This is a genomic window from Mycoplana sp. BE70 (genome assembly GCF_031455855.1).
In the GTDB taxonomy this organism is placed as follows: Bacteria; Pseudomonadota; Alphaproteobacteria; order Rhizobiales; family Rhizobiaceae; genus Mycoplana.
The window spans coordinates 111,535-167,262 of record NZ_JAVDTM010000004.1 but is presented as its reverse complement, the minus strand read 5'-3'; the positions used below and the strand labels follow the sequence as shown (position 1 = coordinate 167,262).

Genomic DNA, 55,728 nt, shown 5'->3' with positions numbered 1-55,728 from the left:
CGTAGTGCCGGGCGCGGGCGTTGCGGGTGCCGTGGTGCCCGTGGCCGGGGCGGAGCCCGACTGTTCGGTTGCCGGCGGCGCCGTGCTCGTGGCGGTCGTCGTGCGTCCGGTGAGCATTTTGTACCCGAAGAAGACAATCATCAGGACAATGATGAGGGCGAGGATTGTCCATATGTTGCGCGTCATGCCTGAACTCCTTTCCATCCCTGCGTGCAATTATCAACCATCACGATGTATTTTGCTATTTTAACAAGATAGCATCGTTCTGGCCGAACGGATCGGCTCTCTCCGCGGTCGCAACTTGCTATGGACAGGCGCGTGGAAATTTGCCCATAACGCCGTGACGAAATGCGGAGGGCGCAATGGCGCTGTCGGATATCAGGTCGGGTCTGCGCAACGAAGAAGCGATCTCGACCGCGGTCTCGGCGTTTCGGCAGGTCTTCGGTCTGCGCTTCCATACGGGCGAGGCCATCCGTGCGCAGCACGCCCACACGACCACCTACATTCCCGCACAGCTTCCCGACGGTGTGTTGTTCGCCGAGAGCGCCGATGATGTAAAGACAGCGGTGCGCCTGTGCGCCGAGCACAAGATGCCGATCATCCCCTTCGGCACAGGCTCCTCGCTCGAGGGGCAGGTCAACGCGCCAAATGGCGGTATTTCGATCGATTTCAGCAGGATGAATCGTGTCCTTGAAGTGAACGCCGAGGATCTCGATTGCACGGTTGAGCCGGGCATCACCCGCGAGGAACTGAACGCGCACCTGCGCGACACCGGCCTGTTCTTCCCGATCGATCCGGGGGCGAATGCCTCGATCGGCGGGATGGCCTCGACGCGGGCATCCGGGACCAACGCGGTGCGCTACGGCACGATGAAGGACAACGTCCTGGCGGTGACGGTGGTGACCGCCAGGGGCGAGGAAATCCGCACGGCGCGCCGGGCACGGAAGTCCTCGGCCGGCTACGACCTGACCCGGCTCTATGTCGGCTCGGAAGGCACGCTCGGCGTGCTCACCTCCGTCACCCTGCGGCTGCAGGGCATTCCGGACGTGATCGCCGGCGGCATCTGCGGCTTTCCGACACTGAAGGACGCCTGCAACGCCGTGATCATGACGATCCAGCTCGGCATCCCGGTGGCGCGGATCGAACTTGTCAATGCGCTGCAGATCAAGGCCAGCAACGCCTATTCCGGCCTGACGCTGCGCGAGCAGCCGACGTTATTCGTCGAATTCCACGGCACCGAAGAAAGCGTCGCCATGCAGTCGCGCCAGTTCGGCGAGGTCGCCTCCGAATGCGGCGGCGGCGACTTCCAGTGGACGTCGGATGCGGAGGAACGGGCACAGTTGTGGAAGGCACGCCATAACGTCTACTGGGCGGCCAAAGCGCTGCGGACCGGCGCGTCCGTACTGGCAACGGATGTCTGTGTACCGATCTCGCGCCTTGCCGACTGCGTGGCGGAGACCGAAGACGACATTGAGCAGCACGGATTGCTCGCGCCGATCGTCGGGCACGCGGGCGACGGCAATTTTCATGTCAGCGTGGTCTTCGACGACAAGGATCCGGCCGAAATCGATGGGGTCGAGGCCTTCGTGGCGCGGCTCAATGCGCGGGCACTTTCGATGGACGGCACGTGCACCGGCGAACACGGCATCGGTCAAGGCAAGCAGGCATTTTTGCCCAAGGAGCTAGGCGAGGCTGTCGACGTCATGCGGCAGGTCAAGCGGGCGCTCGATCCTGACAATATCTTCAATCCGGGAAAGATTTTTCCCTTGTCATGAGACAGATGGCGGTGATCCTGCGTATAGTCGGGCCGAAGATGTCCGCTGGGGGCGGCGCAAACGCACATGATGCGAGCGCAAGCCGGGTCTGGGCGATGCGTATGAATTGGGTGATCTCGGGATTGGCGGCGTGCTCTCGCGGGTAATGTTGGCGATAGGCGGACTGGTGGTGCTGGCGCTGTTTGCAGCCCTGCTGGCGCCGCTTTTCGTCGACTGGACCGGTTTCCGCCAGGAGTTCGAACGCGAGGCCAGCCGGATCGTCGGGCGGAAGGTCGTCGTTCACGGCAGCGTCGACGCCCGCCTCATTCCGTTTCCCTCCGTCACTCTGAACGACGTGCGCGTCGGCGAGGAGGACGGGACCGAACCGTCGGTCACCATCCGCCGCTTCTCGATGGATGCGGAACTGGCGCCGATCCTCAGCGGCGAGGCGCTGATCTTCGACATGCGCGTCGAGGAACCGAAGGTGCGGTTGAAGCTGCTTTCCGATGGCACGCTGGACTGGGCGCGCGGACGCAAGGCCGATATTCCGGCCAAAACCGTCGTTCTGGAAAATGTCGAGGTGACGGGCGGCGAGATCGAGTTTGTCGATGAACAGGCTGGCCGCACGCGCCGCTTCACCGGGCTGGACGCACGGCTGTCGGCGCGCTCGCTCGGTGGGCCCTGGCGCGTCGACGGTCGCGGCGCGGTCGACGGCACGACAGGCTCGTTCCAGATGTCGACCGGGCAACTGGACGACGGCGTGCTGAAGCTGAAGGCGCGGATTGTGCCAGACAGTTTCTCGTTTACCGCCGATCTCGACGGCGACCTGAAGGTCGTCGATTTCAGGCCCCAGTATAACGGCACGTTTGCGCTTGCCGAGAAGAAGAAACCGGACGGTCGTGATCCCGACAATTCGGTTCGCGTTTCAGGGGATTTCGAGCTTTCCAACGAACGCTTGCGAGTGCCGCAGTACCATCTCGAGGCGGGGGATCCCGCCGATCCCTACATCGTGACGGGCGAGGCGACGCTCGACACCGGCAAGGCGCCGGAGTTCCTCCTGATCGCCGACGGCCAGCAGATCGACGTCAACCGCATCGGCAACAACGGCGAGCGCGGCAAGACCGGTCGCAACCCGGAGGCGACCGCACGCCAGCGCCTGCAGGGACTGCTGGCGATCCTGGCCGATATCCCCGTGCCGCAGGTGCCCGGTCGGGCGAGCCTGAAGCTGCCGGCGATCGTGATCGGCGACACCACGGTCCGCGAGGTGCTGCTCGATGTCGAGCCTGACGGAGACGGCTGGATCGTCGCCCGCAGCACGGCACAGTTTCCCGGTCGCACGACCGTGGAGGCGAAAGGGCGTCTGACACTCAAAGGCAGCCGCCGTTTCACCGGTGACCTGCTCGTTGCCTCCAACCAGCCATCCGGCCTTGCCGCCTGGCTCGCAGGCTCCGTCGATCCCGAAATCCGCAAGCTGAAGAGTGCCGGCTTCGCCGCCAAGGTCGACCTGACCGCTGAACTGCAGCGATTCGAAAACCTTGAGCTCGCGGCCGGCGCTGCGACCCTCAAGGGCCGGATCGAGCGGCAGTCGCGCCCCGGAGAGGCGCCGGCCCTGTCGATCGAGCTTGGCGGCAACCGCGTGGAAATCGAAACGCTTCAGGCCCTTGCCGGTCTGGTGGCCGGCGACGCCTCGACCGCGGCGCTGCTGCACCATTCCATTGCGCTTGATCTGAAGGCGGAGCACTTCGCCGCATTCGGCGAGGAGGCACGCGACGTCAGGGCCGTGTTGTCGTTGCAGGGCGGCATGCTGAACGTCAGTCGCCTCGATGTGGGTTCGGTCGCTGGGGCGACCGTGTCGGTCAAGGGGCAGGTTGGCGGAACCGTTGCCTCGCCTTCCGCGGGGCTCGACCTGTCGCTGCGCGCCGGGCGAATGCAGCCGGTGATTGACCTGCTCGCGCGGCATCTGCCGCCCCATCCCGTGCTCACCCGCTTGGTCGGGGGCGCCGGCTACTATGACGACGCCGATCTGAAGATGACGCTGGCGCTGCCGGGCGACAAGGATGGTCCGGTGGGCATGCTCCTGGCGGGAAGCGTGAACGGAGGGCGTGTCGACGCACGGTTGTCTGCCCGGGACTTCAGCGAATTCCTTGCCGGAGGCAACATCGAGGCACAAGGGACTCTGGAAAACCCCAGCACCGTTGCGCTGGCCGGCCAGCTCGGGCTCGAACCGCTGCCGTTCGATGCGGAACCGAATGGTATTGCGGCGGTGAAGATCGTGCAGCCGTTGTCCGGTCCAGCCAACGTGACGTTCTCCTTCACCACAAGCGGCACATCCATCAGTGCGGATGGCAGCGTCGACCTGACAGCTTCCCATTTCCTCGACGGACAACTGGATATCACCGCCAGTTCCGGAGACATCGAGCCCTTTCTCGTGATGAACGGTGTCGTGCTGCCGCAGACCGGATCAGGACTGCCCGTCGCGCTGAGAGCGAAAGCCATAATCGACGCCACCTCGGTCCGGCTGGAGGATGTCGACGGCAAGATCGACCGAAACGGCCTGTCGGGAATGCTCGTTCTGGACCGCGCGGCGCCGACCCTCAAGGGCAGCGGAAGCCTGTCCTTTGATACAATCGATCTGGCCTGGCTGGCCGAAGGCGTATTGGGGCCGATCGAGGATCCCGGTGGCCAAGGGTTCAATCCCTCGGCGCTGGGCATTCCGACCCGTGACAACGCCGATCTCGATATTCGGCTCGCAGCGGAGCAGTTCTGGGCGGGACTTTACGAGCCGGTGGAACATTTCAACGCTACGCTGAACTGGACGGGCGGCGGCCTGAGCCTTGACGACCTGGCCGGAGACTGGCTTGGCGGTTCGCTGGCCGGCCGGTTGACGCTTGCCAATGCTGAGGGCAACGGATTGCTGGAAGCTCGCCTTAAGCTGAGCGGTGCCGATGTCTCACGGATCGTATGGGCGGGAGCCGACGGCCCGGTGGCGGCGGGGAGGGCTGACATGACCCTGGCCCTCGATGCCTCCGGCAAGAACGTTGCCTCGATGCTGGAGGCCACAAGCGGCTCGGGCGAAGTGCAAATCGGAGGATTGACGCTGGGCGGGATTACGAGCGACGCCTTCGGTGCGATCCTCGCCTCGGCCGACGCCATCGAGGGCGAAATCACCGAGACGAAGGTGGACGCGATTGCGGTCAATCAGGCCCTGCGCGGCGAAACACGCCTCGACGGCGTGACGATCCCCTTCACCATCGCTTCGGGAAAGCTTCGAGCCGAGACCGTCACGGGCGAGGATGGTGCGGCAGAATTCGCCGGCGGAGCGGAATTGGATCTGCCCGGCCGCATGCTGTCGGGCCAGATTGCCATGCGGCTGAAGGCGGGTGAGGAGGCGGTAACAGGCGGCGAGCCGGAAATCGTGCTCGCCTTCGATGGACCGATCGCCGCACCGACGATGCGCATCGATGCGCAGCCGCTCAGCAACTATCTGTCTCTGCGCAAGTTCGAGCGCGAGCGGCGCCGGGTCGAGATGCTGCAGGCTGCCGTGCTGGAGAAGCAGCGGCTTCGGCGCGAGGCGGCACTCTATCGCTCAAGGGCGCAGGAACGGGCGGCCCTCGCCGAGGCCATGCGCATCCAGGCGATCGAGGAGGAGCGCCGGCGCCAGGCGGCCAAGGAACAGGCCGAGCGCGAGCGTCAGGAACGCGAGGCGAGGATTGAGGCGGAGCGCCGGGCGGCGGAGCAGGCGCGACAGTCAGTCGAGCCTGGCACCGGCTTCAGGGTCAGCCCCAACGAAGGCGTGATCCGCGAGGATCTGCCCCCGATCGGCGGGCAGAACCTCAATTTTGATGCGCTGCCCGGCGTGAACTGATCAATTGCAGCAAGGCGGCAAGTGAAGCCCGCCGCTGCTTGGACGACTTCCATCTCCCGGGTTAGCCGACGCATTCATCGGCCGCGCCAGTTTCCGTGATCTGGGCCTTTATCGCTTCCAGCACGTAGACGCGCAGCGCCGAGGACAGATTGCTGTCGGCCGGACGCGAATCGTCGATCTCCGACAGGAGCACGGCAAGCGGGATCCTGCGCCTGGCAGCAATGGATTTGAGTTCCACCCAGAACGGCTCCTCCAGGGAGAAGCTGGTGCGGTGTCCGTGCAGTGTGGCGGAGTGCTTGCGGATCACCGCTGGGCTCACATTCCGATTCAACGTATTGGAGGATCGATTCAGGGGGCTATCGCAAAGTATTGAAAAGACGCGATTTTCGCGCGCCGCGCGCAAGGCGGGCCGTCAATCGGAGCGGCCTTCCGGCTTCTCGATCCGTCCCTGATCGAGCGTTTTCTCCGCCTTGTCGTTCAAAGCCCGCGTCAGGTTCTTTTCGGCTTTCGTACGGCCGAAGGAAATCCTGTTCTGCTCGGCCTGGCGCTCTTTTTCCGAGCGGGCCTTCTGTTTGCGGAACTGGCGGAGATTGACCACGTCGCTCATGCCGCCTCCAATCGATCAGTTCTTCTTGCGAAAGGAATCGAGCGAGACGACGGAGCCGCCCGGCTTCTTGCCGTCGTCGTCACCACCGGTTTTGGGGGGCTCGTCGACCGCGTCCTCGGCCTTCTCGGTCGGGTATGCCGTGATCTCGGCGGACTCGCTCTCTTCTTCCTCGCCTGCAGCGACGTCGAACTCGAGTTCGAAGCTGACGGAGGGATCATAGAAGCCGCGGATGGCGTTGAACGGGATCACCAGCTTCTCCGGCGTGTCGGAGAAGGAGAGGCCGATCTCGAACTGGCTCTCGGTCACCTTGAGTTCCCAGAACTGGTGCTGGACGACGATGGTCATCTGCTCGGGATACTTGGCCTTCAGGTGCTGCGAGATGCGCACGCCGGGGGCGCCGGTCAGGAAGGTGATGAAGAAATGATGGTCGCCGGGCAGATGGCCGGTTGCCGCCACTTCGCTCAGGACTTTGCGGATGACGCTGCGAAGAGCGTCCTGAGCCAATATGTCGTAGCGGATGTGGTCTTGCGCCATTACAGCCTGTCTTTCTTGCTTGTCTCTTTTTCGCCTTTTGCCGAAAACCGTCGACGGCGTCAAACGTCGATCGGCTGCATCCAGTCAGTTATCTGCCGGAACAAGCCGCGCCGGAGCGTCGCGAGTCATCTTAGAGGACAGCTATAAACCATTTCGAATGAGGGGAGAAGGTGAAGGCTTCTGTTGCCAGGTGCCTTCGGACCCCGCCTTACGGTGCTACCCGCAAGGGCTTGATTTGAAGTGTCGCACTGCGATTAAGCAGCGAGACGTGCTTCAGCATAGTTGTCGTTTGCAACTACATTTTTGACCCGATAACGGTGGTATCATGCCGAGCAAAAAGTCGATCTTTACGCCCTTGTCGATCCTATTTCGCCCCCAGCAAAAGCCGATCTGCAGCCGATCGGTTTTTGGTGGAGGCGCCGGGTACCGCCCCCGGGTCCAATGGGTTTATTACACCGCCCGTTTATTGCCATAGCTGCCAAGGCAGCACCCGACATATAGGAGTTTCCGCGGCCTATGAAAAGGTCCTCGTGACAATTCTTCCGGGTGTTCGACCAAGGAACGCGTAGATCGCGTTCATTTGCACTTGACTTGCCATCTTGGCGCGAAAAGACTGTCGCCGATGGTTCATATGCCGTAGCGGTTTTGACGCGAAACGATAGGGGAAACAGCATGACCGACTATCTCGCAGACGTACGCAAATATGACAGTGCCGCCGATGAGGCCGTGGTGAAGAAGATCGTCAGCCATCTGGGAATTGCGCTGCGAAACCGCGACTCCGCTCTGGTTTCCTGCAGTGATCCCGAGGAACTGGAGCGGGTCAAGGAGAAGTGGTGCGCCAAGAAACTCGGCGTCACCGGGGAAGCAGCGGACAAGGCTGTGGAAAAGGTCTGCGCCACGATGGCAGACGATCGCTCGAAGTCGCGGGTGACCTTCTATTACCTGGCGGCCAAGGAATTGGGCAAGCTCTCCGCGCTCGCCTGAGGCCGACGCACCGAAAAGGTGGGAAAAGCCAGTCTTTGCCATTGGTCGGTCGCCGCGTTCGCCCTAGATTGGGGAATGAATTCCAACCGGCGGCCGACCAAATGCAGCAATATCTCGATCTTCTCGCCCATGTGATGGAAAACGGAACCGATCGTTCCGACCGCACCGGCACCGGCACGCGGTCCGTCTTCGGCCATCAGATGCGCTTTGATCTTTCCGAGGGCTTTCCGGTCCTGACGACGAAGAAGCTGCATCTGCGCTCGATCATTCACGAACTGCTGTGGTTTTTGAAGGGCGAGACGAATATCGCCTATCTTCGCGAGAACGGCGTTACCATCTGGGACGAATGGGCGGACGAAAACGGCGAACTCGGGCCGGTCTACGGCTACCAGTGGCGGTCCTGGCCGACCCATGACGGCCGCCATCTCGACCAGATCGCCGCTGTAGTCGAGAGCATCCGTAAGAACCCGCACTCGCGCCGCCACATCGTATCGGCATGGAACCCGGCGCTGGTGGACGAGATGGCCCTGCCGCCCTGCCACTGCCTGTTCCAGTTCTACGTGAACGACGGCAAGCTCTCCTGCCAGCTCTACCAGCGCTCCGCAGACATCTTTCTTGGCGTGCCATTCAATATCGCTTCCTATGCGCTGCTGACGATGATGGTGGCGCAAGCGACGGATCTCAGGCTCGGCGATTTCGTGCATACGCTCGGTGATGCGCACATCTACCACAACCACTTCGACCAGGTGGCGCTGCAACTGGAGCGCAAGCCGAAACCATTGCCGTTCATGAAGCTGAATCCGGCCATGAACGATCTATTCTCGTTCAAGTACGAGGATTTCGAGCTGGTCGGCTATGAAGCCGACCCGAACATCAAGGCGCCGATCGCGGTCTAGCGCGGCCGGCGGTTTCAGGGAGGAAGCCATGCTGACGCTCGTCCACGCGACGCAGTCGCGTTCGTTCCGCATTCTCTGGCTGCTCGAGGAACTCGGAGCCGACTACGACATCCGCGCCGTGTCGATCCACCGGCGCGACGGCTCGGGTGGCACCGACCCCAACAATCCGCATCCGCACGGCCAGGTCCCGGCGCTGATCCACGACGGAACGGTCGTCACGGAGTCGACCGCGATCGCGTTATACCTGACCGATCTGTTTCCCGGCTGCGAGATGGGACGCGACGTCGGCACGCACGAGCGCGGGCCGTATCTGTCCTGGCTCGCCTACTATGCCGGGGTGATCGAGCCCGCCGCGATCACCCACATGAATGGCTGGACCGCGGGTAACGCGGAGGCCGCGCGCTTGCACAAGGCAATGTGCGACCACGTGATATCGACGCTGGAAAAGCAGCCGTACCTGATTGGCGACCGGCCGTGCTCGGTCGATGTCATCCTGTCCAGTTCGCTGATGTGGATGCGCGCGCTCCTGCCGGAGAGCGGCGCCGTTGATGACTATCTCGCGCGGATGGCGGCGCGTCCGGCACTGGCGAAGGCGCAGGCGAAAGACGGAATGGAAGGCAAGTGAATGAGTGAACCGAAGATCGTTTTGGTGGTGGCCGCGGCGCTGAACGGCGTGATCGGCCGCGAAGGAGACCTGCCGTGGCGATTGCCTTCCGACCTCAAGCGCTTCAAGCAACTGACCATCGGCAAACCGGTCGTGATGGGGCGCAGAACCTATCAGTCGATCGGCAAGCCGCTGCCGGGGCGGCCGAACATCGTGGTCACGCGTGACACCGCCTTCCGCCCGGATGGCGTCATCGTTGCGCGTTCGATCGACGAGGCGCTGGTCTATGCCCGACGGGAGGCGCAAACCCTCGGCGGCGATGAAATCTGCGTAATCGGCGGCGGCGATATCTACCGCCAAACCATCGCGATGGCGGATCTCGTGCATCTGACGCAGGTGCAGGCGGAGGTGGACGGAGATACTCGCTTCCCGCCGGTTGATCCCGCGCTCTTTGAAGTCGTCCATGAAGAGGAAATTCCGCAGGGCGAGAAGGACAGTCATGCCATGCGTCTTGTCAGTTTCAGACGGCGATCGGCTGCCTGACGCTGTCCTAAGCGCCTGTTCACGAACTATTTTGCCGCAATGGCGCCGAAGTTGAGCCGTCTCCGTTGAAAGCGGCATGGGGGATACATATAACGGGGGTCACACCATGTGATGCTGCGGGACTTCGCGCGCGCATGGCAATGGGAGTGACCAGAGAAAGAGGTATTGATGCCCTGGAGCAATCAGAACGGCGGCGGCGGCCCTTGGGGCGGCGGCGGCAACAATCAGGGACCATGGGGGCAGGGACCGAACCGCCCCCGCGGCAGCGGCAGCGGCGGTCCGCCCGATCTCGAAGAGATTATCCGGCGCGGGCAGGATCAGCTGAAGAACGTGGTCCCGGGTGGCTTCAACGGCGGCATCCTCGTCATCGCGGCGCTGCTGATCGGCGTCTTCTGGCTGATGAACGCGATCTATACGGTCCAGCCGGACGAGCGTGGCGTCGAGCTGCGCTTCGGCAAGCCCAAGGAAGAGATTTCCATGCCGGGCCTGCATTTCCATTTCTGGCCGCTTGAACGGGTTGAAATGGTCACGATCACCGAGCAGCAGCAGAATATCGGCCGCAAGGGCGCTTCCGTAAACGCCGACGACAGCGGCCTGATGCTCTCGGGCGACCAGAACATCGTCAATGTTCAGTTCTCGGTGCTCTATTCCGTGACCGATCCCCAGGCCTACCTTTTCAACCTGGAGAATCCGTCCGCAACACTGCAGCAGGTCTCCGAGAGCGCGATGCGCGAGGTGGTCGGTCGCAGGCCGGCGCAGGACATCTTCCGCGATAACCGTCAGGCGATTGCCGAAGCCGTCAAGACGACGATCCAGTCGACCATGGATTCCTTCGGTGCGGGCATCTCGATTAATACCGTTGCCATCGAGGATGCCGCGCCGCCGCGCGAAGTGGCCGACGCCTTCGACGAGGTGCAGCGCGCCGAGCAGGACGAGGACCGCTTCGTCGAGGAGGCCAACCAGTACTCCAACCAGAAGCTCGGTCTCGCGCGAGGCCAGGCTGCACAGGTCCGCGAAGAGGCAGCCGCCTACAAGAACCGCGTCGTCAACGAGGCGGAAGGTGAAGCCCAGCGCTTCGTGTCGATCTACGACCAATACAAACTCGCACCGGACGTGACCCGCAAGCGCATGTTCTTGGAAACCATGGAGGGTGTCCTGAAGGGCTCCAAGACCGTCGTCATCGATGAAAAGCAGGGTGGACAGGGTGTCGTTCCGTTCCTGCCGCTCAACGAGCTTGGCAAGACGACGCAGCAACACCAGGCCGGAGGCACGCAGTGATGGGTAACCGTTTGTCAGCCATCCTTGTCGGCCTCGCCGTCATCCTGTTCCTGGCCTACTCGTCGGTCTTCGTCGTCAACGCGCGCCAGCAGGCGATCGTCGTCCGGTTCGGTGAAATCCAGTCCGTCAAGACGGAGCCGGGGATCTATTTCAAGCTGCCCTTCGCCTTCATGGACGCTGACAGAGTCCAGTACGTGTCGGACCAGGCGTTGCGCTTTGATCTCGACAACATCCGTGTCCAGGTTTCGGGTGGCAAGTTCTACGAGGTCGATGCCTTCGTGGTCTACCACATCAGTGATCCGCGCCGGTTCCGCGAGGCCGTTTCAGCCGACCGCGATGCCGCTGAAGCACGTCTTCGCACCCGTCTCGATTCGGCGCTTCGCCGGGTCTACGGTCTGCGCGGCTTCGAGGCCGCTCTTTCCGAAGAACGCGCATCGATGATGCGGGAAGTTCGCAACGAGCTGACCCCCGATGCGGAAAACCTCGGCCTGACCGTTACGGACGTCCGCATTCGCCGGACCGACCTGACGCAGGAGGTTTCCCAGCAGACGTTCGAGCGCATGAAGGCCGAGCGCCTGGCGGAAGCCGAGCTGATCCGCGCCCGCGGTAACGAGCAGGGGCAGGCCCGCCGGGCTATCGCCGACCGCCAGGTCGTCGAGATTCTTGCCGAGGCCCGGCGTGAGTCCGAAATCGTCCGCGGTCAGGGCGATGCCGAACGCAACCGAGTGTTCGGCGAGGCCTTTTCGAAGGATCCGGACTTCTTCGCCTTCTATCGCTCGATGGAGGCCTATCGTCAGAGCCTGGGCTCTAACGATACGACGCTCGTCCTGAACCCGAATACGGAGTTCTTCCGCTACTTCGGGGATATGGCGGGCAAGCCGGCCACGGGCGGCGCGGCCGCGACAGGAAACTGAGTTCGTTCGAATGGCGGATTTCCTGACGGGAATTGCATTCTTTCTCGTGATCGAGGGGCTGGTGTACGCACTGGCCCCTTCGTCTTTGAAGCGGATGGCGGCATTGCTGCCAGGCATTCCGGACGGGCAGCTCCGGTTCTTTGGCCTCATCTCGTTGGTCGCCGGCGTCGGCCTTGTCTGGATGATCCGGGGATAGCAGCCCGAGGCGCGGGTGTCGGAAGTCTTCGGCCCTTGCCGGATGCAGGATGAAGAGGCAACAGTGGCCATGCCGGTCAGGGTGGGTGTTCCGACCGCCCGGATTCGGCATCCCAAATTCCGCCGCATCCGTGGCGAAGATGGTTTATAAGGAATCAAGAGGACAGCGCAGATGGTAGCGAGCAACAGGTCACGACAAATCGGCGCGCGGGCGCTGGCGACGGGGCTTTCGATGCTCGTCGCAGGCACAGGGCTTGGACCCGTGCAGGCGTATGCCCAGGCGCAGGCCGATATTCAGGTTCAGGGCGCCCAAATTCCACTCCAGGCGCCGGAAGGACCGCAGTCGGTCGCTGATCTGGCGGAAAAGCTGCTCGACGCCGTCGTCAACATTTCAACCTCGCAGAACGTGAAGGAAGACGACCAGACACCGATGCCGCAGGTGCCGGAGGGGTCGCCGTTCCAGGACTTCTTCGACGAGTTCTTCAAGGGCCAGGAGGGCGAGGGCGGACCACGAACCGTAAACTCGCTCGGATCCGGCTTCGTCATCGACCCGGCGGGCTTCATCGTCACCAACAACCACGTGATCGAGGGTGCTGACGATATCGAGGTCAATTTCGCCGACGGCAAGAAGCTGAAGGCCAAGCTGGTGGGCGTCGACACCAAAACGGACCTGGCCTTGCTCAAGGTCGAGCCGGCGACGCCACTCGTCGCCGTGCCCTTCGGCGATTCCCGGAAAATGCGCATCGGCGACTGGGTGATGGCGATCGGCAACCCGTTCGGCCTCGGCGGATCGGTAACGGTCGGCATCATTTCCGCCCGTGGCCGCAATATCAATGCCGGTCCCTATGACAACTTCATCCAGACGGATGCGGCAATCAACCGGGGCAACTCCGGCGGACCGCTCTTCAACATGAAGGGCGAGGTCATCGGCGTCAACACGGCGATCATCTCGCCGTCCGGGGGATCGATCGGCATCGGCTTCTCGGTTCCGACGGAACTGGCCGAGAACGTCATCTTGCAATTGAAGGAGTTCGGGGAGACGCGGCGCGGCTGGCTCGGTGTCCGTATTCAGCCGGTGACCGACGACATTGCCGAAAGCCTCGGCATGAAGGAGGCAAAGGGCGCACTGGTCGCCGGTGTGATCAAGGGTGGTCCCGTCGATAACGGTATCATCAAGACCGGCGACGTGATCATCCGCTTCGACGGCAAGGACGTCGATGAGATGCGCGACCTGCCGCGCGTCGTGGCCGAGAGCCCGGTCGGCAAGGCCGTTGACGTCGTGGTTGTCCGTGACGGCCAGGAAGTCAACGTCAAGGTCACCCTCGGCCGCCTCGAGGACGGCGAGAAGATTGCCCAATCGGGCGTGGAAACGACCGAGCCGAAGGGGGAGAAAGCTCCGGATCAGCACGCCGAGAAGCAGACCGCTCCCGTCGTGCTCGGCATGACGCTGAGCCCGCTGGACGAGGCAACGCGCAAGACCTACGGCGTCGCGGAGGCTGTGAAGGGAGTGGCGATCACCGCGGTCGATCCGAGTTCGGCGGCTGCCGAACGACAGATCCAGCCCGGTGACGTGATCGTCGAGATCGGGCAGGAGGCGGTGACTACGCCTGAGGATGTCACCAAGCGCATCGCGGCACTCAAGTCTCAGGATCGCCGCAACGCCCTTCTGATGCTTGCCGACAAGACGGGCGCACTGCGCTTCGTCACTGTTCGTGTCGAATGATTGTCTTTTAATATCAAGTGTTTCTGAATGAAGGCGGTGAAGATGATTCACCGCCTTCATGATTTGATTCAGGTCGGTGCGCGACGTTGCGCGAGCGGCCTACGCGCGGGTAGCGATCGGCGTCCGCGCGCGCCATTCGTCGGCGGTGATCGCGTACAGCACATGGCGGACGAGCTGTGGGTGGCTGTCCGGCACGCGCGGATGGTCGAAGTCGCGGGACGGATCGGCCTTCATGCCGATGCGGGACATGACTGCGGTCGACCGGGTGTTGTCCGATACGGCGAATGAAACGATTTCTGACAGCCCGCATTGGTCAAAGCCGTGGCCGAGCAGGGCGGTCGCAGCCTCGCAGACGTAGCCCTGGCCCCAGAAGCGACGCGCCAGGCGCCAGCCGATCTCGACGGTGCCGTTCGGCAGCAGCGGTTCCAGGTCGGTTCGCGCCAGACCGCAAAAGCCGATTGGCTTGTCGCCATCACGCTGCGCGATCGCGAAAAAGCCGAAGCCGGTGTCATCGATTGTGCGGCGGATACGGTCGAACAGTTCGTCGGACTGTGCGCGGTTGCGACGGAACGGGAAAAAGGCCATGACCTCTGGATCGGAGTTGATCTCGTGGAAGAGATCGCGGTCCGTTTCGATCCAGTTCCGGACCGTCAGGCGCGGTGTTCTGGCGATAACGCCGTTCATTTGCTCATCTCGGGTATCACGAAGTCCGACTTGCGATAGCCCTGGATGTAGAGCAGCGCCGTCAGGTCGCTGTGGTCGATCCGCATCCTTGCCTCCGCGGCCACCGCCGGCTTGGCATGGAGCGCCACGCCCGAGCCCGACACATGCAGCATTCCCAGATCGTTTGCACCATCGCCGACGGCCATCGCGTCTTCGGTCGAAATCGCGAGGCGTTCAGCGATCTGGATGAGCGCATCCACCTTTGCCTGCTTGCCAAGGATCGGTTCGGCGACTTCGCCGGTGAGGACCCCGCCGTCCTCGAGTAGCGTGTTGGCGCGATTCTCATTGAAGCCGAGCCTCTCGGCGATGCGGCTGGTAAAGACGGTGAAGCCGCCGGAAACGAGCGCGGTATAATGACCGTTGGCCTTCATCGTGGCGATCAGTTCCGGACCACCCGGGGTAAGGGTGATACGTTTTGCGATGACCTCGTCGACGACCGAAAGCGGCAAGCCCCTCAGAAGCGCCACGCGCTCGCGGAGCGCCGGCTCGAAGGCAATCTCGCCGTTCATGGCCCGCGCGGTGATTTCCGACACGCGCTCCTTCAGGCCAACCTCGGCGGCGAGTTCATCGATGCATTCCTGGCCGATCATGGTGGAGTCCATGTCGGCGATCAAAAGCTTCTTGCGCCGGGTTTCGGCCTCCTGGACCACCAGATCGATCGGGGCGCCGCTGATGAGGGCATGCAGTTTCTCGCGTGCCGCCGCCGCATCGGTGCCGTCGCGCAACGCGATGTCGCAGGCGACGCCGTCGGCAAGCCAGTATAGGCCGGAGGCGTTCACCGCGTCCGCCGCCCGCTCGCTGATCGATGGCGAGAGAACCGGATTTGACGGATTGGCGATAAGCGTGGCAACGAGAGCCATGATGAGAATTCCTGAAGCTGAGACCGACGCGATCCTGATAACCGGCCCGACTGCGAGCGGCAAGTCCGCGCTCGCCGTGAGGCTTGCCCAAGATCATGGCGGGGTGGTGGTCAATGCCGACAGCATGCAGGTCTACGACACGCTGAACGTGCTGACGGCCCGACCGCAGCCGGATGAGATGGGCGGCATAGAGCACAGGCTTTATGGCCATGTGCCGGCGGGGCAAGCCTATTCGAGCGGGGAGTGGCTGCGGCAGGCCGCAGAGGTCACAGCTGAACTTCGCGGTCGCGGCAAGCTCCCGGTCTTCGTCGGTGGCACGGGGCTCTATTTCAAGGCCCTGACCGGCGGCCTTTCAGACATGCCACCCGTGCCGGCGGAGGTGCGGGCAGCGTTGCGGGCAAGACTTGCGGAAGAAGGGCCGGAGGCGCTGCACGATGTGCTGGAGCAGCGTGACCCCGAGGCAGCGGCGGCCATTCGGCCGGCTGACGGTCAACGTATCCTGCGCGCGCTGGAAATCTTCGAGGTCAGCGGACGTTCGATCCGCGAATTTCAGGCTGCGGCGGGACCTGCGGTCATCGATCCGGCCCGCGCAACGAAACTGGTCGTCCTGCCGGACCGAAAGCTCCTCCACCAGCGCATCGATCACCGCTTTCAACGGATGCTGCAATCAGGTGCGGTGGAGGAGGTAAGAGCGCTCCTGGCGCTCGATCTGCCGTCGGAGATGCCGGTGATGAAGGCGATCGGGGTATCGCAGATCGCGGCGTATCTGGCGGGAACAATGAGTGAGGCCGAGGTGATCGAGCGCGGGACTGCCGCCACCCGGCAATATGCCAAGCGGCAAATGACCTGGTTCCGCAACCAGATGGATGAAAGCTGGATCCGGACGGACGGTCTTGCCCTGCCTTGACAAAGGCTTGTTGACAATCGGTACGACCGTGCAGGTTTCGAAGCCTGCTATTTGCGAAGCAGGCTGCTTAGCGGCTTCTTCAGGAGTTGGTCGCGGATTGAGCCTTCCCGACGGATGTCGGTGTCGCTGTTGCCGAACGGTGGACGGGGTGACGGACCAGCAGGTTCGGTCGGCCGGTTCTCCGCGCGGTTTTCCGCGTTCAGTTCACGCCGCAGCGCTTCGAACCGATCATGAGCCGAAACCGACGACGGTCCGGCCGGCGAACGAGGCAGCATGTCAGGGCTGTAGGGCTGGATTTCAACGGTATCATCGTCGGGCATGGCATGGCCGGCCTCAGCGTGCGGGGCGGACGGCGCGTAGTCGGTTTCAAGCTGCCGGCGACCTGGGGCGCCTTCGGCCGCGCGGTATGATTCCTGAAAAGCTGAAATATCCGGCCCGGAAGCGGACCGCATCCGGCCGATAATGGATCGCAGGTCGACGGAGTGAGGATTGTCCTCGCTCGCCTTGACGCTTGCGCCATTGGCCTTCGGCAGACGATTTTCCGGGATACGGGTGAATTTCATTCGCATCGGCACGGATACGGCCTCACCGAAGGCAATGGCTTCGCCGTTGCCGATCGACGAGATGAAACTGGTCGTGGACGATGAGGAGTTCGGGATCGCCGAACGGATAATTTCCTGGTCGTGATCGTTGGCAAGGCGCATGGCGAAGACGGTCGAGCACTGCGACAGGATGGTCGGATCCAGTTCGCCGGGCCGCTGCGTGATGATGCCGAGCGACACACCGTATTTCCGGCCTTCCTTGGCGATACGCGCGATTGCCTGGCGCGTCGGCAGGAAGCCGAGTGTCGGGTCAGCCGGCACATAGCGGTGCGCTTCCTCGCAAACCACCAGCATATGCACCGCGCCATTGCTCCAGAGGCCGATCTCGAAGGCCATGCGGCAAAGCACCGAGGCGACCGAGTTGACAACCTCCGATGGAATGCCGGCCAGCTGAAAGGTTGTGATTGGCTTGCCTTCGCCCGGAATACGGAAGATGCGTGCAATCGTGTCGAGGATCGTGTCGGTGATTGTGTTTGTGGAGAACATGAAGTGAAAGCGCGGGTCGTTGATCGCCGACATGATCTTGACTTTGAGCGAGCGCAGATACGGCTTCTCCGTCCGACCCTCAAGCTTGCCGATGCGTTCGTCGATCAGCGCCAGAAGGTCGGCAATGCGGTAGGGAACCGGCGTGTCGACGGTGATCGAGCTCTTCTCCTGGCTGCGGCGCATCAGGCCTGGCTCGCTCGAACCGCGAAAACCCTTCTTGGCCTCGGGGATAAGGTCGCGCAGCGCGTCTATTTCTTCCGGAGCAGCCGGTCGGCCGCGGAAGATCACCTCGGAGAATTCCTCCAGTCGGAACAGCCAGAACGGCAGGTCGAGCGTGTCGGTCTCGATGACGACCGCATGATCGGGGAATGCGGCTGCGAATTCGTTGTGCGGGTCGAGGATCAAGACGCGCAGTTTCGGGTCGGCCTGGATCGCCTTGTTCAGGAGGAGCGTGACGGCCGTCGACTTGCCGACACCCGTGGTCCCGACGATGGCGAAGTGCTTCGACAGCATCGACGGAATGTGAATCGTGGCGTCGAGGGTGTCGTCCTGGGTCAGCTTGCCGACGACGCAAATATCATTGAGTCCTGTGTCGTAGACCTTGGCCAGGTCTGTAGCGCGAATGCGATGGGCGATGGCACCGAGATAGGGATAGTTGCTGATGCCCCTGGAGAATTCCTCGCGACCGTCCGCATCAACATGAACCTCGCCCAGAAGTTCCACCTCGACCCGGAACACGGTATCCCGGTTCTCGGCCCAGCTCTGCTGGTCGGTGGTCATTGCGTAAACCAGCGCGACGACGCGGTTCTCTCCGACGGCAATCGAAATGAGCCGGCCAACGGACCAGAGTTCCGTCAGCTGCGTCTGGCCGGCCTCGGCAACGGCACTGATCGTGGCGCGGGATCCGCCGCAGGCGACGACCCGCCCGAGGAGACGATTGCCGGGAGCGTCGCCGTCTCTTCTGTCCTGTTCGTCGGCGATGATCGAGCGTTGAAAATCAGTGCTGCGCAACGCAAGACTCCTTGCTTTTGGCAGAGAATAATAGCGGTCGCTTAACAATGCGTTGCGGAGTGTGGCGACCGGCGATCAAGGGTTGCCGAACGGTCGCGGCCACGCGAAAGAGCCGAAGGGCGTTGACGGTCTGCGCTTTAGCGGTTATCAATCCGGCCCATGAATTCAATCGTTACCAAGATTCTCGTGGTGGGACGGCGCATGGGCAAGGTGGTGTAACCACCGGGCGAAAGCACCCATGCGCAGTAAGCAGGCTCCGAAAGGGGCCTTTTTTTATGCCCGCGATTTCGCTAATCACACTTTCAAAACCGAAACGGACGGAAACATTCGGATGAGTGGAACAGAAAACCAGATGACGGGCGCCGAAATCGTCCTCCAGGCCCTGAAGGACAACGGCGTCAAGCATATCTTCGGCTATCCCGGCGGCGCCGTGCTGCCGATCTACGACGAGATCTTCCAGCAGGACGATATCCAGCACATCCTCGTGCGCCACGAACAGGGTGCCGGACATGCGGCCGAGGGCTATGCGCGCTCGACCGGCAAGGTCGGCGTCATGCTCGTCACCTCCGGCCCGGGTGCGACGAACGCCGTCACGCCGCTGCAGGACGCGCTGATGGACTCGATCCCGCTCGTCTGCATCACCGGCCAGGTTCCGACTTCGCTCATCGGCTCCGACGCCTTCCAGGAATGCGACACCGTCGGCATCACGCGGCCGTGCACCAAGCACAATTGGCTGGTCAAGGACGTCAACCAACTGGCGCGGATCATCCACGAAGCCTTCCGCGTCGCCCAGAGCGGTCGTCCGGGTCCGGTCGTCGTCGACGTGCCGAAGGACATCCAGTTCGCCACCGGCACCTATGTCGCGCCGTCGATGGTTCCGGCCCAGCACAGCTACCAGCCGAAAGTCCAGGGCGATCTCGACCGCATCCGCGAAGCCATCGCCCTGATGCAGGGCGCCAAGCGGCCGGTCATCTATTCCGGCGGCGGCGTCGTCAATTCCGGTCTGGAAGCCTCCCATCTCCTGCGCGAGCTGGTTGAATTGACGGGCTTTCCGATCACCTCCACGCTGATGGGCCTCGGCGCCTATCCGGCCTCGGGCAAGAACTGGCTCGGCATGCTCGGCATGCACGGTACCTATGAAGCGAACATGGCGATGCATGACTGCGACGTCATGCTTTGCATCGGCGCCCGCTTCGACGACCGCATCACCGGCCGCCTCAACGCGTTCTCTCCGAACTCGAAGAAGATCCACATCGACATCGATCCGTCCTCGATCAACAAGAACGTCCGTGTCGACGTGCCGATCCTGGGCGATGTCGGCCGCGTTCTCGAAGACATGGTCCGGCTGTGGCGTGCCGGCACGCAGACCCCCGGCAAGGGACATCTGGCCGACTGGTGGGCGTCGATCACCAAGTGGCGCGCACGCAACTCGCTGGCCTACAAGCCGAGCGATGATGTCATCATGCCGCAATATGCGATCCAGCGCCTCTATGAACTGACCAAGCACCGCGACACCTACATCACCACCGAGGTCGGCCAGCACCAGATGTGGGCCGCGCAGTTCTTCGGCTTCGAGCAGCCGAACCGGTGGATGACCTCCGGCGGCCTCGGCACGATGGGCTACGGCCTGCCGGCGGCGTTCGGCGTGCAGATCGCCCATCCCGACGCGCTCGTCATCGACATCGCCGGCGATGCCTCGATCCAGATGTGCATCCAGGAAATGTCGGCGGCGATCCAGTACGAGGCGCCGATCAAGATCTTCATCCTGAACAACCAGTACATGGGCATGGTGCGCCAGTGGCAGCAGCTTCTGCACGGCAACCGGCTGTCGCATTCCTATACGGAAGCGATGCCGGACTTCGTCAAGCTGGCCGAGGCCTATGGCGCGGTCGGCCTGCGTTGCGAAAAGCCGGGCGACCTCGACGGGGCTATCGAAGAGATGATCTCGGTGAAGAAGCCGGTGATCTTCGATTGCCGCGTCGCCAACCTCGCCAACTGCTTCCCGATGATTCCGTCGGGCAAGGCGCACAACGAGATGCTGTTACCCGACGAGGCGACCGACGAGGCGGTGGCGAACGCCATCGACGCCAAGGGCCGCCAGCTGGTTTGATGAAAAGGCAGGAACACCGATCATGAGCGCACATCTTCAGCCGACCGGCTCGGCCTATTTCATCGCCGCCGAGACCCAGGTTTCGGAAAACCACACGCTTTCGGTGCTGGTCGACAACGAACCGGGCGTGCTTGCCCGGGTCATCGGCCTCTTCTCCGGCCGCGGCTACAACATCGAGAGCCTGACGGTCTCGGAGACCGAGCACCAGGCGCATCTCTCCCGCATCACCATCGTCACGCGCGGCACGCCGCACGTGCTCGAGCAGATCAAGGCGCAACTCGAGCGCATCGTGCCGGTTCACCGCGTGGTGGACCTGACGGTGCGGGCCAAGGATCTCGGCCACGAGCGCCCGCTCGAGCGGGAGCTGGCGCTGGTCAAGGTTTCGGGCACCGGCGACCACCGCGTCGAGGCACTGCGCCTTGCCGATGCCTTCCGCGCCTCCGTCATCGACGCCAACACCGAGCATTTCGTGTTCGAGATCACCGGCAAGGTGTCGAAGATCGACCAGTTCATCGCCATCATGAAGCCGCTCGGCCTCATCGAGGTCTGCCGCACCGGCATTGCCGCGATGAACCGCGGCCCACAGGGGATGTAGGAATTTGGGGCCGGAAACGGCCCTAAATCATTTCCAGCGGGCGCTTTCTTGGCGGAGGCGGGAAGGCGGCGTCGAGTGCCGCCATGTCCGCGGCCGTCAGTTTGAGGTCGGCCGCCTTGCGGTTTTCTTCGACGCGTGCCGGCGATCCCGATTTCGGAATGGCGATGACGTTGTCGCGCGACAGGACGAAGGCGAGGGCGACCTGTGCGGTGGAGGCACCGTGGGCGACGGCGATCTGCGCAAGGGTCGGATGGCGCAGCAGGCGTCCTTCGTCCAGCGGCGAGTAAGCCATAGTCGGAATGCCCCGGCGATCGCTCCAGGGAAGCAGATCGAACTCCATGCCGCGACGGGCGAGGTTGTAGAGCACCTGGTTGGTGGCGACATTGCCGCCGTCCGGCACCGCAAGCAGCTCTTCCATGTCGTCAACGTCGAAGTTTGACACGCCCCAGGCGCCGATCTTGCCGGCCGCCTTGAGTTCTTCGAAAGCCGCGACTGTTTCCGCAAGCCGGTAGCGTCCGCGCCAGTGCAGGAGATAGAGATCGATCCGCTCGGTGCCGAGGCGCTTCAGACTTGCCTCGCAGGCGGCGATCGTGCCGCTGCGGCTGGCATTCGAGGGCAGCACCTTGCTGACGAGCAAGACTGTGTCGCGCCGCCCCTTGATCGCTTCGCCGACAACGGTCTCGGCGCCGCCATCGGCATACATCTCGGCGGTGTCGATCAGCGTCATGCCGTGATCGATGCCGATCTGAAGCGCGCGAACCTCGTCTACTGCCGAGGCGCGGCTTTCGCCCATGTGCCACGTTCCCTGGCCGAGGGCTGCGACGCGGCGGCCATCGGGAAAGGCTGCTTCCGGCAAGCTGTTCATTCGAAACTCCTAACGGCGATTCATCAACTCAACGAATGCCAGTATGACAAGATTTGTCTGGTGTTGCCATTTGCATGCCCTATCAAAAGACATGTCCGAAACTGCGCCTGGAGGGCGCCTTGCCGATCGAAATCTTTCTCGCACTCGTCGTCTTCGCCTTCACCACATCGATAACCCCCGGCCCGAACAACATGATGCTGTTCGCCTCTGGCGTGAATTTCGGCTTCATGCGCACGATTCCGCACATGATCGGCATCGGCGCTGGCTTCCTGTCGCTGCTGCTGGCGGTGGGGTTCGGGCTCGGCGCGATCCTGGATTCCGTGCCGCTGCTTTATACGGCGCTGAAATTCCTTGGCGGTGCCTATCTTGTCTGGATTGCCTGGAAGATCGCGACCTCCGATACATTGAGCGAGGGGAAGGCAGGCGGGCGGCCGATGACCTTCCTCGAGGCCGCCGCCTTCCAGTGGGTCAATCCCAAGGCCTGGGTGATGGCGGTGTCAGCCATGGCGACCTACACGATGCCGGCCAACTACACGGCGAGCGTGCTTCTCGTTGGCGTGGCCTTTGCGCTCGTCAACGTCCCGAGTGTTTCGACCTGGGCCGGGTTCGGCTCGGCGTTGCGCGAATGGCTGTCGGTGCCGGCCAGACTGAAGGCTTTCAACGTGTCGATGGCGCTGCTTCTGGTCGCAAGTCTCTGGCCGATGCTCCGCTAGGCTGGCAGCGCTTTCACGCCTCCTCCATCTGCCGGTAGCATTCGTCGGCGACCGCGCGAAGCGCGTCAGCCGAGATCTCGCCCGTGACGGCATAACCGACAGGCCCGTCGATCCAGTAGAAGGTGCGCACGGGTCCTTCCGCATCGAGACGGAAGCTCGTTTCACGGTTCTCGGCGTTGCGGCCGATCATCATCGTCAGCCGCTGACCGTTGGCATTCTGGTACATGAGCAGCGCACCGGCCTTGCCGCCCACCGGCACAAGCCGCCCGCCGACGAGGCTGTAGCCGAGCGTCGAGAGGTCCGGCAGACGCAGGCGATAGTCGAGGCGCTTGCCGAGCCAGGCGGCAAGATGCTCCTGTTGATCGGCACCGACCTCGACGGGATGACGGACTTCGCTCGTGTAGATCAGGAAGGCGGAGCGCGCTTCGCTGGGAAAGCCGGCGGTCGCTGGGGCCGGTGCGGTGGATATGTCCGGTATCTGCAGGCGGCCAGCTTGGTAACCCCCGGCGAAGATGAGCAAGGCAGCGGCTGCTGCCGCTGTCGAGCGCAGCAAGCGCGCCAGGACGGCCGGGCGCTTCGGCTGCAACATCCGCCGGTCGTCGCCATGCGAAACAAAATCGGTTGAAAACGCGTCGCGAATGCGTTCGTTCTGCATGGACCAGCTTGCGACCCGCTTGGCGTCCTGGGGGTGGAGGTCAAGCCAGGCCTCGATATTGGCGCGGCGTTCCTCGTCCAGCAGGCCGTCCACATAGGCGTGCAACTCGTTTTCGCCCACCATGCTCTTTGCTTCGCTCATTTAGGTCTCCTGAGGGCGACGATGTTGTCCTTCGCCAGCCGCTCGGTGAGTTGATGCCGGGCCCGCGACAGCCGCGACATGACGGTTCCGATCGGGATTGCCAGCAGGTCAGCCGTTTCCTGATAGCTGTAGCCTTCGACCACGACCAGCATCAGGGTCGTGCGGTAATCCGATGACAGCGTCTCCAGCGCGGCACGGATGCGTGCGCGCTCCAACGGATCGCCGATCTGGTCGGGTTGGGCAACCTGCTCGGCATCCTCTATCGCAGCGGTCGGCCGGCGGATCGCCTGGCGATGTCGGTTGCGATAGAGATTTGTCATGATGGTGAAGGCCCAGCCACGAAGATTGGTGCCGCGCCATTGCGCGCGGCGGGTCAATGCCGTCTCGACACAATCCTGCAGCAGGTCCTCACCGTCGGCGTCCGAACGCGACAGACTGTGCGAGTAGCGCCGTAAGCCCGGTATGAGCGCGAGCAGGGCGCTCTCGAAGGTGGCCGGCGCCGCGGCGCCGGTCCCCATCAGCTCGCTGTTTTCGTCCGTGCCGAACCCGCTTGTGAAGTCAGGGCCTTGCGGCATTCCACTTGCCTCCCACACCGTCGCCGGTGGCGTCGCCTTCCTTCTTGTCCTTGATCCAATAATAGAGCGGCATGCCGTCCTTTGCCCACTGTTTCGTGCCGTCCTTGCGGTCGATGACGGTGTAGACACCCTCGGCTGCCGCATTGGCTTCGGCCTTGAGCGGCGGCCAATTGACGGCGCACTTCTCATAGCAGTTCGACATGCCCTTGGTGTCGTCCTTGTAGACATAGAGCGTCATGCCATTCTCTCCGGCAAGCACCTCGCCTTTATCCGTCTTTACGGTCTTGACGGGAGCTGCGGCAAAGGCTGCCGTGGTGGCAACGGCGAAAGCGGCAATCGCGAGGGGGAGTGTTTTCATCTCACTGGTTTCCTGTGTCGCGTGGATCTGGCCCGTCACTGCGGGGAACAGCCATGAGACACCGGGAGGCCACGTGATATTCCCGCCCAGGTGGAGAAAAGGGCAGGCGATGTGAAACGCCTGTGCTGCTCCAGCTAGGCGCGGTCGGCGACGAAGCGGGCGATGCCAGGACCGATCAGAGTGATGATCACCAGCCGTGCCGTCTGCAGTGCCATGACGAAAGAGATGTCGACATTGCTGGAAGCGGCGATCACGGCAATCGAATCCAGCCCACCGGGGCTTGTCGCCAGGTAAGCGGTCATCGGGTCGATGCCGAGCATCCAGACGAGCAGCGCGGCCAGCAGGCCGGAGAAGGTCAGCAACGCGACGATGGAGAGGATGGTCGGCACAAGCGCGCGGCGGGCGTGGCGAAGGATCTGCCGCGTGAAGCCGAGGCCGATGTTCCAGCCGAGCAGGGCGAAGGAGATCGCCAGCAGCCATTGCGGCAGGTCGACGGCAAGCGCACCGGTGAGGCTGAGCGCCGAGCCGACGGCGAAGGGTGCCAGGAACGCTCCCGCCGGGATTCGCAGGTGACGTCCGGCAAAGCCGCAGATGATGCCGACCGCAAGCGTCAGTCCGAAGTTTTTCATGTCGAACGGGCCGAAGAATGCCGCCTGCTGATCGGCGATCGCCTGATGCCCGCCAAAATGCGCGATCAGGGTTGCGAGCGTCGCGACGAACGCCACCCGCATATACTGCATGAAGGCGACCAGCCGGACGTCGGCGCCATAGGCCCCTGCCATCAAAAGCATGGTCGAGGCAGCGCCGGCCGACGAGCCCCAGATTGCGGTTGTTCCGGGCAGGACACCTGTACGGGTGATCATCCAGCCGCACAGCGTGCTCATGAAGATGACCGACAGAACGATTGCCAGAAACAGCGGCCAGCGCCCGATGAAAGTGTCGACGAGGCTCGGCGACACCATGCCGGCAATCATCATGGCGAGCACGATCTGGACCAGGAAGAAGAAGCTGCCCGGCAAACGGATCGTCCCGCCGTTCATGCCGACGATCATGCCGGCCAGCAGTGGCCCCATCAACAGGCCCGCTGGAAGTTCGACAAGGTACAGGAAGGCGGTAAGTGGCAAGGACAGGACGAGCAGCAGCAGCCACTGCGCCATCGCGGAAAGACGCCCGAAGCCGGAGACCTCGATTGTCTCGGAAGGAGAAGGGGCGCTCACGGCGCGCTTTCCGGGCGGCGGCTCATGTGGCGTACATATTGCGAAGCTGGATGCCGCGCCAGCGCTATTTCACGCCGTTGAGAAGCCCGCGCCGCGCATGCGGAAGATCCGCAAAGGCTGCGCCAGCGCCGATCTTTCGGCGAGAGGCGCTGTTTTCCTTGCATCGAGGGTCCGAATCCTGCCAAGTCCCGGCCATGGAATTCGCACCGCAACAGGACGAGGCGCTCAAGGCAGTCTCGCGATGGCTGAAGGAAGGCCGCTCGCCGCTGTTCCGGCTGTTCGGCTATGCCGGTACCGGAAAGACCACGTTAGCGCGGCACTTTGCCGAGCATGTGGACGGCGACGTGCTGTTTGCCGCCTTCACCGGCAAGGCGGCGCAGGTGCTGCGCTCGAAGGGCGCCAGCAACGCCCGTACCATCCATTCGCTGATCTACCGGCCGCGTGGCGAGGAGGAGGTCTCCGACGAGGAGACCGGCAAGACCTCGATCGCGCCGATGTTCTCGATCAACCGGCAGTCGCCGGTCGCCAAGGCCGCATTGATCATCGTCGACGAGTGTTCGATGGTGGACGAGCCGCTCGGCAAGGACCTGATGAGCTTCGGCACGCCCATCCTCGTCCTCGGTGACCCCGGCCAGCTGCCGCCGGTCTCGGGCGGCGGCTACTTCACCAACCAGGAGCCCGACTACCTGCTGACGGACATTCACCGCCAGGCCCGCGATAACCCGATTATCCAGCTTGCGATGCATGTTCGCGAGGGCAAGGAGATCATGCATGGCGACTGGGGCACGGCGAAGGTCATCTCGAAGGCCGAGGTGACGCAGGAGCTCGTGCTCGACGCTGACCAGGTGCTGGTCGGTACCAACAAGACCCGCCGGCGCTACAACACGCGGCTGCGCGAGCTGAAGGGGTTTTCCACCGAGTACCCGCAATCGGGCGACAAGCTCGTCTGCCTGCGCAACGATCCGGCCAAGGGCTTGCTCAACGGCTCGCTGTGGCAGGTCATGACCTCGTCGAAGGAGACGGTGAAGCCGGGGATCAACCTGATGATCCGTCCCGAAGACGACGACATGGACAGGGGCGCTGCGAAGATCAAGCTCCTGAAGGCGGCCTTCGAGAATGGCGAGGGAGAGATTCCCTGGTCGACGCGCAAGCGCTACGACGAGTTCGATTACGGCTATGCCCTGACCGTACACAAGGCGCAGGGCTCGCAATGGAACGATGTCGTGCTGTTCGACGAGAGCTGGGCCTTCCGCGACACGCGCGAGCGCTGGCTCTATACTGCAATCACCCGCGCGGCGGAAACCCTGACCATCGTTCGCTGAAGTATGTCTGCCGAAGGTGCGAACGGGTTTCGGGACCAAAGACCTGAAACGCGGCGCGCGGACCAAGACCGTCGACGATGCCCCTGGCAGGCAGCGCTTCCGACGGGCAGCCGATACGGCGTTCCGGCGACCGCTAGTTTCCGATGACGCCGAGCAGAACGGCCTTGGCGACGGCTTGAAAGCGATTGTTGCTGTCGAACCTGCGAATGATGTCCTTCTCCATCGCCTGCACCTGGCCGGCCTCGACCTCGAGCGCGCGGGCGATGCGGGTGGTCGGATATCCTTCGGCCATCAGGGTCAGACAACGCAGTTCAACGTCGGACAGCGCTTCGTGCTGGCCCGTGTCGTTTGATTCGCTCTCCTGTCCGGCGCCGAAATCGAGCAGTTCGCCGATCTGCTGCATCTGGCGGCGAATGGCGGATTGCTGCGCTGTCAGTTCCCGCTTGCGCGCGATCATCGCGTCGCGGAAAATCCTGTCTGCCTCTTGCTGACATCCGGCATCGCAAAGCGCCTCGAGCATTTCCTGAATGGCTGCTACGGGCATGCCGGTCTCGCGGCAAGTATTGACCAGCGCCATCTGCTGGATCTCTTCCGGTCCATAGACGCGCATCGGGCCGACGCGCGCGGCGGTCAGCAGGCCCTTCTCCTCGTAGAAATGCAGCGTGCGGTGGGTGACTCCGAAGGCGTTCGCCATGTCGGCGATCGCAAGCCGGCCCTCCGGGAGATTGTCCGGCAGGGGGGCAGCAGGCAGAAAGCGGATAGTACGTCCACTTGCCGTCGTGCTTTTTCGTGACTCACGAGAGATCATGAAAACCACCTTGGCTAAATGCCAGCATCGATATCCCCGTCTGCCTTACAGGATCGAGGTAGCGCTTGCTGAGCCGAAGCATTCGACAAGTCCCCGATCAAAATTCGATTTTCCATCCCGCTCGCGAGGGCAGCCGTCACCGTTGACGTGGGCCCGTATTGCAGGATGTGAAAAGACTAAACGCTGCGCGCACACTTTCATACCCCTATATCTAGGGGTGCATCCGAGTCCGCATTTGGTTATCGGCGCGTGCAGAAACGGACGTTGTCCTGTACTCCTGGCGCGGATGGCCGACACGACTTGCGGCGGGCAGAGGAGCCGACGAGGTATCAAGGCCAGGCGAGGGGCGGCAGGACGCAGGGACGCCACCAGACAAGCGTTGCTGGGCTTCCTCCTGCAGGCAGGTCATCAAGCCGTTGACCGTGCCCGATTGAGTCGCATGCTGATAGATTCGGCCGTTCGCGGCAAGAATTCGGCCGGCAAACGAGACAGCTTCATAGGCAGCCCCGATCTTGTCGTCGAGCTCCCCGGCAGGAAAGTGCTCCGCGTGTATCGTTGCGCCGCTCTCGTCATGCACAAGGCGCGCAAAGACGGCGTCGCGCTTGCTGCCGGCTTCGAGGCGAAGGGTGTATAAGAGCGGACCTGGCCGATCAGGAGCGGTATCTGGTTCCAAGCGAATCGTCCGGTAGTAGCCAGCCGCGTTTGCGATCGCCTCGGCGAATTCGCGGCACTTAGTGTCGCCCTGCGGGCAGGACTCGATCCGCAGGCTTGGCAATGCGGTGCCGCGGTCGGATTCGGCACTTGTTGCTTCGACCGAAAATTTGGCATCTGCGATCGTGGTGAGTGCGGTCCTCGGGTAGGTCGCCGGCGCGAGGACGAACAAGGGCAACAGTGTCAGAAGCGCGAGATGCGATGAGACCGGTGCGGGCTTGCCGTGGCGCCAGCTCCTTTGTTTCCCGGGCCGGTCGGACGCGGCGTTCGCCGGCTCCGGTTTTGCGGGCTCCTCGCTGCTCGCCGCCACTATTTCGTATTCGGGAACATAGCTGCCGGTCGGAATACGAATGCGAAGCGGTGCGTTTGCTCCTTCGTCCGCGTAGTATTCCTCGAGCAGCTTTCTGAGCTTGCCTGCCTGGACGCGCACGATCGGGTCGCTACCCGAATCAAAGCCCGTCGGGCGTCCGAAGACATCGACGCCGATCGTATACCCCTTGAGCTGGCCGGCCTTGCCCGCCAATTCGCTTTCGACCACATACTCCAGGAAAGCGCGCAGCCGTCCGGACCGTGAAAACACCCGGCTTGCAAGGATGTCTTTCACGCAGGCTTTGACCGTCTCGGCGGATGCTTCCGAGCCTTTCACCGCGATTTTGCCGCTGCGACCATGTTGCTGCTCATTCGTCGTCATTCATTAGCGAGTTGATAGGTACGTATCTTTGTGCCGAACCTATCGGTGAAACTTCCGAGCGCGCAAGTTGTTGTCTGGTCGCAGATCATCAAAAAGCAACTCAGTGTTGCTGTCGTGCTGCGGATGGGTGTGGAGAGCGATTGAACGCGCTAATCCATCCGCGAGTGCTCAATACCGGAAAAACGCGGATTGAACGAAAGGAAACAACAGGCTAGACCTTTCCTCCGAGAACTAGGAAGGTGGTGTCATGGCTGCGAAACTGTCGGTCAATCTGAACGCGATCGCAATGCTCCGCAACCGGCGCGACCTGCCGTGGCCCAGTGTCACGGGTCTGGGTCGCATCGCTCTTGAAGCCGGTGCCAGCGGGCTGACGGTGCACCCGCGGCCCGACCAGCGCCACATCCGCTTTTCCGACCTCGCTCCGATCCGGACCTTGATCGACGGTTCCTTCCCCGGTGCCGAATTCAACATGGAGGGCTTTCCGGAGGAGGGCTTCCTACGCCTGGTCGAAGAGCATCGACCGGAACAGGTAACATTGGTTCCGGATGATCCGTCGCAGGCGACATCCGATCATGGCTGGGACTTCCGCAAGGATCGTGCGCTGCTGGAGAAAGTGATCGGTCGCGTCAAGCAGCTTGGGCAGCGGGTCTCGCTGTTTGCCGATGGCGACCCGGATCGCGAGGCCTTGAAGATTGCCAAGGACGTTGGCGCCGATCGCATAGAGCTCTACACCGGGCCTTATGGCGGCTGCTATGATGACCCGGCGCAAGCGGCGAGACTGGCGGAGACGCTGGGGCAGACTGCTGAGATTGCCCTCGATCTCGGCCTCGACGTCAATGCCGGCCACGACCTGACCGTCGCCAACCTCCCCGCGCTGGCCGCGCGCATCCCCGCACTTGCCGAGGTCTCCATCGGACACGGCCTGACCGCGGATGCGCTGGTGTACGGTATGGCGGAAACGGTGCGCCGCTTCCGTCGCGCTTGCGGGCAGAATGTCTAAGCAGGCTGACTTACGGATTGCGTGCTGATCAGGGGCGCGCAGCTCTGTGACGACTGGGATGCGGCCCGCACCCGCGCAGCCGACTGGCAAAATCGGTTTGGCCGATTACTGCCCGGTCGGCACTTCAGCTTTTATAGCCAAAGCCAAATGCAGTTGTGGCGTCAGGCCGCCAATGTCGGGTGCGTACTGATTGCTCCGCCGAGGGCAAAGTCGACCGCTGCGGCGGCGTGGATTGCGGTGGAATCGAAGCCGGGCAGGGGAAGGTTGTCGGGATCCAGGATTAGGCAGATCTCCGTGCAGCCCAGAATGACGCTGTCGGCGCCATCGATTTTGGCCTTTTCGATGATCCCGAGCAGCCGATCTCGTGACTCGTCCAGGATCCTGCCGGCGCAAAGCTCCTGAAAGATCACGTCGTGGACTATTGCGCGATCGTCGGCTTCCGGCACGATGGCGCAGAGGCCATTTCGAGCCATTTGCTCCGTATAGAAGCCGTGCTCCATCGTGTAGCGGGTTGCAAGCAACAGGGGCCGCTGCTTGCCGGCCGCCTTCAGCGCATTCGCCGTCTCGTCGATGATGTTGATGACCGGGACATTGACGGCGGATTGAACGGTGTCGGCGACGAGATGCATCGTGTTGGTGCAGATCAGCGCGCAACCCGCCCCGGCGTTCTCAAGGCCCTTGGCGACGCTACCGAGGCGTTCACCGGCGAGGTCCCATCGGCCCGCCTTCTGCATGTCGACGATACCCTGGAAATCGACGGAATGGAGGACGATCTCGGCGGAGTGCAAAGCGCCGCGCCGTTCGCGCACGGCCTCGTTGATCATGCGGTAGTAGACCGCCGTGCTCTCGAAACTCATGCCGCCGATGAGACCGATCGTCTTCATATGTCCTGCCCCTCACTGTCCAAAGGATGATGGAGGCAATATGCACCGGGCGCGACGGCAATTGTTCGCGAAATGCGGCGCCAATCTAGACCGCTATGCATCATTTTTGTTGCGGGCATGATCATATGCGCGAATTATTCGCGCATACATCGATTCCAGGCGGAGCTGAACGCATGATTCTCGACGAACGTGACACGAAGATTCTGTCGTTGCTGCAGGCGGATGCCGGTGTTCCGGTCGCGGAACTGGCCGAGCGGGTGAACCTGTCGCTGTCGGCTTGCGCGCGGCGCATCCAGAAGCTCGAGGAGAGCGGTCATATCATGGGACGCGTTGCCGTTCTCGACCGCGAGAAGATGGGGGTGCCGACAACGGTCTTTGCGTTGATCAAGACGGCGCACCATAGCGACGAGTGGATCGAGCTCTTTCGCAAGGCTATCAGCGGCATTGCCGAGATCGTCGAGGCGCACCGGCTGACTGGCAACTACGACTACATCCTGAAGATCGTCCTGCCGCGGGTCGAGCACTATGATGTCATCTACAAGGAGATCGTGCGGAAGGTCGAATTGTTCGACGTGTCGGCGTCGATCTCGATGGAAGTGCTCAAAAGCGGAAACGCGGTTCCCGTCGGCTACGCGAGATAACTGCGCCACCGCTAAAGCGTGTCGCGTCTTTCAGATTTGCTTGCCACGCTTAAGATTCCTGTTCTTTGCATGTCCCGAAACCGGTCGCCCTTTCGGGAGACATGCTTTCGGCCGGAAAACAGGCAACAAAAAAGGCCGGAAAAATCCGGCCTTCCATCTTTCCTGCCGCTGCCAGTACATCCGTGGTCAACGGCGGAAATCACCTCAAGGGTGCTTAGGCTGCTTCCAACTGGTCAGCAGACATCTTGCCCGACTTGCGGTCGCGGACGAGCTCGTAGCTTACCTTCTGGCCGTCGTTCAGGCCTGCGAGGCCTGCACGCTGAACAGCAGAAATGTGCACGAATACATCCGGCTCGCCGCTATCGGGAGCGATGAAGCCGTAACCCTTGGTGGTGTTGAACCATTTGACAGTACCAGTTGCCATGACGAAACCTTTCCTCGGCAAATCATTATCGGATAACCGGCCAAACCGACCGATGATCCAGCTTGGTCGAATTTGAAGGGGAAGTTCGTCAACAGCGCCGAGAGCGCAAAAGCAAAAGTCGTCGTTCAAATCTCGATCGCCGTCACATAGGGGATTTTACTGTAAAGGTCAAGATGAGTCCGAAAAGTGCTTTGATCGTCGACACTTTGCATACTTTGGGCACAATCGCGGATCGATTCCCCTCCCGGCGGAACGGGAAAGGCCACCGCCGCGCCATCGTGCGCGGGGGTGGCCCGGGAGTGTGCGGATCGTTAGTGAAGTGGCGGCGCGGCGCGGCGCTCACTTGTCACGAAGACCGTCTCGTTCAGTCCCTCCTGAAGGCGGCGTTTGCGGATCAGGACACCCATCACGCGCGCAGCGGTGGAGAACGTCATTGCATCCAGCGGGCCTTCGCCGTCCCAGGGTTTGGTCAGTCGCTCGGTCACCATTTCCCTGACGGTCTTGGGGACGATGTCGGTGCAGTCGCGCAAGGCGTCGAAAACCGTATTGATCGGTACCAGCATGCCATCGTGCATTACATATGGCTCGGCCTCGCCAACCTTCCAGTCGACGAAGGCGTCGATGGCATCGCGAAACAGGTGTTGCAGGGTGATGGGAGCGTGTCCTTCGTGAAGGTCCGGCAGGAAATTTAGCATTTTCTGTCTCCTTGGCGTCGGGGTTGGCTGCGTACTCCTGCAGCGGCGCCGCACGATTTCGAACTCGCAATCCCGCGGTGGCCTCACCAATTCTATCGAGATGAAATGTCTTGGGAAGAGAAAAATGATGCGCGAATATATGTTTTTCGGCTGAATTCAGGGAATTTTGTTTCAGTTCAAACGGTTGAGGCGATCTGTGCATGTTGTGATTCATGCTCTTCTTTTTGCGATTTTCTGGACGGAATCCTGTGTTCGCGTTTCAGAATCACCTGCGTCCCGGAGGTCGGGTGGCCGCAATCAGGCGATAGCTCCAAGTGCTTGATGGGGTTCCAAGTGGCGGGCGGCGCCTCTGCGAATGGCTGCGAAACCGCGAGCGCGTCCGACTGAGTCGCGAGGGGCGTGATGCCTTCCATTGAATTCACCACATTCATGCCGCTGCGGTGTGCGATTTTCCTCGATTGGCCGGTACGATTTGCCGAACGGCGCGAGCAATATTTTGCAGTTGACCACCCGCGCCAAGATGGCCTAGAACGATGCCGAACCGTACCGTACGGTACGCAAGGATTGGCACATGCAGATCGCCCAAAAGAGCGCGGGGACAGGGGAGCGGGCCGGCTTGACCGACCGGCAGAATGCCGTGCTCGAAAGCGCGCTCAATCTGCTCGTCGAGGGCGGCGAGAAGGCCGTGACTACGGCTGGCGTTGCGCGCGCTGCCAATTGTTCCAAGGAAAGCCTCTACAAATGGTTCGGCGACCGCGACGGATTGCTGTCGGCGATGATTTCCTATCAGGCGGGCAAGGTCCGCACCGTCGAAGTCGATGCCGAGGCGCTGACGGTCGACGGCTTGCGCCGGCACCTGGCGGCCTTCGCGCATGATCTACTCGACGTCCTGTCCGGCGACGTGTCGCTGGCGTTGAACCGGCTGGCGATCGGCCAGACGGTAGGCAAGACGAACCGTGGCGGAACCGGTCGCGGCGCGCCGACGCTCGGGCGCCTGCTGGAGGAGCGTGGCCGGCGCCAGATCGGGCGTCGCGCGGCGATGCTGCTGGAGGCCGGGCGCAAGGCGGGGCTGCTGTCCTTCGACGATGCCGACGCAGCCTACGGCACGCTGTATGGACTGATCGTTACCGACGCGCATCTGCGTATGTTGCTCGGTGAGGACCCGAAGGAACTGAAGAAGGAATTCGCCGGGCGGGCGGAACGGGCGGTGACGTCCTTCCTCGCTCTCTACGGCGTGGAAGCAATGGCGGACGCGTAGGGCGTTCGCTCGAGGAAAACGGACAAGCAAGGGAAGGAAACATCAATGCGCGTCTATTATGATCGTGATGCCGATCTCAACCTCATCAAGGCCAAGAACGTCGCCATCGTAGGCTACGGCTCGCAGGGCCGCGCCCACGCGCTGAACCTGAAGGACTCCGGTGCCAAGAACGTCGTGATCGCGCTCAAGGCCGGCTCGCCGACCATCAAGAAGGCCGAAGCCGACGGCTTCAAGGTCATGACGGTTGCCGAAGCCGCCAAGTGGGCCGACCTTCTGATGATGGCGACCCCGGACGAACTGCAGGCCGACATCTATAAGGCCGACATCGCCGGCAACATCCGCGACGGCGCGGCGATCGCTTTCGCTCACGGCCTGAACGTCCATTTCGGCCTGATCGAGCCGAAGTCCTCGGTCGACGTCGTCATGATCGCGCCGAAGGGCCCGGGCCACACGGTTCGCGGCGAATACCAGAAGGGCGGCGGCGTTCCCTGCCTCGTCGCCGTTCACCAGAACGCTTCCGGCAACGCCCTTGATCTCGCGCTCTCCTACGCCTGCGGCGTCGGCGGCGGCCGTTCGGGCATCATCGAGACCAACTTCAAGGAAGAGTGCGAAACCGATCTGTTCGGCGAGCAGGTCGTCCTCTGCGGCGGTCTGGTCGAACTGATCCGCGCCGGCTTCGAAACGCTGGTCGAGGCCGGCTACGCGCCGGAAATGGCCTATTTCGAGTGCCTGCACGAAGTGAAGCTGATCGTCGACCTGATCTATGAAGGCGGCATCGCCAACATGAACTACTCGATCTCCAACACCGCAGAGTGGGGCGAATACGTCTCCGGCCCGCGCATCATCACCGCCGAGACGAAGGCCGAGATGAAGCGCGTCCTGAAGGACATCCAGACCGGCAAGTTCACCTCCGAGTGGATGCAGGAATGGAAGGCTGGCGGCGCCCGCTTCAAGGGCATTCGCCGCAACAACGATTCGCACCAGATCGAGGAAGTCGGCGCCAAGCTGCGCGGCATGATGCCCTGGATCGGCAAGAACAAGCTGGTCGACAAGGCCGTCAACTAAGCACTCGTTTGGCTGCTACTCCATCGTCGCATCCGTCGATGCGAATGCGAGCGGTGGTGGTTCGGAAACTAGCTCAAAGACGAAGAAGCCGGGACATTGTCCCGGCTTTTTCTTTTCCCCGTGCGGACTGCCTGCGGATCGTTTTCGGGGTGTGCGCCGAGAATTGCTTCGCCGCGCCATTCATCGCCTGCCTCGGCGGTTCGGTCACGTAAGGCCAGTGGTCAGCGCTACGCTATCCCGCGGTTTTGTCGGGAAAAATGACCGTTGCAATCATCGCGCGAAGGGAACACACTCTTCTCAGTGTCGTTTCACGATCGGGGAGGATAGTGTGATGGCAACGTTTTTCTCTTATTTCGCCTGGTTCGATGTGATGATCCTGAGTGCGATCGCCGCGCTCGTGCTTGCAAGCCTCTATGGCGGGGAAGGCAAGGCCTGACGCGGTCGCCATCGGACCCCATTTTGAAGCTCGGGTCGGTGGTGCGCAATTTCCTGTTTAGCGACAACTCTCGCGTTCGTCGGCACGCAGACGGTCTGGAAATGGACGACGGCAATCTCCATCGTCCAATCCCAGGATGCGGCATCGCAGCCCAAGCCTAGCCGGCGGTCACTTCTCGGCGACAACCAGCTTGCGATACAGATGCCAGGTGGCGTGGCCGAGGATCGGCATCATGACGGCGAGACCCGCGAAGACCGGGATCGTGCCGATGAACAGGCAGATGGCGACGATCAGTCCCCAGAAGGCGACCGGGATGGGGTTGGTCATGGTCGCGCGAAGCGAGGTTTCCAAGGCGGACACCGCGCCGACGTCGCGATCGAGCAGCAGCGGAAAGGCCACGACCGTCATCGCGAGAACAATAACCGCAAAACAGAAGCCAATGAGATTGCCGAGGACGATCAGCGTCCATCCCGCGGTGGTGCCGAAGATCTGGGACAGAAAGGCCGAATACGAGGTCGGCGGCTCTGGGCCAAAGAGGCTCGCGTAGAGGTACTGCGCGACGAGGATCCAGGTGATGAACAGCGCGAGCAGGAAGGCGCCGACCGCCAGGATGGCCGGCAGGGCGGGAGAATCCCGGACCTCGAGCGCGTGCTGCCAGGAACTGTCGAGACCGGCTTCTCGGCGGCGGCTGACTTCATAGAGGCCCAACGCAAGGACAGGCCCGAGCAGCGCAAACCCGGCCATCAGCGGGAAGATGATCGGCAGGAGATTGGCCCCGGAACTCCAGGTGATGAGGGCCAAGCCGGATATCGGAAATATCAGGCAGAGGAAAACGTAGTGCGACGGCTTTTCTCGAAAGTCGTCAAATCCCAGCCAGAACGCGTCCCAGACCTCGCCGATGCTGATCTTGCGGACCACGGGCTGGGCGGCTCCCTGTTGTGCGCCCGACATCACGTGAAATGTGGCCATACTCAGTCCTCCTAGCCGGTTGAGCCGTCAGGGCCGCCGTGGGCAAACCATGGGTCGCCTCACGGAGGTCTTTTAGATGTCGCTAAACCATAACATCGTTGAACCGGGTTGTCCTGCCCCTTGACTCCAGGGCATTGCGAACGCACATCGCTGCATTATGAAAGCGTCTGAAGCAGATATTCTCATCATACCCGGCTACACGAACTCCGGGCCTGGACACTGGCAAAGCCGGTGGCAGGCGAAGCTTTCGACCGCGCGTCGCGTCGAGCAGGCCGAGTGGTCCAAGCCGGTGCGGGAAGATTGGGTGCGACGCGTCGTCGAAGAAGTCGAGGCGGCGGAGAAGCCGGTGGTGATCGTCGCCCATTCGCTCGGCGTCGCGACGGCGATCCATGCGGTGCCGACGGTGGGCCACAAGATCGTCGGCGCCTTTCTCGTCGCTCCTCCCGACGTTGCCAATCCCGCGATCCGACCAAAACACCTGATGACATTCGGCCCTTATCCGCGCGACCCGCTTCCATTCCCCTCTTTGATGGTGGCAAGCCGCAACGACTCGTTCGGCAGCTTCGAGCACGCGGAAGACATTGCGAATGCCTGGGGATCGCTCCTCGTCGATGCGGGCCAGTCGGGACACATCAACACCGAATCCGGTCATGGCCCCTGGCCGGAAGGCGGCATGGTGTTCGCGCAATTCCTCGGCCGCCTGAAGGTCTGAGTTCGTCCGTCTCTGCATGCAACAAATGCGGGAGACAACAGATCAACTTCAGTCTCCGGCATTAATCGGAACTTCATCCAATTCTCAGATGCTGCCGTTTGTATTCCGCATGCAGGCGCCGAGCACATGGGTTTATTGGTCGATCAAGAGTTGAATTCGTGCAAGAGCGATCCGCTTGGCATGTTTGCCCGACTGTCGCCATTTGGGCTCGGGGGCGTTGATCCTTCTCTGAAATTTGCCGCCGCCAACCCGGCCTTGCTGGATATGTTCTGCGTCGCCAACGTGGGGGATCTGCCCTCACTTGATCAGCTTGCACATGCCGACGACAGACGTGTTCTTGCAGACGCGGTGGCCGCGGCGAATGCCGGCGATGACTCCCCGCGGCCCCTGGAACTTCGTCTGCAGCGCAAGGACGGCATGTCGTTCTGGTGCCTGCTGTCAATCGCGCGTTACGGCGAAGGAGAGGAGGGTCGGCTCGGCGTGCACCTCGTCGACATCGATGAGCGCAAGCGCCGTGAGCTCGAACTGGCCGACAGCGAAAGCCGTTGGAACCACGCGCTTGAGAGCGCCGGCCAGGGTGTGTGGGACCACGACTTCGCCAAGGGCGAAATGTTCTATTCACGTCGGTGGAAAGCGATACGCGGATTGGCGCCGGACGAGACCGTCGACGGATCGCTCGAGGCCTGGATCGAGAGCGTTCACCCAGATGACCGCGAGCGGGTTCTCGTGGAAATCAGCAGACAGGAAAGCGCCGAAGCGATCTTCAACGTCTTTTCCTATCGCGAGCGGCATCGCAACGGTCAGTGGATCTGGATCGAAAGCCGGGGTGCGGTGGTCGAGTACGGTCCAGACGGCAGACCGTCGCGGATTGCCGGAACCGATACCGATATCACGGAGCGCAAGACGGCCGAGGAGCGACTTGCGCAACTGTCGCGGCGACTGGAACTGGCGCTGGATATCTCGCGCATCGGTGTGTTCGAGGTCGATCTCGACACCCAAGCCGTCAGTTGGGACGAGCGCGTTCGGGAGATGTACGGCAAGGGGGGCAAACCCGTCGGGCCGACAGATTGGGAGGATTCGGTCCATCCGGACGATCGGCAATCGGCGCTCGCCGACGTGGCGCGCTCGGTTGCCGATGGTGCGCCATACAGTCATGCCTTCCGGATCGTGCGGAGCGGCGAGATACGCCATATCCGCGCCCGGGGTGCGCCGTTCGTCGACGTCAATGGCGTGCGGCGGCTCATCGGCGCAAATTGGGATGTCACCGAAGACGTTTTGCTGCAGCAGGAGCTTCAACGCGCCAAGGATCTCGCCGAGGCTCGCAGTGCGGCGCTGGAGGAGGCGAGGGCGCGGATCGAGTACACCGCGCTGCATGACCATCTGACCGGCCTGCCGAACCGACGTTATCTCGATTCGGCGCTGGAGGAGCGGGCGCGAATCGCCGCGCAGAACGGAACGCGCCTGTCGGTTCTTCACATCGATCTCGATCGCTTCAAGGAGGTAAACGACACGCTCGGTCATACGGCCGGGGACCGAATGCTGACGCATGCGGCCGGCGTTCTGACCGCGCAGATGGGGCCGGAGGATTTCGTCGCCCGGATCGGCGGGGACGAGTTCGTCTTTCTGGTGTGTGGATCGCCTAAGCGCCATCTCGGGGAACTCGCCGATCGAATAGTAAGGGCCATGTGCAAACCCGTCCCGTTCCAGGGCAATATCTGCCGTGTCGGCGCCAGCATCGGCATTGCCAGCGCTGCCGACCCCTCGATCGATGGCAAGCAACTGCTTGTCGATGCCGACCTTGCCCTCTACCGGGCCAAGAACGGCGGGCGCGGGCGCCATGAGTTCTTCACGCGCGACTTTCAGGCGCAAATCGAGACCAGCAGAAGAAATGCCGACGAGATCATGGCGGCGCTCGAGCAACATCGATTCGTTCCCTATTACCAGCCGCAGTTCTGCGCCCGCACGCTTGATCTGGTCGGCGTCGAGACATTGGCGCGCTGGCATCATCCCGAACGGGGTATTCTCGCGCCTGATACGTTCCTTCCGATTGCCGAGGAGCTCAACGCCGTTGCGGCGATCGACCGGCAGATCCTGGAGCGGGCCGTTCGCGATCTCCAGGCATGGGATGACGCCGGACTTGGGATACCAAAGCTGTCCGTCAACGTTTCGTCCCGCCGGCTGCATGATCCCGATTTGGGAGTTTCCTTGCGCGCACTTCCGATTGAGCCCGGGCGCCTTTCGTTCGAGCTGTTGGAGTCGATCTTTCTGGATGAGTGCGATCAAACGGTACTCGATAATCTGGCGGAAATCCGCAAGCGCGGCATCGATATCGAGATCGACGATTTCGGCACCGGACACGCATCCATCGTCGGGCTGATACGGCTCTTGCCCCGTCGGTTGAAGATCGATCGTCAACTCGTCAAGCCGATCGTCCATTCGATGGCGCAGCGCCGGCTCGTCGGCACGATCATTGAAATCGGCCGTTCGCTGGATATCGCCGTCACGGCCGAGGGAGCCGAGACGGCCATCCATGTGCAGATGCTGCGCGACATGGGATGCGACACTCTGCAGGGCTATGCGCTGGCCCGACCGATGCCGGCATCGGCCATTCCCGATTTTGTGCGCGCCCAGGGCTGGCGGGAGGGCTTTGCCACGGCACGCGACCTGCACGAACGACTGAAGCGGAAAATCGGCAATTGAAGTCGGGGCCGGGGCTCTTGCCGCTACGAGTTCGCGGTAGTACGGCTCCGGTGGAGCGCGCGGTTATAGGTCAGTACCGTTGACTTAATTTGGCCCGTGTGATTCTCTCCCTCATTACGAAATTCCGAGGAAAGCCCCATGTTGCACTGGGAAGATATCTTTGCCACGCGTTCGTCCCGGATGAAGGCGTCGGAAATCCGCGAACTGCTGAAACTCCTGGACCGTCCGGACATCATTTCCTTCGCCGGCGGCATTCCCGACCCGGCGCTGTTTCCGGACCAGGACTTCAAGGCAGCATACGCCGACATCTTCTCCGGTAGTGCCGTGAACGCCGCGCTGCAGTACTCGGTCAGCGAGGGCTACAAGCCGCTACGCGAGTGGATCGCAGGTGAGATGAAGAAGCTCGACGTCGCCTGTTCCGCCGACAACGTCTTCATCGTCTCGGGCTCGCAGCAGGGGCTGGACTACCTCGGCAAGCTGTTTCTTTCTCCCGGCGACACCGCCCTCGTCACATGGCCGACCTATCTCGGCGCGCTCCAGGCCTTCAACGCCTATGAGCCGAACTACGACCAACTGACGCTGAACGGCAATCGCACACCGGAGGGCTACCGCCAGACGGCGACGGAGGCCGGCGGCAAAGTCAAGTTTGCCTATCTTTCGGCCGATTTCTCCAACCCGACCGGTGAGACCGTCGACCGGGCCGGCCGCGAGAAGCTGATCGAACTCGCCGAGGAACTGGATATCGCCATCATCGAGGACGCCGCCTACCAGTCGCTGCGCTACGATGGCGAGGCGATCCCGCCCATCCTGGCGCTGGAACTGGCGCGTAAGGGCGGAGACATCAATTCCACCCGCACCATCTATTGCGGCAGTTTCTCCAAGACCCTCGCGCCGGGCCTGCGTGTCGGCTATGTGGTTGCCAATTCGGACGTCATCCGCAAGCTCGTGCTGATGAAGCAGGCGGCTGACCTGCACTCCTCGACGATCAACCAGATGGCGATCGCCCACGTCGCCGAGCGCGGGTTCGACGCACAGGTCAAGAAGATCAAGGCGGCCTACGGCCAGCGGCGTGATGCGATGCTGGCGGCACTTGCCAAATACATGCCCGACGGCGTCAACTGGACGCGGCCGGAGGGAGGCATGTTCATCTGGGTGACGCTGCCCAAAGGGATGGACGGCGCCAGCCTGCTCGCCAAGGCAATCGAGAAGAAGAAAGTCGCCTTCGTTCCAGGCAAGGCGTTCCACGCCGACGGAAGCGGCGCCAACACCTTCCGCATCTCCTTCTCCTGCGCCGACGAAAAGACGATCGACGAGGGCATTTCCCGTCTGGGGGCGCTGATCGGCGAAGAGCTCGCCTAAGCAGCGAGTCGTGCCAGAGGCGTTCATATCGATCGGAGCTCCGCGGGCTTGGTCTAGCCCTCGGGGCGCCGCGCCGACAATCGCCTCGACGCTGCTGCCGCAACGCGCAGGGACATGTGTTTCTGCATCCCTCCGGCGGATTTCTGGAGGCTTCCCATTCGGCCGGCTGCGTATACACTCCGCTTCACTGCAACGGTTGTATCCTCATGTCTCTTCGACTGGCCACCTTCAATATTGAAAATCTCATGTCCCGATTCGAGTCCGTCGGTTTTCGCAACCAGACGCGTCAGGATCGGGTGCTGCGCCTCTTCAAGATTCGCAGTGAGGCGGAGTATCAACGCCTGGAGGAGGCACGCACGATCGCGCTGACCGACGACGCCCGCCAGCACTCCGCGCTTGCGATCGCCGATGCCGACGCCGATATCCTCTGCCTGCAGGAGGTCGACAACATGGAGGCCTTGCAGGCCTTCGAGTACGGTTATCTCTTCAAAATGGTCGGCAACGGCTATCGGCAGCGCTACCTGATCGAGGGGAACGACAAGCGCGGAATCGACGTGGCGGTGCTGATGCGTGAGCACACCCTCGACGGCCAGAAAATCGAATGCGTGGACGTGCGCAGCCATGCCGCGGTGACCTATCGTGACCTCGATCTCTATGGCCCCGAGCTTGCACCGCTCATGCCGGACGATCGCGTCTTCAAGCGCGACTGCCTGGAACTCGACCTGAGGATCGGCGGGCGGCCGCTGACCCTCTATGTCGTGCATTTCAAGTCGATGGGGCCGGGGAACGGGGGCTTGGACGGAAGGTCGGCCACGATGCCGGTGCGCACGGCCGAGGCGAAAGCGGTGCGGCGCATCATCGAGGACCGCTTCGGTGCCGGCAACACGGCCAACAAGCACTTCGCCATTTGTGGCGACATGAACGACTACCAGGAAAAGCTCGCCGTCGAGGGCGACCGCCGCAACGGCTACACTTTCAGGCGGGTCGCGGAGGAACGGAGCGGCATCGATGCCTTCACCTGGGACGGCTTCGTCGAAAACCCGGTGCTGCGCCGGGCGGAAGACGATCGCTGGACGCTCTTCCACAACATGGGGCCGGCTGACCGGCATCTTTGCCAGCTTGACTACATCCTGCTCTCGCCGGCGCTGTCGCGCCGCAACCACACAAGGGTTCCGGAGATCATCCGCGCCGGACAGCCATTTCGGACGCCCTTTCCGCCAGGGCAGGCGGTGGAGCGCTATCCACGCATCGGCTGGGACCGGCCGAAAGCGTCCGACCATTGCCCGGTTGTCATGACCCTCGACATATGACGCGTGGGCCCCCTTCGAAACGTCCGGGAGCGTTCGCGGAACGGGGAGGCCTTCACTATCTTGCAGGTGTGCATCCAGGACGTTAGAAAGTCGCGTCCCTTTCGGCTGAAGCGGGTGTCCCCAATCGAAGCGAACTCGCGGGCAGCCGCTGGTCGCGGCTGGTCCTTCGAGCATGGGCGGTGGGTGATTTACCCTTGCCGCGAGCGGAAAGCTCGTGCAGTTTGCCGGGCGATACGATCGTCCAAGGAGCAATTGGTGTCGCGCCGATACGCCATTTATGACGTCTTCACCGACCGTCGGCTTGCAGGCAACCCGCTTGCCGTCGTGTTCGATGCCGATGGGCTGGACGATGTTCAATTGCAGGCGATTGCAAGCGAGTTCAACCTATCCGAAACGGTTTTCGTGCAGCGGGCGAACAAACCGGCCCATACCGCGAAGGTGCGTATCTTTACGGCCGGCTACGAACTGCCTTTCGCCGGTCATCCAACGGTCGGCGCGGCCATCGCGATCGCGGAGATGCTGAACGGCGGTGACGCCAGACCGCTCGATCTGGTCAGTGTTTTGGAGGAGAAGATCGGCCCGGTACGCTGTGCAGTGACGATCCCGGCGACGGGAGCCTCCTTCGCCGAGTTCGACCTGCCGCGCAAGTCAGTGCACCTGGACGCCGTCCTAGAGCGCCAGAGCATCGCCGAAGCGTTCGGCCTCAAGCCGACGCAGATCGGTTTCGAGAACCACGTGCCCTCTCTGTGGAGTGCCGGCGTCGCGTTCGTGATGGTACCGGTCCACGATCTTCTCGCCGCGTCGGACGCGGAGTTTGACCCGGCGATATGGCAGCGCTGCGTTCCGTTCGCGGAGGGGCGGCTCGCGGCGGCCTATCTCTATTGCCGCGGCGGGGTCAATCATCTCGCCCGTTTCCATGCGCGGATGTTTGCCCCTGAGATGGGAATAAAGGAAGATCCCGCGACCGGGGCGGCGGTGGCCGCGCTGTCCGGTGCCATCCAGTTCTTCGACCAGATGGTCGACGGACATCATCCGATCCTTGTCGAGCAGGGGGTCGAGATGGGCCGCCCCTCGCTCATCCACCTGCATCTCGACATTGCCGCGGGGCAGATCGCCGGAGCGCGGATCGGCGGACAGGCCATTCGCATCGCCTCCGGTATCCTGGAACTGTAGCGGTCGGGGGCGGGCTACCGCTGGCTCCGTTGTTCAATCCCCGCTAGGCAGGTTTCCGCATCAATTCAATCTCTTGTTCGGTCGCCCGACCGCATCACGCCCTGGCATCTGCATCGAAAAACACGCCGCCGGCGGGCCGCATCAAAAAAATGTTGCTGTGCCGAAGAAAAATTCGGAGAGTGGCTAGACAAGCCCGGTGAACCCCATTATACGCCGCACCAGACCGCAGCGACGCGGTTCTGGACGGGTGATTAGCTCAGTTGGTAGAGCAGCTGACTCTTAATCAGCGGGTCCACGGTTCGAGCCCGTGATCACCCACCAAACACTTTCAATTTCAATGGCTTCACGATTTCCCAATCTTCTCCTTGGGACCCGTGCGGCTTTCCGGAAGTCGCACGAGACGCGGCTACTTTCGACCTGGTAACGGTCCTTCTCTACAGCCTTCAGCATCCGGCCCTGCGCATCGAGCAACGGCTGCATTGAGAACCTCGATGCGCTTCAGCCGGTCGCGTGCATTACGCTAGATCGACCTTGAACTCGGAGAGGCGCAGCTCGAGGCGGCGGCCGCTCTCGCGCGTTATGTCGGCCGCCCGCGGGCGAATCGCGCACTTGACGACCACGGCATAAGACATGGTTACGCGCCACTTGATGGATGGATTGACTGCGCGGCGGGCTCGTCCTGCCGGGCTTGCGCCTATGATGGCTTGATTTAGCGGCCGATTTGGACTGGGATAGGGGCCTACAAGAAGAAGACCGGACATTGGCAGGTTCCGGCAGCCGCAGTCTGTGGGGAGGGCGCGGCAAAACCGTTCACAGCCTTTGGGAGGGGCTGCTGTGATGACGGACGTTCTCATTGTCGAAGATGAACAGGCGATTCTGGAATCGCTTGAATTCATCCTGACGCGTTGTGGCTGGTCCGTCGGCGTCGCGCGCGACGGCGAGGCCGCGTTGCAAGCGGTCTTGCATTTCCGGCCGCGCCTCGTGTTGCTGGACATCATGCTGCCCAAGCGCGGCGGTCTCGACGTCTTGAAGATACTGCGCTCCAACGCGGCACTGGCGTCGACCGCCGTTCTCATCCTCACCGCGCGCGGTCAGCAATATGACCGGCAGGCGGCGATGGATCTGAAAGCGGACGGTTTCATCACCAAGCCTTACGCAAATGGCGACGTGGTGGACGCCGTCCGCCGCATTCTCGACAGCCGGCCGCGCCCCGCCTCGGTCGCCCATGCCTAGTCCACCGGCCACTTCGAAGGAGGAGCACGCGGAGCGTGAGGACGTCGCGTTTCTGGTGCCGTTTTTCGGCGTCGTCCTGCTGCTGCCGCCGCTGCTGAACCTGTTCGGGGATTTACGCACCGCATTCGGCGTGCCGGTCGAAGTGCTGTACCTGTTCGGAGTCTGGCTCCTTGTCATCGCAGCGGCGGTGCTGCTCTCGCGCCGCCGTCAGTTTCGCGAAGCGACGCCCGCAACGGAGGCGGACCAGGCCTCCCCACCGTCCCTAGAGCCACCGGGCCGCCAAGCATGATCCTGTCGCCCGATTTCGTCATCCTGACGGCGGTCGGCTATGTGGGGCTGTTGTTCCTGCTCGCCTATCTGTCCGATGCGCGGGCCAAGGCGGGCAATGCCGGCTTCCTGCGCTCGCCCGTCGTCTACACGCTGTCGATCTCGGTCTACTGCACGAGCTGGACGTTTTACGGCGCCGTGGGCACCGCGGCCCGCAGCGGGCTGGAGTTCATGGCAATCTACATGGGCCCGACACTGGTCTTCGTCGGCTGGTGGTTCCTGCTGCGCAAGCTCATCCGCATCGCCCACAGCCAGCACATCACGTCGATCGCCGACTTCCTGTCGTCACGCTTCGGCAAATCGAGCCGGCTGGCGGTCCTGGTCACGCTGATCGCGGTGGTCAGCATCACCCCATATATTGCGCTGCAGCTCAAGGCGATCACCACCTCCATCCAGACCGTGTCGGTCGCCAAGGGAGGTGGAACCGATCACCTGGCAACGCTCGACGAGGTCACGCTGGCGCTGGGCGTCGCCATCGGCATGGCGGTATTCACCATCCTGTTCGGCACCCGCAACGTCAACGCGCGCGAGCACCATCCCGGCGTCGTGGCTGCCATCGCCTTCGAGGCGGTGGTGAAGCTGCTGGCGCTGGTCGCGGTCGGGATCTTCGTGGTCTTTGGCGTCAGCGGCGGCATCTCCGACATCTATGCGCGCGCCGTGGAGGCCGGCGTGCGCATCCATGAAAACGAGCCGTTCGGCAGCCGCTGGGTCGCCGTGCTGCTCCTGTCCGCCTGCGCGGTCATCTGCCTGCCGCGCCAGTTCCAGATCACCGTGGTCGAGAATTCCAACGAGGACCATCTGCGTACCGCAAGCTGGGCCTTTCCCTGCTATATGCTGGCGATGAGCGTGTTCATTCTGCCGATCGCGCTCTACGGTCAGTCGACCATGCCGGCGGGATCGAATCCGGACATGTTCGTGTTGACCCTGCCGATGAGGACCGGGCATGACGCGTTGGCGCTTTTCGCCTTCATCGGCGGCTTTTCCAGCGCCACCTCGATGATCATTGTGGCCTCCATCGCACTGTCGATCATGGTGTCGAACCATATCGTCGTGCCGCTGGCGCTGCGGGCGGCCTCACTGGGAGAGGAGGCCGGGGAGCGCGGCATCGCCAGGCTGCTGCTGCGCAGCCGTCGCATCTCGATTGCCTTGATGCTGCTGCTCGGCTTTCTCTACTTCTGGCTGACGCAGGGTTCGGACGCGCTGGCGCCCATCGGCCTGATCTCGTTTGGCGGCGTCGCCCAGTTCCTGCCCGCCATGCTGGCAGCGCTCTACTGGCGCACGGCCACGATGAAGGGGGCGCTGGCGGGGATCTCCTGTGGCTTTGTCGTCTGGGCCTGGACACTGTTCCTGCCGTCCTTCGCTACGTTCAGCCCGATCGTCGCCGACGTCGTGGCCAACGGACCCTGGGGTATCAGGGCCTTGCGGCCAGAGGCCCTGTTCGGCATGGAAGGCATGGATCCGCTGGTTCACTCCGTGTTCTGGAGCATGCTGGCGAATGTCTCGATGCTGCTGTGTGTCTCGGCGCTGACTAGGCAGAATGCCCTGGAGCGCATTCAGGCGGCGCTCTTCGTCGATGTGTTTCGGCGCTCCGCTTCGTTCCAGCCGCGCATCCTGCGAGGCTCGGCCACCACCAGCGAACTGTTTTTCGTGGCCGAGCGGGTCCTGGGCTGGAGCCGGGCGCGGGCACTGTTCGATTCGGCCGGCGTGCCGCACCGCCAGACGGCGCCGCAGCAAGGGGTTCCGGCCGATTTCATTGCCCGGCTGGAGCGCGAGCTGGCCGGCTCGATCGGCTCGGCATCCGCGCATATCCTGCTCACCAAGGCCATTGCCGGCGATGCGATCTCGCTGGAGGAGATGATGCAGATCGCAGACGAAACGCAGCAGGCGATCGAGTATTCCCATGCGCTGGAGTTGAAGTCGCAGGAACTGCATTTCACCGCCCAGCAGCTGAAGGAGGCGAACGCACTGCTGAAGGAACTGCATCAGCAGAAGGACGAATTCCTGTCGCAGGTCAGCCATGAAGTGCGCACGCCGATGACCTCGATCCGTTCCTTCGCCGAGATCCTGATGGTGCCCGAAGACCTCACACCCGAACAGCGGGTCCGCTTTGTCAACACCATCCACAACGAAAGCGTGCGGCTGACCAAACTGCTCGATGAAATCCTCGACCTCAGCGCGCTCGAGCAAGGGGAGCGCGACTGGGAGAACGTCCCGGTTGATGCGGAGCAGGTTCTCGAGCAGGCCATTGCTGTCTGCGAGGCGCTGGCGCGCAAGCGCTTCGTTTCGATCGAAAACGGCGTGCGGGCCGGAAGCTGCATCGTGCTGGCCGATACCGGGAGGCTCAGCCAGGTCTTCATCAACATCATCGCCAATGCGATCTCGCACAATGATGCGAAGAACCCTGTGGTCCACATATCCTCGGGCCGATCCGAGGAGGGCTACATTGTGGCTATTTCCGACAACGGTCCGGGCATTCCGGCGGTTTATCACAACAAAATCTTCGACAAGTTCGTGCGCGCCGAGCCGGACGGCATGCACGATTCTCAAGGTCTTGGCCTTGGTCTCAACATCAGCCACAAGATCGTCGGCAAGCTGAACGGGCGGCTTGAGTTGACTAGGGGCGTGCTGCCGGGCGCATGCTTCCGAATCGTCCTGCCGATCTGGCAGCCGGCGGATACTGCCGCAGTCCCGGAGCAGGCTTAGAGCGGTATCTCCTGCCGGTGGGCACAGCTCAGGCGCGGGCAGGGGGCGCAGGACGGCCCGACCTCGACCGGCGCGGCACTGAGGTCGAGGCCATCGCCATAGACGGTGCGGTCCGCATGGACGACATCGCAGCCCAGCATGATGGAGAAGGTCAGCGGCTTTTGCCCGAACCGGGTGGCATGTTTGGACACCGTCTTCGCGACCAGCAGGAAACGGCCGCCGCCGGGAAAGACAGAGACCTGCCGCACCACGCCCCCGGTCGCGAACGCATCATAGATCGGCCACAGCGGGCAGCCATGTCCGAAGCCCGGTATGGTCAGCCCCGGCAGCGGAAAGCGTTTGGTGAGGCGTCCCGAGCGATCGGTGCGCAGGAAGCCGAAAGGAAGGCCTTCGCGCCCTCTGGCACGCAGCGTCACCAGCCGGTGCGCGGCCTGCTCGAAGCTGACGCCGGCAAGCCCGCTCAGCAGCTCGACGTCATACCGGTTCTCCTCCGCCATGCGCAGGAAGTCGTCATAGGGCATCATGATCGCCCCGGCGACGTAGGAGGAAAGCGCGCGCAGCGCTAACCCTCTGGCCTCCTCGGTCGACAGTTCGAGCCGCTCCGTGGTTTGCGCAAGGCTGGCGGCAGAGGCTTTCAACGCGTAGGCGCGCAGCATGCGGAAAATCCGGGCCGGGCGGGGCATGGTCTCTGAAAACACGAGCGCGGGCGCGTTTGCCGATGCCGCAGCGGCGTTGCCGATACGGCACGAGATGCCGAACCGTCGCTCCAGTGCCGCAGCGAGCTGTCTTTCCTCGATCGGACCTCTTCCGGCGAGTTCACCGCGCAGGATCCCGGCGATCGTCTCCAGCTCCGGAAAGTGGTTGTTATGGGTGATGAGCGCCTCGTCTACTTCCATCACCGGCGAAACCGGCCGCTGGCGGGCGGAGGTCTGGTCGAAATAGGCCAGCAGGCTCTGTGTGGTCGGAACCAGCTCGCGCGCCTCGGTGTTGATGGTGGTGATGAAACGCCTGCGTTCATCCTCTGTAATGTCCGGGATGTCGGCCAGGATCTCCGCGCCGGATTTGATACCGGCGATGCGGTTCAGGATCTCGTGCAGGATTTGCGACAGCAGCGGATCCGACTTCAGCCGCTGGCGGAGCACTTCGATTTCCATCGTGGCGTCCGCATAAGCCCGGTGAAGGCGCGCCAGTGCGGTCCCGGCCTCCGGAAAGCGCGCGACGAGATCGCGAACCGCCTGGGGCTCGATCTCGATCCCGCGCATCAGCGGTTCCGCCATCAGGTCACCGATTGCGGCGATGGTGCGGGCCTCGCTCTCGCCCGACAGATGCTCCAGGTCGATGCCCAGCCTCTCGCCGATGCGCAGCAGAAGCGTGCCGCCGATGCTGCGCTTGTTGTTTTCGATGAGATTGAGATAGCTGGCCGAAATCCCCAGCGTGCGGGCCAGCGCCACCTGCGACAGGCCGGCGGCGATACGCTTGCGTCTTATGCGGGCCCCGATCGGCGTCCTGAACTTGACCATTGTAAATTCTTTACCAATGTGAATTTACCAATTCCGATTTTGTGACAAAATATTGATGTAATGTCAAATACTTATTGAGAAGATGACAGTTTGTGACAGTCTCTTGCCGCGACCCAACGACTTGGCCGCGTGGAGGAGATGAAATGACCATTTTTCGTACCAACAGGCGAAGCCTGCTCAAGGGGGCCGGTGCTGGCATCGTTGCGCTCAGCACGCCTCATATTTTCACCAAGGGAGCTTGGGCGCAGAATTTCTGCAATGACCCGACCAACGGCAAGATCGTGTTCGGCTTCAACGTGCCGCAGACCGGTTCCTATGCCGAAGAGGGGCTGGAGCAGCTCAAGGGCTACGAATTGGCCGTGAAGCACATCAACGGCGAGGGGGATGGCGGCCTGCTGCAAACCCTGAAGCCCGTGGCGCTGAAGGGCAACGGCGTACTCGGCCGCAAGGTCGAATACGTGACCGGCGACACCCAGACCAACACCGACGCTGCCCGTGACGGCGCGCGCCGCATGATCGAGCGCGACAAGGCCATCATGGTCACCGGTTCGGTCACCTCTGGCGAGGCCATCGCCCAGCAGAGCCTGTGCCAGGAGATGGGCGTCATCTACATGTCCGGCCTGACTCATTCCAACGACACCACCGGCAAGGACAAGCGCCGCTATGGCTTCCGGCATTTCTTCAATGCCTATCAGTCGGGTGTCGCCATCGCGCCGTTCCTGGCCAAGGAATACGGCACCGACCGGCGGGCCTATCACCTGACCGCCGACTACACCTGGGGCTGGACGCAGGAAGAATCGATCAAGAACGCCACCGAGGCGCTCGGCTGGGAGACGGTGGCCACGGTGCGCACCCCGCTCGGCCTCGGCGACTACTCGCAATATCTCACCCCGGTGCTGAACTCGGGCGCCGACGTGCTCATCCTCAACCACTACGGCCACGACATGGTCAACTCGCTGCCGCAGGCGGTGCAGTTCGGCCTGCGCGAGCGGCAGGCCAACGGCAAGAACTTCGAAATCGTCGTGCCGATGTTCTCCGAACTGATGGCGGTGGGCGCGGGTGAAGCGGTGAAGGGCATCATTGGCACCTCCAACTGGCAGTGGTCGCTGGACGACGAGGGCACCAAGGCCTTCACCAAGTCCTATGGCGAGGCCTATGGCCAACCGCCGTCGCAGTCGGCCCACACCGGCTATGTGCAGGCCATCCTCTACGCTGACGCTGTGGAGCGGGCCGGCACCTTCTATCCGCCGGAAGTCATCAAGGCGCTCGAGGGCTTCGAGTTCGACGGCATGGGCAACGGCCATACCGTCTACCGCGACACCGACCACCAGTGCCTCAAGGAGGTCCTGGTGGTACGCGGCAACGAGAACCCGACCAGCCGCTTCGACGTGCTCAACGTGATCGGCAAGACGACGCGCGAGGACGTCACCTATGACGCCTCGATCTTCGGCGGAGAGCTTGGGCCCTACGAGCCCAACGCGTGCTGACGACATAGCGGCATCGCGTCTCGCCTGATTGCAGCGGGCGGGGCGCAGCCCTTTGCCTGCCCACTCAGGGCATCGCACCTGAAAACGAATGGTGCGATGCCCGATCAAGCAGAGAGATCGCCAGCATACGTCCAACGGGACGCGGGCGGTCAAGGACGTTTGCAATGCGCACCGTCTCGCATCGAAGGACTACTTAGATGAATGTGTTCTTGGCCCAGTTGCTGAACGGGCTGGACAAGGGCGGCGCCTATGCGCTGATCGCCCTTGGCCTCACACTGGTTTTCGGCACGCTGGGCGTCGTCAATTTCGCCCATGGCGCGCTGTTCATGCTCGGCTGCTTCTGCGCCGTCACCTTCCGCTATCTCATCACCCTTGAAACGGTGACCTTCGATCCGGAGAAGCTGTCGCCCTGGGGGTCGCCGGTCGAGGTGCGCACGCCACTGGTGCAGAACTGGTTCGGCGATTTCGGCGCGGTGCTGGTCGACTATTCGGTGCCGATCTCGATCCTGCTCGCCATTCCGGTGATGCTGCTCATCGGCATCGCCATGGAGCGCGGTCTCATCAAGCATTTCTACAAGCGCAGCCATGCCGAGCAGATCCTCGTCACCTTCGGCCTCGCCATCGTGCTGCAGGAGATCGTCAAGAGCTTCTTCGGTGCCAATCCGGTGCCGCAGCCGATCCCGACCGACCTGCGCGGCGCGGCCGACATCGGCGTCTGGTTCGGCATGGCGGCCCATACTCTGACCTATCCGTGGTGGCGCCTGATCTACCTGCTGTTCTCCGCCCTGGTCATCGGCGGCGTGTTCGCATTCCTGCAATTCACCACGTTCGGCATGGTGGTGCGCGCCGGCATGGCCGACCGGGAGACGGTCGGGCTGATGGGCATCGACATCGATCGGCGCTTCACCATCGTCTTCGGGTTGGCGGCGGTGGTAGCAGGCGTGGCCGGCGTCATGTACACGCCGCTCCTGGCGCCCAACTATCACCTGGGCATGGACTTCCTGGTCCTGAGCTTCGTCGTCGTCGTGGTCGGTGGCATGGGCTCGCTGCCCGGCGCGGTCGCGGCCGGTTTCCTGCTCGGCATCCTGCAGTCCTTCGCGTCGATGACCGGGGTGAAATCCCTCATCCCCGGTATCGACCAGGTCATCATCTATCTCGTCGCAGTCGTCATCCTGCTCGTGCGTCCGCGCGGCCTGATGGGACGGCGCGGAATCATGGAGAGCTGATCCACCATGTTCTCGCTTTCTCGCAAGGACCTCGCCGCACTCGCAGTCTTCGCTGCCATCGTGTTGGCCATGCCGCTGTGGCTGTCGCCCCTTGGCGCCGCCTATCCCGGCCTCATGCAGAAGTTCGCGATCTACGCGATCTTCGCCATCGGCTTCAACATCCTGTTCGGCCTCACGGGTTATCTGTCCTTCGGACATGCCGCCTTCCTGGGGGGCGGGTCCTACACGACGGTGTGGTCGTTCAAGCTGCTGACGATGGATATCATGCCGGCCATGGTCTTCGCCGTCATCGTCAGCGGCCTGTTCGCGCTGCTGATCGGTTATTTCAGCCTGCGGCGCACCGGCATCTATTTCTCCATCCTCACGCTCGCCTTCGCCCAGATGAGCTATAGCCTCGCCTATTCGGTGCTGACGCCGATCACCAATGGCGAGACCGGGCTGCTGCTGGCGCGAAACGATCCGCGCTTTCTGGATGCCATCATCGGCGCACAGGCCAGTGTCGCCGGCCTGCCGCAGCCGACGCTGCTCGGCAGTTCGGTCAGCGGCTATTCAGGCTTCTATCTGTGCGCAGCGGTTCTGATCCTGGCCTTTTACATTTCCCAGAAGATCTTCGCCTCGCCCTTCGGCATGGCGCTGCGCGGCATCAAGTCCAACCAGACGCGCATGAACTACACCGGCTTCAACACGCGGCCGTACATGCTGGCGGCTTTCGTCATCTCCGGCATGTTCGCCGGCCTGGCGGGCGCGCTGCTGTCCATCACCGATCCGCTGGCGGGTGCCGAACGCATGAAGTGGACCGAGTCCGGCAACGTGGTTCTCATGACCATTCTGGGTGGTGTCGGAACCCTGTTTGGGCCGGTGATCGGCGCCTGGTTGATCAAGTACTTCGAGAACATCTTCTCGGCCATCAACACCAACATGCTCAACAGTGCGTTGTCGTTCCTGCCCGATGGCGTGCAGAACGTCGTCGTGACGGTGCTGTCCAAGTTCGTCGGCGAGGGCTGGCATCTCACGCTTGGCCTGATGTTCGTGTTGATCGTGGTCTTCCTGCCCGGCGGTCTGGTGGAGGGCTTCCATCGCCTCGTGGCGCGTCTGAAACGACCAAAGGGGGCGCCTGAAGGCGTCGCCGCGGTCCAGCCGGCGGAATAGGAGACAGCGTCATGATTCAAGCATCGCCCAACATCATTCTGCACGCGGCCGACGTTCATAAGAATTTCGGTGGCCTGCGTGCTCTCTCCGACATCGACCTGCAGATCGAGGAGGGCAGGACCCACGCCATCATCGGCCCCAACGGGGCCGGCAAGTCGACGCTGCTCAATGTCATTATCGGCCGAATTCCGCCCACCAGCGGTGCAGTGGTGTTCGATGGCACCGTCCTGACCGGCAAGGCGCCGCACGAGATCAACCAGCTCGGCATTTCGCGCGTGTTCCAGACGCCGGAAATTTTTCCGGACCTGCCGGTTCTGTACAATGTCATGGCGCCCGCTTTTGCGCGGCGCGACGGCGCCTTCCGCGTCAACATGCTGCGCGGTGTCGATTCCGAGCGTGAAATCCGCCAGGAGGCGGAAGACATTCTCGACGACATCGGCCTGCATGGCCGCCGCGACGATCATGCCGGTTCGCTGTCGCGCGGCGACAAGCGCCGGCTGGAACTGGCCATGTGCCTGATCCAGCGGCCGCGCCTGCTGCTGCTCGACGAGCCGACGGCCGGCATGAGCCGGCACGACACCAACACCACCATCGAGCTTCTGCGCAAGATCAAGTCCAGCGGCATGACCAAGGTCATCATCGAGCATGACATGCATGTCGTCTTTTCGCTGGCCGACAGGATTTCCGTCCTGGCGCAGGGCCGCATCATCGCGTCGGGTCTTCCCCAGGAGATCAAGGAAGATCCGCGCGTGCAGGAAGCCTATCTGGGCGGGAGCGTGCAATGAACGTTGCGATGAAACGGGAAGCGATTTCGGCCGCCACCGAGGCTGATCCCTCCAAGGCCTTTTTCGCGGTGCGCGATGTCCACGCCTATTACGGCGAAAGCTACATCGTGCAGGGCGTCACGCTGGACGTGAAGAAGGGCGAGATCCTGGCGCTGCTCGGTCGCAACGGCGCGGGCAAGACGTCCACCTTGCGCACCATTGCCCGCATGGACAATCCCGCACTGCGCTCCGGCGAAATCTGGCTGGAGGGGCAACCACTGCACGCCATGAAGTCCTGGCAGGCTGCGCAGGCCGGCGTCCAGCTGGTGCCGGAGGACCGGCGGATCATCCCCGGGATGACGGTGGAGGAAAACCTGGTCCTGGCGCAGGTGGCGCCCGGCCACGGCATGTCGCTCGACGAGCTTTACGAGCATTTCCCGCGGCTGGCCGAACGGCGCAAGCAGGAGGCCGTCACCATGTCGGGCGGCGAGCAGCAGATGCTGGCGGTCGCCCGGGCACTGGCGCGCGAGGTGAAGCTGCTTTTGCTCGACGAGCCCTATGAGGGATTGGCGCCGGTCATCGTCAAGGAGATCGAGCGCATCGTCGAACAGATCAAGGAGCGCGGCATCACCACCATCATCGTCGAGCAGAACGCCGTCGCGGCACTTCGGCTCGCCGATCGCGCCGTCATCCTCGATACCGGCGAACTGGTCTTTGCCGGGTCGGCCAAGGAGCTTCTCGAAAGCGAGGATCTCCGTAACGAATATCTGGCGATCTGAGGCGGGGAGAGGAATGTCCAAGGAAATTGTTCACCCGGTTCAGGCTGCCTGGAAGAAGGCTGCCCTGATCGACAACGAGACCTATCTTGCCTGGTATGCGGAGAGCGTTCGCGACCCGAACGGGTTCTGGGGGCGGCACGGCCGCCGGCTGGACTGGTTCAAGCCCTATACGAAGGTGAGAAACGCCTCCTTCGAGGGCGATGTGTCGATCAAGTGGTTCGAGGACGGCGAGCTCAACCTGTCCCACAACTGCATCGATCGGCATCTAGACGCACGCGGCGACCAGGTCGCCATTATCTGGGAGGGCGACGATCCGGCCGAGGACCGGAAGATCACCTATCGCGAGATGCACGAGCAGGTGTGCCGCTATGCCAACGTGCTGAAGTCGCACGGGGTGAGGAAAGGCGACCGCGTCACGATCTACATGCCGATGATCCCGGAGGTCGCCTACGCGATGCTGGCCTGCGCGCGCATCGGAGCGATCCACTCGGTGGTGTTCGGCGGCTTCTCGCCCGATTCGCTGGCCGGGCGCATCGTCGACTGCGAATCGCATGTGGTGATCACCGCCGACGAAGGCTTGCGCGGCGGCCGCAAGGTGCCGCTGAAGGCCAATGCCGACAAGGCGGCCGAGATCGCCGCGGCGGCCGGCAATGCAGTGCACAAGGTG

General features: G+C 62.7%; 52 protein-coding genes, 1 tRNA gene, 1 other RNA gene and 1 pseudogene (2 of these 55 cut by a window edge). 34 read left to right on the top strand and 21 right to left on the bottom strand.

Features of this window, described 5'->3' with window-relative positions; genetic code table 11:
• Window positions 1-186 carry the 5' portion of a hypothetical protein gene (locus J2Y48_RS09310; RefSeq protein WP_310416185.1) on the bottom strand. The gene continues 51 nt to the left of window position 1, outside the view, so the window shows 186 of its 237 coding nt (coding positions 1-186); its start codon is at window positions 184-186; its stop codon lies beyond the left edge, outside the window.
• A 176-nt stretch (window positions 187-362) separates the two neighbouring features.
• On the opposite strand from J2Y48_RS09310, the gene J2Y48_RS09305 reads away from it, so the two are divergent.
• Window positions 363-1,775 (top strand): FAD-linked oxidase C-terminal domain-containing protein, encoded by a 1,413-nt coding sequence (locus J2Y48_RS09305; RefSeq protein WP_310416180.1) that lies wholly within the window; start codon window positions 363-365, stop codon window positions 1,773-1,775.
• A gap of 145 nt (window positions 1,776-1,920) precedes the next feature.
• Window positions 1,921-5,619, top strand: a complete 3,699-nt coding sequence (locus tag J2Y48_RS09300) for an AsmA family protein (protein WP_405030193.1) — start codon at window positions 1,921-1,923, stop codon at window positions 5,617-5,619.
• Between the two features lie 61 nt (window positions 5,620-5,680).
• Here J2Y48_RS09300 and J2Y48_RS09295 read toward each other — a convergent pair whose 3' ends face one another.
• The 4 genes from J2Y48_RS09295 to ssrA form a co-directional block, all read right to left on the bottom strand.
• On the bottom strand, window positions 5,681-5,926 hold the full coding sequence (locus J2Y48_RS09295; protein ID WP_310416175.1) for a ribbon-helix-helix domain-containing protein: 246 nt from the start codon (window positions 5,924-5,926) through the stop codon (window positions 5,681-5,683).
• Window positions 5,927-6,031: 105 nt separating this feature from the next.
• Window positions 6,032-6,226, bottom strand: coding sequence for a DUF4169 family protein (locus tag J2Y48_RS09290; protein ID WP_310416172.1), 195 nt, complete (start codon window positions 6,224-6,226; stop codon window positions 6,032-6,034).
• Window positions 6,227-6,241: 15 nt separating this feature from the next.
• The gene (locus J2Y48_RS09285) at window positions 6,242-6,760 is read right to left on the bottom strand and encodes an SspB family protein (protein WP_310416169.1); all 519 of its coding nucleotides are present in this window, start codon (window positions 6,758-6,760) and stop codon (window positions 6,242-6,244) included.
• A gap of 169 nt (window positions 6,761-6,929) precedes the next feature.
• Window positions 6,930-7,287: a transfer-messenger RNA gene (ssrA, locus tag J2Y48_RS09280) on the bottom strand.
• A gap of 145 nt (window positions 7,288-7,432) precedes the next feature.
• Between ssrA and J2Y48_RS09275 the strand changes: the two genes are divergently transcribed.
• The 8 genes from J2Y48_RS09275 (at window position 7,433) to J2Y48_RS09240 (ending at window position 13,897) form a co-directional block, all read left to right on the top strand.
• Window positions 7,433-7,744 carry a DUF2853 family protein gene (locus J2Y48_RS09275; protein WP_310416167.1) on the top strand — a complete coding sequence of 104 codons (312 nt, stop codon included), beginning with the start codon at window positions 7,433-7,435 and terminating at the stop codon, window positions 7,742-7,744.
• 101 nt (window positions 7,745-7,845) lie between these two features.
• Complete coding sequence (locus tag J2Y48_RS09270) at window positions 7,846-8,640, top strand: thymidylate synthase (protein WP_310416164.1); 795 nt, start codon at window positions 7,846-7,848, stop codon at window positions 8,638-8,640.
• Window positions 8,641-8,668: 28 nt separating this feature from the next.
• Entirely contained in the window at window positions 8,669-9,265 is a 597-nt protein-coding gene (locus J2Y48_RS09265) for a glutathione S-transferase (protein WP_310416161.1), read from the top strand.
• A complete protein-coding gene (locus J2Y48_RS09260; protein WP_310416158.1) occupies window positions 9,266-9,787 on the top strand; it encodes a dihydrofolate reductase in 522 nt (173 codons plus the stop codon).
• 168 nt (window positions 9,788-9,955) lie between these two features.
• Window positions 9,956-11,065, top strand: coding sequence for an FtsH protease activity modulator HflK (hflK, locus tag J2Y48_RS09255; RefSeq protein ID WP_310416155.1), 1,110 nt, complete (start codon window positions 9,956-9,958; stop codon window positions 11,063-11,065).
• A complete protein-coding gene (hflC, locus tag J2Y48_RS09250) occupies window positions 11,065-11,979 on the top strand; it encodes a protease modulator HflC (RefSeq protein ID WP_405030186.1) in 915 nt (304 codons plus the stop codon). The genes hflK and hflC overlap by 1 nt, the downstream gene beginning before the upstream one ends.
• A gap of 10 nt (window positions 11,980-11,989) precedes the next feature.
• Window positions 11,990-12,175 carry a DUF2065 domain-containing protein gene (locus J2Y48_RS09245; protein WP_310416148.1) on the top strand — a complete coding sequence of 62 codons (186 nt, stop codon included), beginning with the start codon at window positions 11,990-11,992 and terminating at the stop codon, window positions 12,173-12,175.
• Between the two features lie 171 nt (window positions 12,176-12,346).
• Complete coding sequence (locus tag J2Y48_RS09240; protein WP_310416145.1) at window positions 12,347-13,897, top strand: DegQ family serine endoprotease; 1,551 nt, start codon at window positions 12,347-12,349, stop codon at window positions 13,895-13,897.
• 99 nt (window positions 13,898-13,996) lie between these two features.
• Here the strand turns inward: J2Y48_RS09240 and J2Y48_RS09235 are convergent, their stop codons facing one another.
• Entirely contained in the window at window positions 13,997-14,581 is a 585-nt protein-coding gene (locus J2Y48_RS09235) for a GNAT family N-acetyltransferase (RefSeq protein WP_310416142.1), read from the bottom strand.
• The gene (serB, locus tag J2Y48_RS09230) at window positions 14,578-15,480 is read right to left on the bottom strand and encodes a phosphoserine phosphatase SerB (protein ID WP_310416139.1); all 903 of its coding nucleotides are present in this window, start codon (window positions 15,478-15,480) and stop codon (window positions 14,578-14,580) included. Before serB ends, J2Y48_RS09235 begins: the two co-directional genes overlap by 4 nt.
• Here serB and miaA point away from each other — a divergent pair.
• Window positions 15,479-16,387 (top strand): tRNA (adenosine(37)-N6)-dimethylallyltransferase MiaA, encoded by a 909-nt coding sequence (miaA, locus tag J2Y48_RS09225; RefSeq protein ID WP_310416136.1) that lies wholly within the window; start codon window positions 15,479-15,481, stop codon window positions 16,385-16,387. The genes serB and miaA overlap by 2 nt on opposite strands.
• A gap of 47 nt (window positions 16,388-16,434) precedes the next feature.
• Here miaA and J2Y48_RS09220 read toward each other — a convergent pair whose 3' ends face one another.
• Entirely contained in the window at window positions 16,435-18,486 is a 2,052-nt protein-coding gene (locus J2Y48_RS09220) for a helicase HerA domain-containing protein (RefSeq protein ID WP_310416133.1), read from the bottom strand.
• A gap of 331 nt (window positions 18,487-18,817) precedes the next feature.
• Here J2Y48_RS09220 and J2Y48_RS09215 point away from each other — a divergent pair, with 331 nt between their 5' ends.
• Window positions 18,818-20,596, top strand: a complete 1,779-nt coding sequence (locus J2Y48_RS09215) for an acetolactate synthase 3 large subunit (protein WP_310416130.1) — start codon at window positions 18,818-18,820, stop codon at window positions 20,594-20,596.
• Window positions 20,597-20,618: 22 nt separating this feature from the next.
• Entirely contained in the window at window positions 20,619-21,191 is a 573-nt protein-coding gene (gene ilvN, locus J2Y48_RS09210; RefSeq protein WP_310416127.1) for an acetolactate synthase small subunit, read from the top strand.
• A 22-nt stretch (window positions 21,192-21,213) separates the two neighbouring features.
• Here the strand turns inward: ilvN and J2Y48_RS09205 are convergent, their stop codons facing one another.
• Window positions 21,214-22,056, bottom strand: coding sequence for an aldo/keto reductase (locus J2Y48_RS09205; RefSeq protein WP_310416123.1), 843 nt, complete (start codon window positions 22,054-22,056; stop codon window positions 21,214-21,216).
• Window positions 22,057-22,175: 119 nt separating this feature from the next.
• Between J2Y48_RS09205 and J2Y48_RS09200 the strand changes: the two genes are divergently transcribed.
• Window positions 22,176-22,769: a LysE family translocator gene (locus J2Y48_RS09200; RefSeq protein ID WP_310416120.1), complete on the top strand. Its 594-nt coding sequence runs from the start codon at window positions 22,176-22,178 to the stop codon at window positions 22,767-22,769.
• Between the two features lie 13 nt (window positions 22,770-22,782).
• Here J2Y48_RS09200 and J2Y48_RS09195 read toward each other — a convergent pair whose 3' ends face one another.
• The 4 genes from J2Y48_RS09195 to J2Y48_RS09180 form a co-directional block, all read right to left on the bottom strand.
• Window positions 22,783-23,565 (bottom strand): anti-sigma factor, encoded by a 783-nt coding sequence (locus J2Y48_RS09195; protein WP_310416117.1) that lies wholly within the window; start codon window positions 23,563-23,565, stop codon window positions 22,783-22,785.
• Complete coding sequence (locus tag J2Y48_RS09190) at window positions 23,562-24,140, bottom strand: RNA polymerase sigma factor (protein WP_405030185.1); 579 nt, start codon at window positions 24,138-24,140, stop codon at window positions 23,562-23,564. Before J2Y48_RS09190 ends, J2Y48_RS09195 begins: the two co-directional genes overlap by 4 nt.
• The gene (locus J2Y48_RS09185; protein ID WP_310416114.1) at window positions 24,124-24,498 is read right to left on the bottom strand and encodes a hypothetical protein; all 375 of its coding nucleotides are present in this window, start codon (window positions 24,496-24,498) and stop codon (window positions 24,124-24,126) included. The genes J2Y48_RS09190 and J2Y48_RS09185 overlap by 17 nt, the downstream gene beginning before the upstream one ends.
• Before the next feature lie 134 nt (window positions 24,499-24,632).
• Window positions 24,633-25,655 carry an AbrB family transcriptional regulator gene (locus tag J2Y48_RS09180; RefSeq protein ID WP_310416787.1) on the bottom strand — a complete coding sequence of 341 codons (1,023 nt, stop codon included), beginning with the start codon at window positions 25,653-25,655 and terminating at the stop codon, window positions 24,633-24,635.
• 254 nt (window positions 25,656-25,909) lie between these two features.
• On the opposite strand from J2Y48_RS09180, the gene J2Y48_RS09175 reads away from it, so the two are divergent.
• Window positions 25,910-27,037 carry an ATP-dependent RecD-like DNA helicase gene (locus tag J2Y48_RS09175; RefSeq protein ID WP_310416111.1) on the top strand — a complete coding sequence of 376 codons (1,128 nt, stop codon included), beginning with the start codon at window positions 25,910-25,912 and terminating at the stop codon, window positions 27,035-27,037.
• A gap of 133 nt (window positions 27,038-27,170) precedes the next feature.
• Here the strand turns inward: J2Y48_RS09175 and J2Y48_RS09170 are convergent, their stop codons facing one another.
• Together J2Y48_RS09170 and J2Y48_RS09165 are read right to left on the bottom strand one after the other, a co-directional pair.
• Window positions 27,171-27,845 (bottom strand): MerR family transcriptional regulator, encoded by a 675-nt coding sequence (locus tag J2Y48_RS09170; protein WP_310416108.1) that lies wholly within the window; start codon window positions 27,843-27,845, stop codon window positions 27,171-27,173.
• Between the two features lie 211 nt (window positions 27,846-28,056).
• Window positions 28,057-29,247 (bottom strand): hypothetical protein, encoded by a 1,191-nt coding sequence (locus J2Y48_RS09165; RefSeq protein WP_310416105.1) that lies wholly within the window; start codon window positions 29,245-29,247, stop codon window positions 28,057-28,059.
• A 247-nt stretch (window positions 29,248-29,494) separates the two neighbouring features.
• On the opposite strand from J2Y48_RS09165, the gene J2Y48_RS09160 reads away from it, so the two are divergent.
• A complete protein-coding gene (locus tag J2Y48_RS09160) occupies window positions 29,495-30,247 on the top strand; it encodes a pyridoxine 5'-phosphate synthase (RefSeq protein ID WP_310416101.1) in 753 nt (250 codons plus the stop codon).
• A 161-nt stretch (window positions 30,248-30,408) separates the two neighbouring features.
• Here J2Y48_RS09160 and J2Y48_RS09155 read toward each other — a convergent pair whose 3' ends face one another.
• Window positions 30,409-31,131, bottom strand: a complete 723-nt coding sequence (locus J2Y48_RS09155; RefSeq protein WP_310416097.1) for an aspartate/glutamate racemase family protein — start codon at window positions 31,129-31,131, stop codon at window positions 30,409-30,411.
• 176 nt (window positions 31,132-31,307) lie between these two features.
• On the opposite strand from J2Y48_RS09155, the gene J2Y48_RS09150 reads away from it, so the two are divergent.
• On the top strand, window positions 31,308-31,772 hold the full coding sequence (locus J2Y48_RS09150; RefSeq protein WP_310416786.1) for an Lrp/AsnC family transcriptional regulator: 465 nt from the start codon (window positions 31,308-31,310) through the stop codon (window positions 31,770-31,772).
• A 214-nt stretch (window positions 31,773-31,986) separates the two neighbouring features.
• On the opposite strand, the gene J2Y48_RS09145 is transcribed toward J2Y48_RS09150, so the two are convergent.
• From J2Y48_RS09145 to J2Y48_RS09135, 3 genes are all read right to left on the bottom strand, one after another.
• Window positions 31,987-32,196 (bottom strand): cold-shock protein, encoded by a 210-nt coding sequence (locus tag J2Y48_RS09145; protein ID WP_192245584.1) that lies wholly within the window; start codon window positions 32,194-32,196, stop codon window positions 31,987-31,989.
• Between the two features lie 311 nt (window positions 32,197-32,507).
• Complete coding sequence (locus tag J2Y48_RS09140; RefSeq protein ID WP_310416093.1) at window positions 32,508-32,891, bottom strand: hypothetical protein; 384 nt, start codon at window positions 32,889-32,891, stop codon at window positions 32,508-32,510.
• A 176-nt stretch (window positions 32,892-33,067) separates the two neighbouring features.
• Window positions 33,068-33,304 carry a hypothetical protein gene (locus J2Y48_RS09135; protein ID WP_310416090.1) on the bottom strand — a complete coding sequence of 79 codons (237 nt, stop codon included), beginning with the start codon at window positions 33,302-33,304 and terminating at the stop codon, window positions 33,068-33,070.
• A gap of 158 nt (window positions 33,305-33,462) precedes the next feature.
• Between J2Y48_RS09135 and J2Y48_RS09130 the strand changes: the two genes are divergently transcribed.
• Together J2Y48_RS09130 and ilvC are read left to right on the top strand one after the other, a co-directional pair.
• Entirely contained in the window at window positions 33,463-34,149 is a 687-nt protein-coding gene (locus J2Y48_RS09130; protein WP_310416087.1) for a TetR/AcrR family transcriptional regulator, read from the top strand.
• A 45-nt stretch (window positions 34,150-34,194) separates the two neighbouring features.
• Window positions 34,195-35,214: a ketol-acid reductoisomerase gene (ilvC, locus tag J2Y48_RS09125; protein ID WP_310416084.1), complete on the top strand. Its 1,020-nt coding sequence runs from the start codon at window positions 34,195-34,197 to the stop codon at window positions 35,212-35,214.
• 604 nt (window positions 35,215-35,818) lie between these two features.
• On the opposite strand, the gene J2Y48_RS09120 is transcribed toward ilvC, so the two are convergent.
• Window positions 35,819-36,619 carry a DUF2189 domain-containing protein gene (locus tag J2Y48_RS09120; protein WP_310416081.1) on the bottom strand — a complete coding sequence of 267 codons (801 nt, stop codon included), beginning with the start codon at window positions 36,617-36,619 and terminating at the stop codon, window positions 35,819-35,821.
• A gap of 157 nt (window positions 36,620-36,776) precedes the next feature.
• Here J2Y48_RS09120 and J2Y48_RS09115 point away from each other — a divergent pair, with 157 nt between their 5' ends.
• The 9 genes from J2Y48_RS09115 to J2Y48_RS09075 all read left to right on the top strand — a co-directional run bounded on the left by J2Y48_RS09115 (window position 36,777) and on the right by J2Y48_RS09075 (window position 48,136).
• Window positions 36,777-37,331 (top strand): alpha/beta hydrolase, encoded by a 555-nt coding sequence (locus J2Y48_RS09115; RefSeq protein WP_310416078.1) that lies wholly within the window; start codon window positions 36,777-36,779, stop codon window positions 37,329-37,331.
• Between the two features lie 126 nt (window positions 37,332-37,457).
• The gene (locus J2Y48_RS09110; protein ID WP_310416075.1) at window positions 37,458-40,031 is read left to right on the top strand and encodes an EAL domain-containing protein; all 2,574 of its coding nucleotides are present in this window, start codon (window positions 37,458-37,460) and stop codon (window positions 40,029-40,031) included.
• Between the two features lie 138 nt (window positions 40,032-40,169).
• The gene (locus J2Y48_RS09105; RefSeq protein ID WP_310416072.1) at window positions 40,170-41,390 is read left to right on the top strand and encodes a PLP-dependent aminotransferase family protein; all 1,221 of its coding nucleotides are present in this window, start codon (window positions 40,170-40,172) and stop codon (window positions 41,388-41,390) included.
• A 206-nt stretch (window positions 41,391-41,596) separates the two neighbouring features.
• Window positions 41,597-42,700 carry an endonuclease/exonuclease/phosphatase family protein gene (locus J2Y48_RS09100; RefSeq protein WP_310416069.1) on the top strand — a complete coding sequence of 368 codons (1,104 nt, stop codon included), beginning with the start codon at window positions 41,597-41,599 and terminating at the stop codon, window positions 42,698-42,700.
• 255 nt (window positions 42,701-42,955) lie between these two features.
• Window positions 42,956-43,873 carry a PhzF family phenazine biosynthesis protein gene (locus J2Y48_RS09095; protein WP_310416066.1) on the top strand — a complete coding sequence of 306 codons (918 nt, stop codon included), beginning with the start codon at window positions 42,956-42,958 and terminating at the stop codon, window positions 43,871-43,873.
• Between the two features lie 245 nt (window positions 43,874-44,118).
• Window positions 44,119-44,194: transfer RNA gene (locus J2Y48_RS09090), tRNA-Lys, on the top strand.
• 516 nt (window positions 44,195-44,710) lie between these two features.
• Complete coding sequence (locus J2Y48_RS09085; RefSeq protein WP_310416063.1) at window positions 44,711-45,106, top strand: response regulator; 396 nt, start codon at window positions 44,711-44,713, stop codon at window positions 45,104-45,106.
• Window positions 45,099-45,395: a hypothetical protein gene (locus J2Y48_RS09080; protein WP_310416846.1), complete on the top strand. Its 297-nt coding sequence runs from the start codon at window positions 45,099-45,101 to the stop codon at window positions 45,393-45,395. Before J2Y48_RS09085 ends, J2Y48_RS09080 begins: the two co-directional genes overlap by 8 nt.
• A complete protein-coding gene (locus J2Y48_RS09075) occupies window positions 45,392-48,136 on the top strand; it encodes a sensor histidine kinase (protein WP_310416060.1) in 2,745 nt (914 codons plus the stop codon). Before J2Y48_RS09080 ends, J2Y48_RS09075 begins: the two co-directional genes overlap by 4 nt.
• On the opposite strand, the gene J2Y48_RS09070 is transcribed toward J2Y48_RS09075, so the two are convergent.
• Window positions 48,133-49,656 (bottom strand): short-chain fatty acyl-CoA regulator family protein, encoded by a 1,524-nt coding sequence (locus J2Y48_RS09070; protein WP_310416057.1) that lies wholly within the window; start codon window positions 49,654-49,656, stop codon window positions 48,133-48,135. The two genes, J2Y48_RS09075 and J2Y48_RS09070, sit on opposite strands and share 4 nt — an antisense overlap.
• Before the next feature lie 143 nt (window positions 49,657-49,799).
• On the opposite strand from J2Y48_RS09070, the gene J2Y48_RS09065 reads away from it, so the two are divergent.
• The 6 genes and pseudogenes from J2Y48_RS09065 to acs form a co-directional block, all read left to right on the top strand.
• A complete protein-coding gene (locus J2Y48_RS09065; RefSeq protein WP_310416054.1) occupies window positions 49,800-51,143 on the top strand; it encodes a substrate-binding protein in 1,344 nt (447 codons plus the stop codon).
• Window positions 51,144-51,340: 197 nt separating this feature from the next.
• Window positions 51,341-52,369 carry a branched-chain amino acid ABC transporter permease gene (locus tag J2Y48_RS09060; protein WP_310416051.1) on the top strand — a complete coding sequence of 343 codons (1,029 nt, stop codon included), beginning with the start codon at window positions 51,341-51,343 and terminating at the stop codon, window positions 52,367-52,369.
• A 6-nt stretch (window positions 52,370-52,375) separates the two neighbouring features.
• Complete coding sequence (locus J2Y48_RS09055; protein WP_310416048.1) at window positions 52,376-53,518, top strand: branched-chain amino acid ABC transporter permease; 1,143 nt, start codon at window positions 52,376-52,378, stop codon at window positions 53,516-53,518.
• A gap of 11 nt (window positions 53,519-53,529) precedes the next feature.
• Entirely contained in the window at window positions 53,530-54,303 is a 774-nt protein-coding gene (locus tag J2Y48_RS09050) for an ABC transporter ATP-binding protein (protein WP_310416045.1), read from the top strand.
• Window positions 54,300-55,061, top strand: coding sequence for an ABC transporter ATP-binding protein (locus J2Y48_RS09045; RefSeq protein WP_310416042.1), 762 nt, complete (start codon window positions 54,300-54,302; stop codon window positions 55,059-55,061). Before J2Y48_RS09050 ends, J2Y48_RS09045 begins: the two co-directional genes overlap by 4 nt.
• A gap of 13 nt (window positions 55,062-55,074) precedes the next feature.
• Window positions 55,075-55,728: pseudogene (acs, locus tag J2Y48_RS09040) on the top strand (acetate--CoA ligase); it runs 1,296 nt beyond the window's last position.

Excerpts from the sequence above, each read along its gene's own strand:
- J2Y48_RS09195 (WP_310416117.1), bottom strand. The coding sequence starts at position 23,565 with ATGAGCGAAGCAAAGAGCATGGTGGGCGAAAACGAGTTGCACGCCTAT.
- J2Y48_RS09115 (WP_310416078.1), top strand. The coding sequence starts at position 36,777 with ATGAAAGCGTCTGAAGCAGATATTCTCATCATACCCGGCTACACGAAC.
- J2Y48_RS09110 (WP_310416075.1), top strand. The coding sequence starts at position 37,458 with ATGGGTTTATTGGTCGATCAAGAGTTGAATTCGTGCAAGAGCGATCCG.
- J2Y48_RS09170 (WP_310416108.1), bottom strand. The coding sequence starts at position 27,845 with ATGATCTCTCGTGAGTCACGAAAAAGCACGACGGCAAGTGGACGTACT.
- J2Y48_RS09245 (WP_310416148.1), top strand. The coding sequence starts at position 11,990 with ATGGCGGATTTCCTGACGGGAATTGCATTCTTTCTCGTGATCGAGGGG.
- J2Y48_RS09300 (WP_405030193.1), top strand. The coding sequence starts at position 1,921 with ATGTTGGCGATAGGCGGACTGGTGGTGCTGGCGCTGTTTGCAGCCCTG.
- J2Y48_RS09070 (WP_310416057.1), bottom strand. The coding sequence starts at position 49,656 with ATGGTCAAGTTCAGGACGCCGATCGGGGCCCGCATAAGACGCAAGCGT.
- J2Y48_RS09045 (WP_310416042.1), top strand. The coding sequence starts at position 54,300 with ATGAACGTTGCGATGAAACGGGAAGCGATTTCGGCCGCCACCGAGGCT.
- J2Y48_RS09065 (WP_310416054.1), top strand. The coding sequence starts at position 49,800 with ATGACCATTTTTCGTACCAACAGGCGAAGCCTGCTCAAGGGGGCCGGT.
- J2Y48_RS09180 (WP_310416787.1), bottom strand. The coding sequence starts at position 25,655 with ATGGCGCAGTGGCTGCTGCTGCTCGTCCTGTCCTTGCCACTTACCGCC.
- ilvN (WP_310416127.1), top strand. The coding sequence starts at position 20,619 with ATGAGCGCACATCTTCAGCCGACCGGCTCGGCCTATTTCATCGCCGCC.
- J2Y48_RS09055 (WP_310416048.1), top strand. The coding sequence starts at position 52,376 with ATGTTCTCGCTTTCTCGCAAGGACCTCGCCGCACTCGCAGTCTTCGCT.
- J2Y48_RS09305 (WP_310416180.1), top strand. The coding sequence starts at position 363 with ATGGCGCTGTCGGATATCAGGTCGGGTCTGCGCAACGAAGAAGCGATC.
- J2Y48_RS09080 (WP_310416846.1), top strand. The coding sequence starts at position 45,099 with ATGCCTAGTCCACCGGCCACTTCGAAGGAGGAGCACGCGGAGCGTGAG.
- J2Y48_RS09235 (WP_310416142.1), bottom strand. The coding sequence starts at position 14,581 with ATGAACGGCGTTATCGCCAGAACACCGCGCCTGACGGTCCGGAACTGG.
- J2Y48_RS09290 (WP_310416172.1), bottom strand. The coding sequence starts at position 6,226 with ATGAGCGACGTGGTCAATCTCCGCCAGTTCCGCAAACAGAAGGCCCGC.
- J2Y48_RS09175 (WP_310416111.1), top strand. The coding sequence starts at position 25,910 with ATGGAATTCGCACCGCAACAGGACGAGGCGCTCAAGGCAGTCTCGCGA.
- J2Y48_RS09105 (WP_310416072.1), top strand. The coding sequence starts at position 40,170 with ATGTTGCACTGGGAAGATATCTTTGCCACGCGTTCGTCCCGGATGAAG.
- J2Y48_RS09215 (WP_310416130.1), top strand. The coding sequence starts at position 18,818 with ATGAGTGGAACAGAAAACCAGATGACGGGCGCCGAAATCGTCCTCCAG.
- J2Y48_RS09130 (WP_310416087.1), top strand. The coding sequence starts at position 33,463 with ATGCAGATCGCCCAAAAGAGCGCGGGGACAGGGGAGCGGGCCGGCTTG.
- J2Y48_RS09275 (WP_310416167.1), top strand. The coding sequence starts at position 7,433 with ATGACCGACTATCTCGCAGACGTACGCAAATATGACAGTGCCGCCGAT.
- J2Y48_RS09205 (WP_310416123.1), bottom strand. The coding sequence starts at position 22,056 with ATGAACAGCTTGCCGGAAGCAGCCTTTCCCGATGGCCGCCGCGTCGCA.
- J2Y48_RS09060 (WP_310416051.1), top strand. The coding sequence starts at position 51,341 with ATGAATGTGTTCTTGGCCCAGTTGCTGAACGGGCTGGACAAGGGCGGC.
- J2Y48_RS09075 (WP_310416060.1), top strand. The coding sequence starts at position 45,392 with ATGATCCTGTCGCCCGATTTCGTCATCCTGACGGCGGTCGGCTATGTG.
- J2Y48_RS09155 (WP_310416097.1), bottom strand. The coding sequence starts at position 31,131 with ATGAAGACGATCGGTCTCATCGGCGGCATGAGTTTCGAGAGCACGGCG.
- J2Y48_RS09190 (WP_405030185.1), bottom strand. The coding sequence starts at position 24,140 with ATGCCGCAAGGCCCTGACTTCACAAGCGGGTTCGGCACGGACGAAAAC.
- J2Y48_RS09240 (WP_310416145.1), top strand. The coding sequence starts at position 12,347 with ATGGTAGCGAGCAACAGGTCACGACAAATCGGCGCGCGGGCGCTGGCG.
- hflC (WP_405030186.1), top strand. The coding sequence starts at position 11,065 with ATGGGTAACCGTTTGTCAGCCATCCTTGTCGGCCTCGCCGTCATCCTG.
- miaA (WP_310416136.1), top strand. The coding sequence starts at position 15,479 with ATGATGAGAATTCCTGAAGCTGAGACCGACGCGATCCTGATAACCGGC.
- J2Y48_RS09270 (WP_310416164.1), top strand. The coding sequence starts at position 7,846 with ATGCAGCAATATCTCGATCTTCTCGCCCATGTGATGGAAAACGGAACC.
- J2Y48_RS09160 (WP_310416101.1), top strand. The coding sequence starts at position 29,495 with ATGGCTGCGAAACTGTCGGTCAATCTGAACGCGATCGCAATGCTCCGC.
- hflK (WP_310416155.1), top strand. The coding sequence starts at position 9,956 with ATGCCCTGGAGCAATCAGAACGGCGGCGGCGGCCCTTGGGGCGGCGGC.
- J2Y48_RS09100 (WP_310416069.1), top strand. The coding sequence starts at position 41,597 with ATGTCTCTTCGACTGGCCACCTTCAATATTGAAAATCTCATGTCCCGA.
- J2Y48_RS09085 (WP_310416063.1), top strand. The coding sequence starts at position 44,711 with ATGACGGACGTTCTCATTGTCGAAGATGAACAGGCGATTCTGGAATCG.
- J2Y48_RS09120 (WP_310416081.1), bottom strand. The coding sequence starts at position 36,619 with ATGGCCACATTTCACGTGATGTCGGGCGCACAACAGGGAGCCGCCCAG.
- serB (WP_310416139.1), bottom strand. The coding sequence starts at position 15,480 with ATGGCTCTCGTTGCCACGCTTATCGCCAATCCGTCAAATCCGGTTCTC.
- J2Y48_RS09140 (WP_310416093.1), bottom strand. The coding sequence starts at position 32,891 with ATGCTAAATTTCCTGCCGGACCTTCACGAAGGACACGCTCCCATCACC.
- J2Y48_RS09050 (WP_310416045.1), top strand. The coding sequence starts at position 53,530 with ATGATTCAAGCATCGCCCAACATCATTCTGCACGCGGCCGACGTTCAT.
- ilvC (WP_310416084.1), top strand. The coding sequence starts at position 34,195 with ATGCGCGTCTATTATGATCGTGATGCCGATCTCAACCTCATCAAGGCC.
- J2Y48_RS09165 (WP_310416105.1), bottom strand. The coding sequence starts at position 29,247 with ATGACGACGAATGAGCAGCAACATGGTCGCAGCGGCAAAATCGCGGTG.
- J2Y48_RS09265 (WP_310416161.1), top strand. The coding sequence starts at position 8,669 with ATGCTGACGCTCGTCCACGCGACGCAGTCGCGTTCGTTCCGCATTCTC.
- J2Y48_RS09185 (WP_310416114.1), bottom strand. The coding sequence starts at position 24,498 with ATGAAAACACTCCCCCTCGCGATTGCCGCTTTCGCCGTTGCCACCACG.
- J2Y48_RS09135 (WP_310416090.1), bottom strand. The coding sequence starts at position 33,304 with ATGGAAGGCATCACGCCCCTCGCGACTCAGTCGGACGCGCTCGCGGTT.
- J2Y48_RS09145 (WP_192245584.1), bottom strand. The coding sequence starts at position 32,196 with ATGGCAACTGGTACTGTCAAATGGTTCAACACCACCAAGGGTTACGGC.
- J2Y48_RS09260 (WP_310416158.1), top strand. The coding sequence starts at position 9,266 with ATGAGTGAACCGAAGATCGTTTTGGTGGTGGCCGCGGCGCTGAACGGC.
- J2Y48_RS09285 (WP_310416169.1), bottom strand. The coding sequence starts at position 6,760 with ATGGCGCAAGACCACATCCGCTACGACATATTGGCTCAGGACGCTCTT.